Source organism: Candidatus Hydrogenedentota bacterium (genome assembly GCA_019695095.1).
Taxonomy (GTDB): Bacteria; Hydrogenedentota; Hydrogenedentia; order Hydrogenedentales; family SLHB01; genus JAIBAQ01.
In genome coordinates, this window is the sequence record JAIBAQ010000002.1 from 1 (window position 1) to 57671 (window position 57671).

The window sequence follows — 57671 nt, forward strand, 5'->3', positions numbered from 1 at the left end:
CTCACAGGAACAACTTCAACCCCTAGTCCAGGAACTCAACAATCGACCTAGGAAAAAACTCAAATACCGAACCCCTTACGAAGTCTTCTCTTCAAACTCTGTTGCACTTACAATTTGAATCCAGCCTCACTAAACCGGTTTCCTGATTCTTGCGTCTTACAAAGTGTGCTACCCTAAATTAGGGGAACTGCGCTTTGGGGTGTATTGAGGAGGGAAGCCGGGTGAATTCAAGAGGGCATGATTCCGCGCCGCGATTCTATCCGCGCGGCACGCAACGGCCGGCCAGCCGATTGCTGTTCTACTACTTTCTGACCTCCTTGTTGTCGGGGCCTCTGTTCCCGATCGTGTTTCTGCCCCTTCTGTTCCGGTATGAAACGCTGAGATACACCTTTGACGAGGACGGTATCTCGGCGAGATGGGGTTTCCTATTCCGGCGTGAGATCAATCTGACATACCGGCGATTGCAGGACATCCACTTGTCGAAGAACATCGTGCAGCGCTGGTTGGGATTGGCCACGGTCCATTTGCAGACCGCCTCCGGAAGCGCGACGCCTGAACTGAGCATTGAGGGCATTATCGAAGCCGATGAACTGCGCGACTATCTCTACTCCCGGATGCGCGGCGGGAGAGATGAGACCGCGAACGATGAAGGCGACTCCAAGCCTTCGCCCGTGACCGATGATGAAGCCCTGTCGCTCCTTCATGAGATTCGCGATTTGCTGCGTAGCATGGCAGCCAACAGGGGGCGGATATGAACAGGCCGTCGCTGGTTCGACGCGGTTTGGACTCCGGAATCTGGAGTATTTTGACGGGATTGCTGCGTGTGCCTTCGGAGCCGCCAGCGCTTCCAACACGGCCAGGAGAAACACTGGAGACCTTCCATCCCGCACCCGGCTATTTGCGCTATAGCCTGCTTGGATTGCGCATTGTCTGTGCCGCCTTGCTCCTGGTAGCGAGCATTGGAAGTCTGGCGCTCGCCGCCGATGAACCCGAGGCCGGTGTGGTTGTCGGGCTGCTGGCGCTGTTCCTGATTGTGTTCATCTATTCCGTCGGCTACGTGTTCACCTACGTCGAATATTGCACGACCTGGTACGTGATGACAGGACGCAGTGTCCGGCTGCGTACCGGGGTATGGATTGTTCGCGAGACCACGATAACGTTCGAGAACGTTCAGAACGTCTCGGTCAACCAGGGGCCGTTGCAGCGCCTTTTCGGGATTGCGGATGTGCGTTTGGATACGGCGGGCGGAGGCGGCGCAACGGCAACGGCGGGCTCGCAGGGCGAGAATCCTTTCGCGGCAAACATGCACCAAGGAGTCATTCGCGGTGTAGAGAATGCGCAAGAGATTCGTGACCTCATCGTCAAGCGGATGAAGAAATCGCGTTCGGCGGGTCTGGGTGATGATCGTCACGATAAGGTGCATCGCGCTTGGTCACCGCAACACGTCGATGCCTTGCGCGAGATTCGCGAGGCGATTCGCGAACTCGCGCCATAGCCGAACTGACGGTCAATCCGCTATCGAATTCGCTCTCCCTTCCTGGGCGCATTCCAGGGTGTCGGCCAGGGGAAAGTAAACGGCGTGTCTATTCGTGCCCGAAGAATCGTAATCGCCCCTCCCTCTGCGGCGATGCGTGGTTGCGGCCCGGTGCGCATGACTGTGCCGGGCTCAACACCAGGATCTGCTTCATCCAGGTCGGCCCGCTGAACGAAGATGCTGCGGTCGCCGAGTCGAAACCGCGCGCAAGCATAGGGCTGCGCGGCGCGAATCAGGCGGTCGATCTCGCACGCCTTCCAGTGCCACTCGAAAGTCAATTGGTCATCGGACAGCCAACCCGCATACGAAACGTCAGCGTCGGACCGGGGTACTGGCTGTGCCTGGTCCAACGATTTCACTATCCCCGCAATCTTCTCTTCCGTCAGTTGGCATGCTTTGCGAATCAGGTCGAGTCCCGTATCACGATGGTCTACCGCATGGCGAAACTGCGCGAGCAGGGGTCCGGTATCGATGCCTTCATCCATACGATGGATGCTGATACCGGTCTCGGCATCGCCGGAAAGCAGCACATGTGCTGTGGGATTCGGTCCGCGATGGCGTGGAAGCAACGAAGGGTGAATGTTGATACAGCCGTTGCGAGGAGCGCGTAAGATAGCGGGCTTCAGAATGCGATCCAGACCGCACGAGACGAGCAGGTCAATATCGAGTCGCGCAAGATCGGCGGCATTGCCTTCGTCCATGCTATCGAGCCAGACGATAGGGATGCGCATCGATGAAGATGAGTGAAAAGCCTCGCAGGCACGCATACGAAGACGCCGCGCGTATCCCACCCGCCGGCCGTTCCACACCAACGCCGCAACCGTGTGAGAACGTGTCGCCAGACCCCGCATCGCCGCATCTGCTAACGGGCCTTGCCCTGCAATCGCGATTCGCATCGGGCCGGCGTGCTCTCCCTAATGAATGAAGCCATCGCGCGGCCCCGTGCGAACACGGCCGTCGATGGCTTCACGTAGTGGATTAGCTCTGCTCTGGGTTCTGATAGCCAAAGAACAGCCAGAGAATCCAATTGAGAATAGACCAAAGAAAGATCATCGTGTCTCCGGTGTTCCGGCGGATGACGGCGGCCTGGCGCGGAAAGCGGGAAACGGGAATAGCGTTGCGAGTCTTCACGTGATATACCTCCTGAAGGTTTGTGCCATGCACGGACCAATTCCACAGTGTCTGTCTTGAGTAGCCAAAGAGTTACCGAGACAATCCAATAAGACAAGCATCAACAAATACGGTCGTCTGTTCCAGGGCTTGAGAGGCGGCGGCGCTCAAGCACGTCAGGACACTATCCGGAGCAAAGCGATTCGCGGTTTAACAAGTCAACTCCTTTATACCGAGAATGACTTGAGTGATGCCCATACCCAATGACCGCAATGACTTCCGCTGGATAGTCTCGTTTCGGCTCCGGCGAATTCTTGACCAGGATCGCCACCGACTCTTGCAGCGCGCACAATGTGTCAAAAACGCGACTGAGTTGTCAACCCGCTGGACGGGAAGGCATACCATTTCCTTATATTGCACGAGGCGGTTTGACGCGTTTCCGCGTGAGGTTTCAACAACCGCGCGTGGGCAGATTGAGTGCAACGTCCGGCCACATATATGTGAGGGCCAACGTTCGAGGGGCGAATCATGCCTGCGCTACGAATCCTGAACCTGATTGCTGTGGGGCAGCCGCCCTCGGCTGTCGCTCAAGACCCTTGAATCGTCAACCTGCGGGTGTCTTCGCTACGAATCCCGAACCCGATTACTGTGGAGCAGCCGCCGCCGGCTGCCGCTCAAGACCCTTGAATCGACAACCTGCGAGGAGCTTCGCTATGAATTCCGAGCGAATAACCGCAGGAGCGCGGGTTTCAGTGGTAGAAACAAAAGCTAAGGGGACAGCTTCCTCTCTTAAGTGCCGTAGGCACGGCAGACTCCAGCCTGGGGTGAGATTCGCGTCACCGACGCGAATCGAAACCCCAGGTACCGATCCCCCTCCCAACGTGAGCCCTGTAAGAGCGAAAGCAATTTGCAGGGTCCGCTTCTCAGGAGCCCGATTGCTGTGGGGCAGCCGCCTGAGGTTGCCACTCAAGACCCTTGAATCGTCAAGTTAACATGGGTTTATACCCTTGCCCCGTCAAATTGCAGGGGGGAGGCCCCCCCGCCCAGAAGCGGGACACGGCCTGGCAAACGGCGTTACGCGGCACGTGATCGTCATGGCCCATTTCAGCATCATCCGAGTCATGGATAGTACGCATTTGCCATGTAGCACTTCGCGAAACGCTCGCGAAACGCTTGGGATGACTCTCGCGACGAGAAACGTGTATCATTACCCGATTCTGTGAACCAGGGGAAGCACTTGACACAATGAGCACTGTTCGAGTTCGTATTGCGCCTTCGCCGTCGGGGTTCTTGCACATCGGCACGGCGAAGGTCGCTTTGTTTAATTGGCTATACGCGCGCCAGACGGGCGGCACGTTCATTTTGCGTCTTGAAGACACGGACGCAGAGCGAAGCAGCGAAGAGTACGCCGAGGCCATGTGTGAGGGATTCCGTTGGCTGGGTATCGATTGGGACGAGGGTCCCGAGTTCGCCGGGCAACCGGAGAAGGGTACGTTCGGACCCTATCGTCAGTCGCTGCGCAAAGAGTTGCATCGAAAAGAGGGGATGCGCTTGCTGGAAGAAGGCAAGGCGTATAAGTGCTTCTGTTCCAAGGAAGAACTGGAAGCTGCGCGCGAAGAAGCCATGCGGGAGAAGCGTCCGCCCCGATACTCGGGTAAATGCCGCAATCTGACGGCCGAGCAGATCGCGGCCATGGGTGATAGACCATTCTCGATTCGCTTCAAAGTGGAACCCGGTGAGACGGTGATAGATGACCTCGTTCAGGGTGCCGTCCGCGTCGACAATCGGGAATTCGATGACTTCATTATCCTTCGGCCGAATGGAGAGCCCATCTTCCATCTTGCGGTCGTCGTGGACGACGGCACGATGAAGGTTACGCACGTTCTGCGCGGAGACGACCATCTCACGAACGCGGCACGGCACGTCATGTTGTTCGACGCCCTTGGATATGCGCGTCCAAAGTTTGCGCATCTGCCGATGGTCCTGGATGAGCACGGCAAGAAGTACAGCAAACGACTTCACGGGGCTAACGTGCTTGATTGGCGCGACGATGGCTATCTGCCGGAGACCCTGATCAACTATGTAGCGCTTCTTGGATGGACGCCCGCCGAAGAAGGGCGCGAACTGTTCACGCGTGAGGAGCTTGTCGAGGCGTTCGACATCGAGCGCTTGGGCAAGTCCGCCGCCAAGTTCGATCTGAAGAAACTTCAGTGGATCAACGGACAGCACATACGCCGGCTAACGCCGGACGAATTGCGCGACCGCGTGATTCCGATTATGCAGGCAGCCGGTCTTGATACTTCGGCGAAATCACCGGAGTGGCTCACGCGCATGGCCGCAATCTGCCAGGAGAAGATACCAACGCTAAACGATATCGTGGCGTACACCGATTTCTTCTTCTCCGATCCGTCGCAGTATGAAGAGAAGGCGGTCAAGAAGCAGTGGGACAAGCCGGATGCAGTGGAGCGCATGGAGTTGATTGTGCAGACAATCACCTCCGTGGAACCATGGACCGCCGAGGCAATCAAGCATACGTTTGAGGAGCTTGCGGAGAAGTCAGGGCTGGCATTGGGTCAGTATGTGCACCCGACGCGCCTTGCCCTCACGGGCAAGAGTGTGGGGCCGGGCCTGTTCGAGTTGACCGAATTACTGGGAAAGGATGCGGTGTTGGAGCGAATCGCACGCGCCGTTTCGTATATCAGGGGAAGTGTGGAGAAAAAGTCGTGAAGTCAGTAGTAGCGGGAATCGATCTCGGGGGAACGAATGTAAAGACCGCGATTGTTGCGCGGAATGGGTCCATGATTGCGAAGGACAGCCGTCCGACCAATGCGGAGCTGGGCCTTGACCATGTGATAGACACGATGGTTGCCAGCGTCGAACGTGCCCTGGAAATGGCAGAAGCCGATCCCTGCGACATGTTTGCGGTGGGGGTGGGCGCGCCGGGTCCCATGAACTGGGAAACGGGTGTGGTGTTCAGTCCCCCGAATCTTCCGGGTTGGGAGAATGTCCCGCTGGCGGATCTTATGCAAGACCGCCTGAAAGTCCCTACTTTTGTCGACAACGACGCCAATGTCGCGACGTGGGGTGAGTTTTGGTCTGGCGCGGGCCGGGAAGTAGATTCCATGTGTTGCCTGACACTCGGTACGGGCGTCGGGGGGGGCATTGTGGTGTTTGGCCGGTTGCTGCGGGGCCCTGATGGCACGGCAGCGGAAATCGGACACATGAACGTATGCCGCGAGGGACGTCAGTGCAACTGCGGAGCCAAGGGGTGCCTTGAAGCCTATGCATCCGTGACCGGGATGGGCCGAACTGCCGTCGAAGGGATCGAAGCAGGCGAGAAGACGTTATTGACGGACATGTGCAAGGGTGACCTTTCTCTCATTGACGGGAAAATGATCTATGATGCGCTTGCCAAAGGCGACAAGTTTGCCGCGTGGGTTATGCGCGAAACAGCGGTTTGGCTTGGCACCGGCATCGGTAGCCTCATCAATCTGTTGAATCCGGAAATGGTTGTGTTGTGCGGCGGTATGATTGCCGCCGGCGACATCCTGTTCGATCCCATTCGCGAGACCGCACGCGCGCAATCGTTTGACGTGCCCGGAAGCCGGGTGAAGATTGTTCCGGCTGGGTTGGGCGCGGATTCGGGCGTTATTGGCGCCGCAGGATGCGCATTACAGCGGTATGAAGAGGGATAGCTTCCGCCCCCCGTGCGCGGGCGGTCCGATACGGATAGAAAGAGAAGGCTGGCTGCATGCCGGCGCTACTTCACAGGGTTGCTCATGATTGCGATTGTCGACTACAAAGCAGGGAACTTGACGAGCGTCAAACTGGCGCTCGAGTATCTGGGCGTGCCGGGTATGATTACGCGTAAGCCCGAGGAAGTGCTTGCGGCCGATCGCGTTATTTTCCCCGGCGACGGCGCCGCGGGATCCGCGATGGAACACTTGAACGAGCTGGACCTCGCGCAGACTTTAAAGACGGTCGTTGACCGTGGTACACCGACGCTGGGTATTTGTCTTGGAACGCAAGTCATCTTTGATTTCTCGGAAGAAGACGGGGGCGTCAATTGCATGGGGATCATTCCGGGGAACGTAAAGCGGTTCCGTCCCTCCGACCCCATGTGCAAGATCCCGCAAATGGGTTGGAATACAATGCGGTTCAAGACGCCTCACCCCTTGTTTGCAGGCGTCGAAGACGAAAGCGAATTCTACTTCATTCACAGTTACTACCCAGCGCCAACGGACACGAATCACGTGGTGGGCGAGACCGAATATGCGGACGTGACGTTCGCGTCGGCGGTTGCGCGCGGAAGTCTGTTCGCGACGCAGTTTCACCCGGAACGTTCCGGCCGAATAGGAATACGCATGTTGAAGAACTTCACGGAGTGGGACGGAAAATGCTGAGTAAACGAATCGTCCCCTGTCTGGACGTCCGCAATCGGGTGGTGACCAAGGGCGTCAAGTTTCAAAACAACAAGGACATTGGCGATCCCATCGAGATGGCCGTAGCTTACAGCGACGGCGGCGCCGACGAACTGGTCTTCTATGACATCACCGCATCCGCCGAGCGGCGTCCCATCGACATCGAGATGGTACGAGAGATCGGGAAGGTCGTTCATATTCCGTTTGCCGTAGGCGGTGGAATCGAAAGTCTCGACGATATGTATCGCGTACTGCTTGCGGGGGCCGAGAAAGTCTCGGTTAACTCGCTGGCCGTGCGCAATCCCGGCATCATTGGCGAAGGTGCGCGTATCTTCGGTTCGCAGTGCATCGTGCTGGGAATGGACCCCGTCAAGGCAGACGATCCCGCCAAGTTTCCAAGTGGGTATGAAATCACGGTGCGCGGTTTTCGCGAGCGTACCGGGATTGACGCGCTGGAGTGGGCAAAGCGCGCTCAGGACCTTGGCGTTGGCGAGATCGTGGTAAATAGCGTAGATGCGGATGGCATGCGCACCGGTTTCGAATTGACTCTGACCGGATTGATTGCCAGAAGCGTGGGAATACCGGTAGTCGCATCCGGGGGAGCGGGCACGCCGCAGCACTTGATCGATGTATTCCGGCAAGCGCAAGCTGACGCCGCGATTGTGGCAAGCATGGTTCACATGGGCGACTATACCATTGCGCAGATTAAAGAGGAGTTGGATCGCGCGGGAATTCCTGTGCGTAAGAAGTGGTGAATCACTACATCGAAGGGGGCCGTATTGATTCTCACCGTCACACCGAATCCGTGCGTAGACAAGACGGTCTACGTAGACGAGATTAAGATTGGGACCTTTATGCGTTCCTCGCGCTGCACCTGCATCGCGGGAGGTAAGGGGACCAACGTATCGCGCGGTATCGCCGCCTTGGGACGGACAACGCGCGCCATGGTCATTGTCGGCGGACACAGCGGCGCGCATGTCGTCGAGATGATCGAAAAGCAAGACTGCATTGAGTGCATTCCTGCGTGGGTTGCTTCGCAGACACGCACCATCACGACGGTCCTGGAGCAGACCGTACATCGTCAGACGGCGTTCTTCGAGCCCGGATCGCGGGTTACCAACGAAGAGGCGCAGGGTATTGTCGAGACCTTTCGAAATGCCTTGCCGGGGGCAAAGGTCGTCACGTTCAGCGGAACGGTGCCGGACCCCAGTATCAAATGGCTGTATCGAGAGCTGATCCCCATCGCAAAAAAGGCTCAGGTAGTTGCCCTGCTTGATTCGCACGGTCCTGAATTTGCACTTGGGCTGGAGGCCGTGCCGTATATGGTAAAGCCGAATATCTCCGAAGCGGAGGAACTGCTCGGCTATAGCCTCGAGACCATGGATGCGAGATGGCGCGCTGTCGAAGAGTTTCACCAGCGCGGAGTCGAACTTGTCGTACTGTCACTGGGGCGAGAAGGCGCGCTGGTTTCGCGAGGCAGCGAACGCTTTCAAGTGATTCCACCACACGTGCGCGAGGTGAATCCCGTGGGCAGCGGTGACGCACTGCTATCTGCGTTTGCCATTGGCCTTATCGAGGGGATGCCGCTGAAGATGATGGCCATGCTCGGGTGCGCGGCAGGCACGGCGAACGCCATGTCGTGGGACATTGGCCACTTCTCGCGAGAAGAAGTAGAAGCGCTGTTGCCGCGAATGGAAATACGCTCCATTTCCGAATAGCGTCACATCGGTCAGCAGTCTCTGAGTTCGACTTCCAGCGCCCACACGTTACTGGGGGCGGTCCGAATGCGCGTTGCATCCTTTTCCGTGACGATAACCTTTGGATGCTCGGAGAACTTCTCCAGAGGCAGCGAGGCATGGTCCAGATTAGTGATGATCAGGTAAGGCTTCGCGCCGATGTCTTGAAGCGTTCGTAGAAACGACTCCGGGTTGCCGATTGCGCAGGCAACGGCGATGAGGTCGTCCTTCAACGTCTTCAGGCTCATGGTTTCTCCGTCGCAAACTCGACGAAGCCGAACGGGAGCATGATAGGTCTTTCGAATCGGGATGCCTGGACAAATCGATTCGATCCGGCGCAGCAAGGCATCCAGATCGCGCGCTTGATCACAGCGCGTCAGGATGAGCTGTGTGGCGCGGGCCAGGGCGGAGACTGGTTCGCGAAGTATCCCGCGCGGAACAAGGCGCTCGTTGCCAAATGGATTTGAGGCGTCGATCAGCGCGATGTTCTCGTCTCGCTCCAACTGCACGTATTGAAATCCGTCGTCGAGAATAAGCGTGTCGCAGCCGTGTTCATCGATGAGCTTACGTGCTGCGGCAACACGGTCAGCCGAGCGTGCCACAAATGCATCCGGGACCTTGCTCGCAATCAACGCGGGCTCGTCGCCGATGACATCGCTCATGTGCGCAGCCTCTTCGCCGCGCGCAATTACTATCGACGCGACCTTGCGCGTGTGCCCATGTCCGCGGGTGAGTATTCCGACGACACGTCCTTCGGCCACTTCCTTGCTTGCGCGCTCGATCACGGCGGGTGTCTTTCCCGTTCCCCCTGCCGTGATGTTTCCGAAACTGATGACACGAGCGTTGACGCGTTCACGCGGTTTGCGGTGGCGCAACCACATCCCGACACGTTGGATTGGAGTGGCCGCTGTGAGAATCGCAGCGAGGGGTGCGGGTATGGGCTCGCCAGTTCGAATCTTGCGGATGAGCGGATCGACGGGGTTCATTGGGGTGCAAAACGCTTGCCGCTGAACTGGCGCACGAGGCCTTTCAACTCCAGGAGCGTGAGTGTGCTCAGGGCATCGGAAATGGAGATGCGGCATGCCGCAGAAATCTCATCGACATGCGTGCCAGTGGGAGACAGGGCTTTCAAGACCATCCGTTCGAGTCCCGCGGGCTGCGACGGTTTTTCCGGAGTGGGCGCCGGCGGGCGTTGCGGGGGGGGAGGGGCCGGCTCGAAGGCTGCTTGCGGCGCAGGCGTCTCGGTTCTGGGCGTTGTGGACGTGGTCGCGCGACTCGCTGCTGGCCGAGGAAGTTCTGTCCGAACGTCTGCGGGAAGGTTCAGCTCAACAAGGATATCCTCAACCGTCTCCACGAGTTTTGCGCCTTCGCGAATCAGAAGGTGCGGGCCCTGGCTATTGAGTACACCCACTTGGCCGGGAACGGCGAACACTTCGCGGCCTTGTTCCGCCGCTTGCCGCGCCGTAATAAGCGCCCCGCTCGAAAGTGGAGCTTCGATAACGAGCGTCCCCATCGTCATGCCGCTGATGATGCGATTGCGATAGGGGAAATGTCCGGCTGAAGGTTTCATTCCCATGGGAAACTGAGAGATAACGCAACCGTGCTTCGTGATGTCCTGCATGAGGTCGGCGTTTTGCGGCGGATATGCGATGTCGACGCCGCAACCAAGAACGGCAACCGTGCGCCCACCCGCGTCGATGGCGCCTTGATGTGCCGCTGCATCCACCCCCAATGCCAGACCGCTAACCACAGTGACATTCCGCGCGGCCATTTCACGCCCGAACTTCTCCGCCATACGTAGACCGTAGGGCGTGGCGCGCCGCGTTCCAACGAGCGCTACGCAATTCTGGTCTTCATCGCGCAACTCGCCGCGCACGAAGAGCACGAGTGGCGGGTCGTAGATTTCAGCCAAACGAAGGGGATAGCGCGGGTCTTCCATCGTCAGCAGGGTGACACCGTACTTTGCCATGGCGCGTTCTTGGGCATCGACATCTACAACGTCGCTGTATTGCGTGATGCGTTGGGCAAGCTTTTCACCGACGACGTCTTGAAGGGCATGTTTGGGCGCGCGCAACACGGCTGCGGGAGTCCGAAACCGCGCCAGCAAGCGAATGAACAACGTGGTGCCCACTCCGGGCACCAGCGTCAGCGTCAACCATTCGCGTTGTTCCTGCGTCAGCGCCATACCTGGACTATATCACTCCCACCATATCGGGATCGATTTGTTCAGAACCTCAAGCGCCAGTCTACGGGTCCATCGGAGTCGCAATGCAGGTCGATGCGAAGCACATTCTGCTCCATCTGAGTTGTCGCATTGCCCGTTGAAACAGAAATAGTCTCCGCCTTGTATGGATCCGGAATGAGGATGCGAATCGTATAGTCTGTGTTGGCCACGCCCTCAAACACGCCATGGAGCGTCCTGGCGGCCGAATTCCACTCAAGTGACTTGAAATCGGTAGCTCCCTGCGAGAAGTGGCGATTCGTCGAAAGGAACATGGGGCGGTTCTCGTACGGACGCAACGCCAGCAGGCGCACGCCGCCGGGCGGGATGTTCACTTCGAGTTGCTTCTGGCCAATGCCGTAGTACTTGTCCTCCCAGAAACCGTAAACGGTGAAGTATCCCTCCGGGTCGAGTCCGAGTTTCGCAAATGAAACGGGAACCGTCTTGGCAGCGGATTCGTCCCAATTAAACAGCGCGAGAATCGACCAGTTGCCCACCGCGCTACGGACAGGCAAGTGCCATATTTGAGGATTGTCGGCCTCGAACAAATCGATGGGGCGTGCACGGCCCACCGTCGGCAGCAGTTTCTGGAGGACTGCAACTTCGTCTGGCGCAAGTCCAGAGAAGCGATCTCCAATAAGCACCGTTCCCCCGGTCATGACTTGGCCCGTCAGCCACGCGAGCGTCTGATCGCGAGTGAGTTTTGGTTTGTCGGCAACGTCCCACCGCGCGCGTGTGGCGTCATGGCCGAAGTAGGCGCAATCGACGTCAGGCGACCAGAGCGACGGCGTGAAGTAGTAGCGGCGCGCCGCTGTTGTCATCGTCTCGACACAGCCCCACGGCCACTTCTCGGGATCCTTTCGCCAAATGGGGGCGCAGTCATTGCCGAGCCGCATGCCGTCGGCGATGGTGCCTGTTACGGCGAGAGGAGCGAAGCTCATGATGAACTTGTCTTCTCCCATGCCCTCGCGCAAGGCCTGCATGCCTTTACGAAATACCTCGACACGTGTCAGCGACGTGTCGTGGTACTTTTCGGCAAGCAGCAAGTGGTAAACATAGTCGGCTTCCATAAGCGCGTCGAAGCCCCACTCATTGCTTATTCGTGCGGCAACTTGGCGGACGTAGTCCAAAGCGCCCGGGGCAGTGACGTCGAGGATGCGGTCATCCTCATTGACGACCTCGCGGCCTTGCGCATTGGGTGCTGCGAGCCAGTCGGGGTGCTCTTTCGCCAGATTGGAGTTCACATTGACCGTGAAGGGAGCAATCCAAATGCCTGCGGTCATGCCGCGCGCGTGAATGGCATCGGTAATGGATCTCAGGCCGTTCGGAAAGCGTTCCGGATTGACTTCCCAGTCGCCCTTGGCGTTCTGCCATCCGTCATCGATTGCAAAGTGTGTCCAGCCATAGCGCTTGAGGTTCTTGTCGATGAAATCGAGATTCTCGTACACCCGGGCTTCGTTGATGTCAGAGCGGTATTCCGTGTTCCAGGAGTCCCAGCCGTGAGGGGAAAACGGGCGCTTTCCGGACACGTTGTTAACGGCGGCCATATGGCGGGAAAAGCGTTCCAACCCTTCAAAGGGGTCGCGTTCCGCGATGCTAAGGTACAGTACTTCGGATACCAATCGTTCGCCAGGTTGCAGTTCCACAGGGGGATCGTAGACACATTCAGCCGAGAACTCTTTGAAGAATTCGCCGAATGTCTCGTCTGTCGTGGGATTATCGAAGCGGATACGCGTATAGGCGCGATCGTTGGTCAAGAACCCGGCCACGAGCGAACGCCGATTCTGCGTATTCAGTGCTAAGAGATTCCACATACTTGAGGCGGCGCCACGCGTCATTGCTGGGGGGGATTCGTCGCCGGGGAAATTGCGTCCATTTTCGAGAACCTGGCATTCGGAGGTGCCAGCCCCCAGAGAGAATCCGCCATTGCGCTTGTCACCGGTACACCAAGGCATCAATGCTTTTACGCGTACAGGTTTCTTGCCCGTGTTGGTGAAGGCAACTTGTACGGTAAGGTAGGGTTCGGTGGGGTACGTATTATGGAGCCACTCGCACGACTTGAACGTCATGCCGATTCCCTGGCCCTTGCCCAGCTTGTCGCTGACTTCCCGGCGGCTCGTTGCCTTGCCGAGAACGGGCAGCGGCTTGGGCTTCTCCTCGCCATCGAGCCACACCATGGGATACACATTGGTGAAGACGGGCTCGCCGCTGGTCAAATCGATATTGACTTGGCCACTCTTCTGAACGATAGAGACGTAGGAGCTTGCAGAGGTACTCCGGTATTCCTTGTGGGCGCGCGCGGGGAATAGCGTCTGCGCTTGGAGAGATACCGCAACCAAGGCGAAGCTTAAAAGAGAGACCGCGATTCTCACGACAAATCCCCCTGGATGTTTGGGTAACGGCTCGAGCCGTTACTTTATTGTGATCTTCTTTCCGGACCTGCTGGATTCATAGGCGGCCAACGCGACCTGCATGGCTGCACGTCCCGCAGCGCCGTCCATGGTGAGTTTTTCCTTGCCTGTGACCACGTCCATCCAGCGGGAGATTTCGACATCCCAGCCGCCGGTGGTGGGCTTTGGGTCTAGGGTCTTCCATTCGGTGACGCTATCGCGGCCGGCCGACGCCTTGCCTCCGCAGAGCTGCAGCCCCCGGTTGTAGTCGCAAATCAAGGTCCCTTCCGTGCCATAAATCTCGAATCCCGAGAATCCGGGTTTGCTGGTCCATCCGACTTCGATGTAGCCGAGCGCGCCACTTTTGAATTCAAGCATCAGGAGGGCGTTGTCGTCGACTTCGATTTTCTTGATCAGCGTCGCGGCCTTCGCATAAACCGAAGTGGCAGGGCCGAACATCCACAGGCACAGGTCGATGGCGTGAATACCCATGTCGAGCATCACTCCGCCTGCCGCCATGGCAGCTTTGTAGAACCAAGTGCCCTTGGCCCAACCGGGGTAGGGACCGCTGTGCGCAAACCGCACGCGCATCATGAAGGGTTTGCCGAGCGCTTTCTTGGTAAGCATCTGCTTGCACAGCATCGGCCCCGTGTACATTCGGTTGGTAAACCCAATCATGAGTTTCCGACGTTGTGCCTTCGCGACGGCAATCATCTTGTCGCATTCTTTTAAAGTCATTGCCATGGGCTTTTCGCACAGGACATGGCAACCGGCTTTCAGGGCGTCCATACTTGCCGACGCGTGGAATCGATTGGGCGAGCAGACACTCACAACATCGAGGTCTTCTTTGGCGAGCATTTCCGCGTGCGTTGCGTATCCCTTTGCCTTCGGGAACAGCTTCAGAACCTCGGCGTGACGGTCGACCGCGGGGTCGGCGAACGCAACAAAATCGACGCGTTTGTCTTTGGCATATCCCGGCATGTGGCAAGCTTGCGCAATCGCTCCCGCGCCAATCACACCGGCCCGAAGCGTCTTGGTCTTGGATTTCATGGTACTACCTCCGAAAAGTAAGTGAAACAAAAGTGTATCGATGAGAGAGGACTGCGATCAACCGCACAACGCTTCCCTGCCGCGATGATTCACTGGGTAAGACTTTCGATGCAGAATGGCATTCGGAGTGCCAGAGACGGTGTAGAGGGGTTTGATGAATCAAGCGGCTTCGAGTAATTGCATTCATGATGGCGTGCATCCGATTCAGGGCCAGCGTGGCATAGGGCAAGTGCATTCCGTGGGTTCCCAGAGAAATGTGCTATGTTTGGCAGAAGTACTTCGGTTACGATAGCACCTTAGCGTGTAGTGCAGGAGATAAATTGCGGGCAATGAAGATAAGTTGTGGCAAGCGTTACCATCTCATGACTCTCCTGTTTGGGGTAGTGCTCTTGATCGTCTATGCGCTGACGTGCTACGGCGGGTTGCGGTCGCCGGACAGCGAAATCGTCTTCAGAACTGCGGAGTCGTTGGTCACCAGGCATCAGTGGGACGTTCCCAATCCCGTGGAAAGTTGGCCCGAGTTTGGCCTAGCCACGGGGATTGACGGAAAGAAGTACAGTGTGTTTGGTCCGCTGCAATCAATCCTGGCTGCTCCGCTCGTTGCGTTTGGGAAAGCCATTAATCCCACGCCTTGGTACGCAGAGCTGACCTTTACTGTCCCGCCCAGCCATCTTCTGGACTATGGTTTCGATCGCGCTCTAAAAGGTATGCCCATCTCTCATCTTGATGGCCATGCATTGCGTTTCGTTACCGGGTTCTTCAATTCATTTGTGAGCGCGGCGAGCGCAATCATGATCTGGTGGATTGCAGTTGCGTTGTGGAATTGTGTGCGAACCGCTGCGACCCTTACGTTCATGTATGCGCTGGGGACTTTGGCCTGGCCCTATTCGGGGACTTTCTTTAGTGAACCCTTGGCAACGTTCTTCGCCTTGTCTTCGCTCTATTTCTTAATCCGGTGGCATCATACGCAGGACAGGTGGGCACTGGCATTGTGTGCGGGATTTAGTCTTGGCCTGTCGACTGCAACGCATATTACATCAATCCTTTTTGTGCCATTCTTCGCCGCTGCCTTTCTGCAGTGGCCGCTTAAGATCCGTGTTAGAGATTTCGTGCCTATTTCGGCGTTCCTTGCGGGTTTATGCGTAGTGTTGGCTCTGCTGGGTTGGTACAACTATGCACGATTTGGAAACCCGTTGGAGACAGGGCGGTCCGTCGATCCGGTGCTTGCGGAGAAACTGCACTATGGGCATTGGATTGCGCCAACGAATCTGCCTCAACTGCTTGTAGGACCCGCGAAGGGACTGCTTTTATTCTGTCCATTGATCGCCGTGGCCATTGTGTTTTGGCCGGCGTTTTTTCGCACGCACCGTCGGATTGCGATTGCTATCTTGGCCGCGTCTCTTATCCGGATTGTGTTTATTGCGTCCAGAAGCGATTGGCATGGCGGATTTTGTCTTGGACCAAGGTATCTTGTTGCGATTATACCTATGCTATTGCTTCCGCTTGGCTCCGGCTTGCATCGAGCGTTTTCCACGGAGCGATTGGCGTGGATTCGATGTGCGCTCGCGGCGGGATTCCTGGCAGCAGTCCAGCAGGCGTATTTTGTTTCCACGGAGATATTCGGATACCTCTATCTGACTCGGTTGCAGACGGCCATAGAGAATTTTCGATTTGGCACGGTGCACGATTCTTGGCGTCACTCACCGCTATTCAGGCAGTTGAATGGGCCGACCGGACCGTGGCTTGCCAATGCTCTGGAACTCCGGCCACTCGCAACTTGGATGTGCCTGCTCATTGTGCTGGTATGCCTTGTTTCACTTTTGTATGGATTTGTCCGCCTGCCACGTCCATTACCAAGAGACAATGCCGAGGGGACGTAACAAGCTGGTGAAGACCGGTCGACGATTCATTTAGGTCTTATGCGAATTGCCAAGTGCGCCACGACTCTCCTATGCTTGCTTTTCAGTGTCACTTATAAGGGAAAGAGATCTACGCATGTTTGTTCATTCCGTTTACTTTTGGCTCAAGAACTCACTGTCGGACGAAGAGGTTCGTACGTTTCGCGAGGGCCTTCATTCGCTTGAAGGCATAGAAGTGAGTCGTGCGACTTACGTTGGGGTTCCCGCGAACACAGACCGGCCTGTTATCGATCGTTCCTATTCGTTCGCGCTCACCGTTCTATTCGACGACTTAGCCGGACATGACGCCTACCAGGTTCATCCAGTGCACAAGGCGTTCGTGCAGACGTACGCAGGCTATTGGGACCGAGTGGTGATATACGACGCCGAGTAGTCCCGCTATCCCGGATTTTTCACGAACACGGGACTTCTCTCGTCGCCAGTGCGTTTGCGGGACTTACAGCGAAAGGCTAGGCACTTCGCCACAGACATAGTGTGTTCGCGAGAAATCCTCATGGCATACACTCAACGTCCTGCACGTGAGCAATTTGCGTTGGCGCTCAATCGCGCCGGCGCAAATTGCGGACTATAGGTGCGAGAGCAGTCCAATTTGGCCGCGGTGGTACGAATCGTGACTCGCCATAATGGCCAGAGTGCGTCCGTTCGAGGAGAAGAACGACCGAAGGCCTTCCGGCATTTCGCCCTTTAGCGGTAGTTCAAGATCGCTGTCATTTAGTTCGGCGAGGTTTTCGAGGGCGCAGTCCATAATCTGTTTGTATAGCCCGAGCACCTCTTCCCACGCTGGATAGTCGCTGGCTTGGTTCGTGATTGGTGAGCCTCCGGCAAAATCGGGGGCGAACTTGCGGCTGAATCCTCTTGGGACCAGGCTATTTTTGCCCAACATCCATTGAATGACCACCGTGTTGATCGTGTTGGTAAGGTGTCCGATGAGCCACATTGGATGGGCTTTCCCTTCCCGTAACTGAACCAGCCGCAGTTCGGGCTTGACGTCTTCCGCGACGCGTACCGTTTCGGTGCGGCAGAAGGCGAGTTGACTTCGGTAGATCTCGATCTTTGGGTTGTCCATTGCCGTATCTCCTTGCGTTTCTTTCAGCCGGGACTGTTGTTTGCGGGCTTCCGATCGGTCATAATCCGCCGCCCGCTTCAAGAAAGGTATTGCCGAAATTGCGTGTACGTGTAAGCACTCTCTCCAGCGATCTACAGACCCTCGTTGAAAAGACCAATGGCCGTGAACTTCTGCTTGGGGATATCTTGGACATGTTTCCGCAGAGAGGGCATGCCTTGCTGATCGTGCTTTTGAGTTTTCCGCTGACGTTGCCCATCAGCATTCCGTTCATTGCGGGTCCTTTTGGATTAGTGCTTGCCTTTGTCGGGCTGTACCTGTTTTTGGGCCGGACACCCTGGCTTCCTCGCGCCTTGCGCGAGAAGCCCGTTTCTCACCGCTTGATTGAACACAGCGCCACGCGCCTGTTGGGGCTGTTCCGCCTTATCGAGCATCTGCTGCGACCTAGATTTCCTGCGCTTAGCACGGGTGGTGTCGCCGTGCGGTGCCATGCCGTCTACGTTTCCATGCTGGCGTTGCTGCTCGCGTTACCAGTGCCCTTGCCAGTGCCGTTCAGCAACACGGTCGTAGCCATCCCTATCTTCCTATGCGGCCTGGGGCTGCTGGAAGAAGACGGCGTGATCGTCGTTCTTGGCTATTTAGCCGTGATTCCTTGCGTCGTCTATTACGGAGCCGTTGTCTGGCTTGGGCAGGAGGGCGTTACGCGCCTCCTGGCATATCTGCATTTGGTTGCTTCGAACTAAGCGTCGTCTTCATCGATGGCCGCGTGCGTCACGAGACACACCTCGTCCATGGTCATGCCGCGTGCCCGATTGATGCGATCGAGACGTTTTTGGAACTGGCGCATGGCGTATTCGTTGAATACCTCGCGTCCGATGCCGAATGGCGGTTCCTTGTAGTGGACGTACGTTTCTTCAATCATAGCAAGCGTGAGGCCCAGAAGCTCGTTCATGGTCTCCTCGACGACGTCCCACAAGTCTGGATCCTCAGCCATCAAGCGGGAAATCAAGTAGATGCCATACGCGATATGGCGTGATTCGTCTTGTTTGAGCAGGGTAACCGCCCGGCGCGTGCCCGGCATTACTTGAAGGCGATCCAGTGACAAGAAGTAAGCGTGATACCCCGTTTCAGCAATGATTCCTTCGACGACGAGGTTGTAAGTTGTCGACGCGCGGGTTAATGCGGCCGGGGAAGGGTCCTCCCGCAAGCGGTTGAGGGCCGACGGCAATGCCTCGTAGAACAGCGCCCGATAGTTGGGGCCATGGAAACGGCTGAGATCCCCTGCCTCGGGGGCGACCTCCGATACCCAGCGGTTGAAGAAGTCGGTGTGTTTTGCCTCTTCAAACAGGAAGGTTGTGAGGAACAGTTCTTCCTCGAGACGGCCCTCCTTCGCGATCACATCGATGAGCGGGAGCAAGTCGAGCGTCACGGCCTCTTCTCCAGCCTGAAAGAGCGAGGTGAGCAACAGCATGGCGTGTTGTTGAATCCCGGTGAGGCGGTGCCAGTCCTTTGCGTCTTGAGTGAGGTCGATATCCGACGGATTCCAGATTCCGAGGCGCTTGGCCTTTTCGAATAACACCATAGGCGGAGATTCGCGTCTCAAGGTACGGCTTGTTGAAACAAAAGACGTGTGTGACATCCGGTTCTACTCCTTCACGTATGTACCAAGACAGCCATTCTGCGGCGCAGACCATACGCCGGATTGGGCATTATGCACATGACAGTCCCCAAACTCTACGTGCGCTGGTGAGGGACGCAGGTGCTACCAATAGACCTTGCGGGAAGCGAATTGGTTTTTGGCAGAGGAATCCAGGTTGTTGGGGGGCCTGTAAACAAGCGCCGGGCGCCGCCTTTTGAGAAGCGGCGCCCGGCTTAAAGTGCGTATAGTGGAAATTTAGAACTTCAACACGGCCTCAAGACTAAAATAGTCCGCGTCTGCGTCATCTGTGCCCATAATGGAAGAGAGGCCGTTATTGGTGATGAACGCGCCATCTTGCGTGCCGTCGCCGCTGAAAAGGTGCTGCCACGTCGCACGAAACATCAAGTCTTCAGTATAGTCGTAGGTGACTTGGAGAGTGCTCATAAAGCCTATCTCGTCGCCTCCTTCCTGGGTCCAGAAACTGAGTGCGGGGGCCAATGGCACCCGAAAATCGCCAAACGTCACATACGCGGGCATGTCAAAAGGTTCTAGTGCCTCGTAGTAGGCGAGTTCCAGCTTAGCGGAGATGGTTTCGGTTGCCTGGAGTTCCACACCTGCGCGAGCTTGCCAGACATTCGACATGTTGCGTGGACGGTCCAAGATTTCAGTGTAGGTATACGAGGGGAATACGCGATTGAAGGAGACGCTGGCGTCCGGCGAACCGGTCCCCAGGAGCCATTCGAAGAAATCGACGTCGCGATTGTCTTCGCCGCCGAAATAGGCGCCGCCGATATAGGCGCGCCGCAACCACCACAACTCCATGGAGTACCCGACTTCAACATCGCCGCCCCACGCACTGAATTCCGCGCCATCGTCTCCGTAGTTAAACCCTATGGGACGGAATAGCGCACCAACGGCATCGGCCTCACCGAACTGATAGGCCAACTCGAGGTCGTAATCAAAATTGCCCGCTTTGCCGAAGAGGCGTGTTCCGACGGTGTGGAGTGTCGTGGGATCGTAATCGTCGCGGCCAAGCCAGTTTTCAAGCCATTCGATTGGCGCGACGAAATTTGTATCGCTTATGGAGCGCGCATCGCGCACGAACAGCCAGTAAGCTGAAACGCTGAGTGGTTCAATGGGTTTCAGTGTTGCGTAGACGCCATAGAAATCGACATCGCCGTCTTGTTCGCCGACGCCACCTTCAGCGAGTACCGATGCCCACGCATCGACGTCGAGGATATCGGAGGAATAGGTGAGGCGCAGTGCGTCGAACGGCTGCGAGCGGCCTGAAGACGCCGTGGCGCCAACAATCCATCCCTTGCCAAATTCCATCTTCTGACGGCCAACTCGCAGGCGAAGTGGAGTGCCGTACAACTCATCGGCTTCGATATATGCTTGAACGACCTCTACATCATCATTGGTGTTTGCCCTGGAATCGGCCCCAGTGATGTAGTCGGAGCGAAAATCTTCTCCGAAGATGTCGTAGGACTCCAGTTCGATTTGTGCCGCTACGTGGTCGGTGAAATCAGCCTTCACACTCAGGAGCGTCAGAATCTCCGTGAAGTCAAGGTCATTGCCCTTGTCGTCCCAATTGAAGACGCTAACTACACCGCGCTCATCGCCGATCGGGCGACGCGGCAGGAAGTTGCCGGGGATGCGTATTTCCCCTCGCGAATCGTCCGCATACGCGTAATCCCAATGGCGCCAGCGAACGCGGATCTTTCCGCCGACTTCGACGTTCTGCAATTCCGCCCAAACTGATGTCTGCACGAGAAGTGCACCAACAATCAATACCCCCAGACGTTTCATGGCGAGACTCCTTCCGCGTTCATAGATATAGCGTGTTTGGGCTCTTTACCCGTAAGCCCCAGAGAATCGTCACACACGTTTGTATGTGCATTACGATTGCAACACGTCTCCCCAGTACCCCATTGTCATCGCACAAACGTAGGGAAATAGTCAATCGGTTTGTCTTTGTCAGGCGAGAGTGTTTTGGGTCCAAGTCTTGACGGGCCACGGGGATTGCAGCGGCTTGGCCTCGTGGGCAAAATAGTGAGAGGGATCCAAGCCAGAGGCGGCCAGAGCCAAGGGAGCTTGGTGCGCGGGGGGGTACAGCTATCGTAAACGTGGCGTTTATCGGGGCAGGGCGCATAGCCGATTTGCATGCGTTGGGATACGCAGGCAATCCGGATGCCCGTATCTATGCGGTGTGCGACGTGTTGCCGGAACGGGCCGAGGCGCGCCGGAAGGAGTGGGGGGCGGAAAAGGCCTTCACGGATGTCCGGGAAGCGCTTGCCGACGCCAATGTTCACGCGGTCGAGGTACTCACGCCGTATGACACGCACGAACCGATTGTCACGGCCGCAATCCGAGCCGGGAAGCACGTCGCGTGTCAGAAACCCCTTACAACGAGCCTTGCAAGCGCGGATCGATTACTGGCCGAGGCGAAATCCTCGAATGTCGTGTTCAAGATAACGGAGGTCTACGTGACCTATCCGCCTCTTGTTCTGGCGAAGCAGTTGATCGATGAGGGGGCCATTGGCGAACTCGCGGGGATGCGGATTAAGTACGTGGCCAGTCCCAAAGGCGGCTGGCAGGTTTCCGAGTCGACTTATCAGCAGCAGTTTCGCATTGCGGCGCAGGGTTTCGGATACGAGACGTTCGATCACGGCCATCACGAGTGGGCTGTGGGGTGGTGGTTCCTTGGCGAGCCGGAGCGCGTGTGTGCGTGGGTCGATTCGCTCAACGGTATACTCGATACGCCCTCTGTGGTGATGTGGAAGAGCCGCAACTCGAAGCGTTACGGCGTGGTGGATTTTCTGCATGCCGCCGATTTGCACATCCCCTCGAACTACTATTCCAACGACGAATGGTTCGAGTTCACCGGAAGCCGGGGTATAATCCTCGTCAATCGGGGTACGGGGGAAATCCAGAAAGAGCGCGCGCCAGTGAGTGTGTTTGACGGAGAACGCTGGACGCACCACGAGGTACCCGCGGATTGGGGGGAAGGATTCAAAGGGTCCACGAGGAACTTCATCGAAGCGATCCATGGTCAGTCGCGCCCGTCGTTATCGGGCGAGGAGGGCCGTGAGGTGTTGCGGTTCGGTTTGGCCGTGATGGAGTCTGCGCGTAAGCGCCGTGAAGTGTACATTGACGAACTCGAACGCCCGTTTCCATGGTTGTATAACGTGCGCCGGAGGATGCGTGAGCGGGAGGACGTGATTGTTGGACCCAGGCGGAAACCCTGGTTTCAGTTTGGCGCGTCGACGGCCAAGTATGCGCCGCAGGCGCGCACGTTGACAGAGAGCCTGCCGCAACGGTTCGATCCTTCCGCAGTAGCCGGCTGGAGTTGCACCGTTTCGTTGATTCTGACCGGCGAGGGTGGCGTGCCCGATCAGAGCTTCGGCGTCTACGTGGGTGACGGGAGAATGGACGTGCGGACCGGCGACAGGCCGGCAAGTCCCGATCTGACGCTGCGCATGCCCGCGGGTACGTGGGCCGCGATTGTACTGGGGAAGAAGCGGTTGGAGACGGCCTTCTTTCAGGGCAAGATCAAGTTTGAGGGGAAAGGCGAAGAAGGGCTCAAGCTCAAGAGCGCCATCGGACTGTAGGCAAGGGGGGTGTCATGGGTTCAGTTTCAATCCGGGCAATTCGGGTGACGCATGGGTGAATTGTCGTTCCGTCAACGGCTAGCCTTCGGGATGGCCGGCATCACCATGAATCTACCCGACATGGTTTTCATGCAATGGCTGCTGGTGCGCTATGTCCGGCCCGGCGAAATGCAGCCGCTGGTTCCGCCCCTGCTTTTTGGCGTCATCGTTCTATTCGCCCGCATCATGGAAGCGATAGCGAATCCCGTGGTGGGCCATTGGAGCGACCAAACGCGTACCAAGTGGGGCCGCCGCATGCCGTATTTGCGGCTGGGAATTATCCCATTCGTCGTGGTCTTTTCCCTGTTGTTTGCGCCTCCCGTCGACCATCTTCACTGGATGAACGTCGCGTGGGTCTTCGTTTTGCTCCAATGTTATCTGTATCTCTATGCCGTGATTATCACGCCATACTTGGCGCTGCTTCCCGAGATTTCGTCCAATCTTAAGGAACGTGTCGACCTGACCACGTACCAGTCCGTCTTCATCATGCTGGGCACATTTTTGTTCGCGGCCATGGGCGCCATTCTCAACACCTATGGTTGGACCAAAGCGTCCCTCTTGGTGAGTGCGTTGGCGCTGCTATGTTTTCTCCCGGTTTGCACCCTTATTCGCGAACGCGAGCATCCATCTATCTCGAAAGAGGAACACATGGGCCTTTTCGCATCCGCGAGGCTTGCCCTCAAGAATCAGCCATTCCGGTGCGTGTTCGGCGCGACCGCGTTGTTCTGGTATGGACTGAATGGCCTGATTGTTCTTGTGCCGGTGTGGGTGCTGAGTTACCTCGGACGCGACGAGGGCGCGGTAACCATGGTTATGCTGCCGTTTCTGCTTGTGAACCTCGCGTTCTTCTTTGTGTTCAACGCACTTGCAGGGAAATTCGGAAAGTATGTGCTCATGCAAGTGACGTTTCTCGCGGGCGCGGTAGTCATGGCATCCATCGCCCTCGTGGGCATACTCCCCATAGGAAGCGAGTTCATTCAGACGGCGGTCATTATGTCCCTCTTCGGCATTCCCGCCGCGGGATTCATGGTCTTGCCCTTTGCGGTCCTTGCCGATGTCGTAGACTACGACGAGAAGCTTACGGGCCGCAGGCGTGAGGCGCTGTATGTCGGCGGGCAAGGTGTTGCGCAGAAGATCATGATTGGACTCTCGATGCTGAGCTTTACCATCGTGCCGTACCTGGGAAGCGATGGCACCCAGACGTTGCGCGAGGGTGGCGCACTGGTGATCAGCGGATCGTATTCACCGCAAGAAGGAACGGCAATTCCGTCCGACTCAGTCGCGCCGGCCACGGAATACGCGCCTGGGGTGGTCCGAATCAGCCCCAAACCTGCGTCTATCAATGCCCCCTGGAGACTGAGCGGTCCTGACGGGATCGTGCGAGAAGGCAAGGGACCGGCGGAATTGACCGATCTGCCGCGGGGAAAGTATGCGATCGAATGGAAGGAAGTGGCGGGATGGACTGTACCGCAGCCCGCTAAGCAACCCACTCCATTTGGTCTCAAACTGATGGCTCTGCTTTGCGGTGCAGCGTGTGTGTGCGGATTCCTGGTGTTTTTGCGTTATCCGATCCGGGAGAAGGACGGCAAGACGTATTTCGTGGGTCAGACGTGTTAGGCTGAAGCGGGTTAATCGGAACGGGCTTCCCGGACACATTGGACGAAGAGGACGATGGAACGCACCTATCAATACTACCGCGAAGTGTTTGCCGGGCGCGTGATGCCGTTTGCGTTCGTGGACCTCGATTTATTCGACCAGAACATTCGGGACATTGCGGTGCGCGCGGGAAAGCGTACGATTCGTATCGCATCGAAGTCGGTTCGCTCCATTCCGCTCCTTGAGCGAATCCTCGATGCGAATCCCATCTATCGCGGCATCATGGCATACAGCGTGCGCGAGGCCGTGTTTCTGAGCCAGCAAGGTTTTGACGATATTCTTGTTGCGTATCCGGCCCTGCGAGAGGCCGACGACATGGCGTTTGCGGAGGAGCTTCGCCGGGGCAAACGCATCGTCTTGATGGTCGACTGCGCAGAGCACGTGCAGTTCTTGGAGAAGGTGGGCGGCGTATTCCGCGTCTTCATTCCGGTATGCATTGACATCGACATGTCCACCCAGTTTCCGGGACTGTACTTCGGGGTGCGGCGTTCGCCGATAACGACCCCCGAGCAGGCCCTCGCTGTGTGCCGGGAAATCAAAGAGAGCAAGTATGTGCGGCTTCATGGGCTGATGGGATACGAGGCGCAGATCGCCGGGCTGCCGGACAACGTGCCGGGCGGCGGACTCAAGAACGCCGTGGTCCGGTATTTGAAGCAACGCTCACTGATGAAAGTGCGTGCACGGCGCGCGCGGATCGTCGAGGCGGTGAAGAACGCGGGTTTCGACCTCGGGTTTGTTAACGGCGGCGGCACGGGCAGTGTTGAATCGACCGCGTCGGAGTCCTGCATTACCGAGGTGACGGTTGGCTCGGGATTCTTCTCGCCGCTGTTGTTCGACTGGTACCAGGGATTTCATCATTCGCCCGCGGTGGGCTATGCCATCGAAATCACGCGTAAACCCTGTCCGAATATCTACACCTGCCACGGCGGCGGGTACGTGGCGTCTGGCACAGGCAAAGAAAAGCAGCCCCGGCCGTACCTGCCGAAAGGTGCGCGCTTGTTGTCGACCGAAGGAGCGGGGGAGGTGCAGACCCCTGTTGTATGTGACGGTCCCGAGTCGCTTAATCTCGGCGATCCGATCTTCATGCGCTACAGCAAGGCCGGTGAAATGTGCGAACGGTTCAACGTGCTGCTTGCCGTCTCGGAAGGCAAGGTTGTCGATGAAATTCCCACTTATCGCGGTGAGGGCCAGGTGTTTCTGTAGGCAGGAACGTGTGGTTTCGCGATCACGAGATCCAGATCTGTGCGTCGGCAGTCACCCGCCAAACTTCGCCATCCCAATCCAAGAGCGTAATGCCGCCTCCGCCACCTGTCGGACCTCTTGAACCCACGCCGTATAAGAGGGCTTGTGTGCCATCTTTGCTAAACCCGACCTGGGATACGCGAGTGAATCCGATACTCCCTGGGTAGAGGCCTTTCAAGACGTCATACGCCTTCTTGTCGTGAGTTTGAAAGAGATCTTTGATTTGGCTATTGGGAATGAGAACTATGTTCAGCTTCAACGGAAATGTATCCGTCAGTGTCACTGACTCCTTGTTCTTCAGCAAGAAGTCTTCTAGCGTATCTTGCCTTAACCCAGCGAGCTGCTTACGAATTTCTTCGCTCAGCGAGCTTTTCCACGTCTCCGTTTCCTGAACGAGAAGGAGTGGATTCGAAATTTGTAAGCCTTGACTGAGAGAAGCGGCATAGACTTGGTACGGATCCGAACGGCCATCCTTATGCCCACATCCGCAGATTATTGCCGCGAGAAAGACAGCTACAGGCATTAGACGGGTTTTCACTAATCTTGTTCCTGTTATTTGTTTTAGTCTTGGGTGTACGGGAAAGTATAAGCGTAACACGAAAACTCACTGGAGAGAGATGATGTGACGTGTAGAACGGTCGATGCCCGTGTGTCACGATGTGTCCGGCTGCGTCAATGCGAGTGGACTCTTTGGATGAATGAACAAGAACAGACGGCCTATAATTGCCGTTATAGTGACTTCACAATTTGTCATGTGCTGCAGAAAGCAGGGGGGGCAACATGAAGAGACATCAGGTTGTTACGGTTGCCATGCTGGCGGTCGTATTCACGGTTTCCGCGCTTGCCGACAATTCACGGGTAAAGACGATGGGGGAACCCGCTATGTTTGGAGGGCTTGGCGCGCTCCCGTTCCTCACCGATGCGAGGACGCGTTCGATCAGTGCCGAGAATCCGACGGGTGAGAAGGGCAAGGGCGGGATGGCCGTGCCGAATCCTTCGGAGGAGAAGCCCGCGGCGGCGGCACGCGCGGCGGATGACCTCGGACAGGGGTGGAAGGTGCGTCCGTTCATCCGCGTGAACGCGGGCGAGACGGCGACGCTGATGGACGTGGACGGCTCGGGCGTCGTCCAACACATTTGGATTGCGGGCGCGGACGCCAACTGGAAACGCAGCTACGTGCTGCGATTCTACTGGGACGGCGAAGAGACGCCTTCCATTGAAGTACCCGTGCCAGACTTCTTCGCCGTGGGACACGAGAAGTTTGCGCCCGTGAATTCGCTGGCGGTGGTCAACAATCCCGCGAACGGTTTGAACTGCTATTGGCCAATGCCATTTCGCAACCATGCGAAGGTTACAATTTCAAACGACGACTCGGCGGATCTGATGCTGGTCGCGTATCAGATTACGTATGCGGAAACGAGCGTGCCTGACAACGCGGCGTACCTGCACGCGCAGTGGCGGCGCGCCAAGACGGATACAGTCAATCCGTGCGTGATTCTCGACGGTGTGAAAGGGAAAGGGCGTTACGTCGGTACGTTCCTCGCGTGGACGCAGTTCGAGAAGGGATGGTTCGGCGAAGGAGAGATTAAGTTCTACATGGATGGCGACACCGAGTTTCCGACCATCTGCGGCACGGGCACGGAGGACTATTTTTGCGGCAGCTACGGGTTCCCGGAGCCTTACACGACGGCCTACGTGGGCACGACGTTGCCTACAAAAGACGGCGATGAACCGCCGAACCATTGGAGCCTCTACCGTTGGCACATTCAGGATCCCATCTGTTATGACCAAGACTTGCGGGTCACGATCCAGGCCCTAGGATGGGGTAAGGACGGCAAGTACAAGAAGCTGTCGGATGACATTGCATCCGTTGCATACTGGTATCAGGCCGAGCCGCATGCGCCGTTCCCGGCAATGCCTGGCGTGGCTGAGCGCGCGCCAGTAAAGAAGTAAGACAAGAAGATGAAGGTAGCCGAGGGCGGCTGCCCCACATGAGCCGGGTTCGAGAAGCGTTACGCAGCAGCCCTCGACTGAGATTGTCTGACCAATGTGCATTGGAAGAGAGCTCAACTTGCGACTGATGAGTCTTCGGAGATTTATCCAGTGAGAACACTAGCCTCTGCGTTGCTTTTGGTGTTTTGTGCAATGGCAATTGCTCAAACGTCGCTTCCTCCATCCTCCCCCTATGCCGTGCGCGCGTTTGGGGCGGTGGGTGACGGCGTGGCGAAGGACACGGCGGCGGTACAGAAGGCCATCGATGCATGCTCGGCGGGTGGCGGCGGTACGGTGTATTTTGCGCCGGGTTCTTATCTCTGCGGCAGCCTTCACCTGAAGAGTAACGTAACGCTGTATCTCGACACGGCGGCGGTTATCAAAGGCAGCAAGGACATTGCCGATTATGATCCGTACGAGGAATTGGGATTCGAGAATGACGCTGACCGAGAGACTTCATTCTTCCATCAGTCGTTGATCTGGGGCGAAGGCGTCGAGCACATCGGCATTGTGGGCTCGGGAACGATCGACAGCAACTACGAGCACCGTGGCGGGCCGAAGGCAGTCGGATTGAAGCGCTGCAAGTACGTGGAGATTCGCGGCATTCATGTCATAAATATACCGAACTACGCCATCAGCATGTTGGGAACGGACTACGTGACCATCGACGGCGTGACGATACAGAACGGGTTTGCTGACGGTATTGACCCCGATGCGTGCCAGAACGTACGTATTTCGAATTGCCACATCGAGACCTTCGATGATGCGATCGTACCGAAGGCGAGTTTCTCTCTGGGCGAACGCCGTGCTTGCGAAAACATCACGGTTACGAACTGTTTTCTTGGGACAGCTTGCAGTGCATTCAAGCTGGGCACCGAGTCTGGCGGCGATTTCAAGAGGATTGCCGTAAGCAACTGCGTGATGTCGGGTTTGGAAGGCAGGCGGCCCGCGATAAGCGGCATATCGCTGGAGTCCGTGGATGGGTCCAATATCGACGGCGTCGTAATCTCGAATTGCACGATGGTCGATTGTCGCGCGCCGGTCTTCATCCGCCTGGGCAACCGTGGTCGCGATATGGATACGCCAACTCCGGGCACGGTCCGCAATATCTCCATCAACAACATTGTATCTACGGGCGCGTCGCTATCGTGTTCCGTTGCGGGATTGCCAGGGCACAACATTGAAGGTGTTACACTTTCCGACATTCGTGTGCGATTTGTTGGCGGAGGGCCACACCGCAGCGACGAGGAAGTCATACCTGAATACGCGGACGAATACCCCGAGGCAACCATGTTTGGAGGACTGCCGTCCTACGGCTTGTATGCGCGGCATGTGGCGGGGCTTACCTTGCGCAACGTGCAAGTGTTCTGCGAGAAGGACTACTGGGTATTGAGTGAAGTGCGTTCGGGTAAGATCCGCTGGCGTGTGGATGGGGGGATGCCCGAGCCCGCAGCCCTCAGCGATCCGGGCCATGCGGTGGTATGCGACGATGTAACGGGATTGGTCATCGACGACTTGAAGGCCCAAGCTTCGCCTGACGGCGCTTCCGTGATGCGACTTATCAACGTGCGCGATGCGATGGTGCGCAACTCGGCCGCACCTGCCAATGCTGCTGTTTTTGTCGAAGTCGCCGGCGAGCAGTCGGCAGGAATTGCGTTACTGGGCAATGATTTTTCGCGCGCTCAGGCAGGGCTTAAGCTCGATGCCAAGACTTCTGCTGAAGTTGTTCGTGCTGCGGGAAACCTTGAGAAATAGAGTCGATGTCCAGACTTCTGGGTCGAGCGTAGGGGCTGTCGTGACGATTGCTGCTATTGCAGCATTTTGGACCATCTGATATAGTGCCCTTGGCTTGACCAAAGGTCAGGTAACCGCTTCCGCAAGGTCCGGTGGCTGTCCATACAATAATGCGCTTCATTTGCTCGTGGGTTCTGTTCTGTTGAATCACGACAGAGCGCTTGTTCCTTGTCTTTGAATTCGAACCTCATAACCCGAATCTGTGCAGTAGGAGGTCCACTCAATGATAACGGAAAGCACCCTAACCGCCCCTCAAACTTCCTCTGCATCGCAAGCGGCCCCCAACGAAATCGCGGTACGGAATCCACGCACGGGCAAAACGATATACACGTTCCGCGAGCCGACCGATCAGGAAATCCAGCAATCATTTGAGCGGGCTCGCGCGGCGTTCGGCACGATCCGCGCGATGACGGTTCGGGAGCGGCTGGAAGAAATCGGGAAGATTAAGCGCTATTTTCTGGCGAACAAAGAGAAGATTGTTGACCGCATCGTTGAGGAAACCGGCAAGGCGCGAACGGATGCGTTGGTTTCCGAGGTGTTTGCGATACTCGATATCATTCACTACTACCAGAAGAATGCCGAGAAGGTGCTGGGGGACCAGGTGGTTTCAACACCGCTGCTTCAGTTTCCCAAGAAGTCGAAGATCTACTACGAACCCATTGGTACGGTTCTCATTATTTCGCCGTGGAATTTTCCGCTGAATCTCGCGCTTGTGCCCATTGTGACCGCATTCACGGCGGGCAACTCCGTTGTGTTCAAACCTTCGGAATGGACGCCGCTCTGCGGGCTTATCGAAGAAATTGTCGAAGAGAGCGGATTCATGAAGGAAGCCATTACGGTGGTGTATGGCGGGAAAGACGTTGGCCGAAAGCTCATTGACCAACGACCCGCGAAGATACTGTTTACGGGGAGCACGCGCGCAGGCCGGCAGATCATGGAACAGGCGGCTAAATACCTGATACCCGTGGAACTGGAGCTTGGCGGCAAAGATCCCATGGTCGTATTCGATGACGTGGACGTGGAGCGTGCGGCCAAGGCGGCGGCCTGGGGCGGCATGATGAACTGCGGCCAGACGTGTACGTCCGTGGAGCGAATCATCGTGCAGGAAGGGGTTTATCCCGAGTTCGTGGCTGCGCTGAAGCGGCGAATCGAAAAACTGAGCCATGCGGGCGCCTGCGAGGGCAAAGCCGACGAAGGCAATCTCGATGTTGGCTGCATTACCGCGGATTTCCAGGTGAAGATTGTTGAAGAGCAAATTAAAGACGCCAAGGCCAAAGGGGCAGAAGTCTTTTCAGCGGGGACGCATACCGAGGGTTCGCACGCCATTCCGCCGACCATGATTACGAACGTGGACAAGTCGATGAAGGTGCTTCAAGACGAGACCTTTGGTCCCGTGGTAACGGTGGAGAAGTTCAAGACCGAAGACGAAGCCGTGGCGATGGCCAACGATTCACCGTATGGGCTGAGTGGAAGCGTTTGGTCGCAGGACTTGGTGCGCGCGGAACGGGTCGCACGGCGCATCGAAACGGGCAGCCTTTCGATCAACAACGTCCTTGCCACGCAGGGTAACCCGGGTCTACCCTTTGGCGGGACCAAAGACAGCGGGTTTGGACGCTACAAGGGCCCGCTCGGCCTGCAGGGATTCTCGAACCCGAAATCGGTCCTGATCGACCACACAAAGAAGCCGGAGGTCTACTGGTATCCGTACAGCAAAGAGAAGTATCATCTCTTCAGTAGGTTGTTGGACGCGATCTATGGCGGAAGCCCATTCTGGGTTCTCAAGGCCGCACTGATTGGTCTTAAGATGGAGTCTCTCGCGAAAAAGAAACGCAAGTAGCGAGGGCGCCTTGGGGGAGGCAAGAGATTACCATCATGGCAAGCGGATGTACCTACGATTTCATTGTGGTTGGCTCTGGCTCTTCCGGAGGTGTCGTTGCGGGCCTTCTGCAACGCGCGGGGGCAAAGTGCCTGCTCATAGAAGCGGGAAAGCATTTCACCGCGAGCACCTTTCCTGCCAATGAAGCCGACTATTCCGCGCAGATGTTCTGGGGCGGGGGGCTTGAGTACGACACCCGTTGTCTGATGGGATTCCTGCGCGGCAAATGCGTCGGCGGCGGTTCCATCGTCAATCAAGCGTTGCAGGATCGGTTCGACGATATTGCACTCGGAGACTGGAAGGCGCAGTCCGGCATCGACTACTTCACCCCTGAGGCCATGGATCCCTTCTATACGGCCGCAGAAGACGGAATTGTCCTGCAGACCTTGCCTGCCGAACAACGAAACCGAAGTGCCCAACTTTTCATACGGGGGCTTGACCATGCGGAGGTAGGCTGGGCCGCGTTGCGGCGCGGGCAGTGCGACTGCGGTGTCGAACAGGGTAACGATTGCATCGCGTGTCTTGGCGGTTGCCACCGCGATTCGAAACAGAGCACGCTGATTGCCTACATCGATCCTGCGATGCCAAAAGGTCTGGACCTTGCCGCCGAGTTTCTGGTGGACCGTGTCGAGCACAGTGCTTCCGGCGTCAAGGTTCACGGGCACAACGGCAGCGGGCCAAAGACCTACGAAGCGAAGAAGTGCATTCTGGCAGGCGGGTCATTTGGCACGACACAGATACTTCTGAAGTCGGGGTTTCGCGATAAGCTGCCCGCGCTCGGCAAATGCTTTTCCATGCACCCTCAGTATATGTCGTTTGCGGAGTTTGACGAACCGGTCGATGCGCACAAGGGTGCGTTTCAAACCGTCAAATCCTCGGACAAAGGGCTTCGCAAGAAGGGCTACAAACTGGAGAATGTGTACGCACCCCCGGTGAGTATTGCCATGTTGTACCGGCGCGGCGGCGTGGACTTGCAGCGCTTCATGAAACGATACCGCTACTATGCGTGCGTGGAAGTCGCGGTACGCGATGAAGCCACCGGCGAGCTATCAATTGATCGCAAGGGCAAGTTGCTGATCAAGAAAGAGATCACGGCGCAAGACGCGGCCCGCCGCGACGATGGATTGGAACTTGTGCGGAGCGTGTTCGCGGCGGTGGGCGCCAAGAGCATGTTTCAGTCGCCGATGTACTTTGGATTGCACCTGATGGGCGGTTGCGCCATCGGTGTAGACCCGCGAACCTCAGTCGTGAACGAGGCATTCCAAGTACATGGGTGCGAGAATTTGTATACGGCGGATACCAGCATTTTCCCGAACGCGCCGGGCATCAATCCCGCGCTGTCGGTGATGGCCCTCGCGCACAAGCTGAGCCGGCAACTGGTGAAAGGATAGCGTCATGCCGAATCACTATTCGCGTATCCTTGGTCCGAAGGCATGTCGCGCGCTTGAACGCGTAGCAGACTTTATCGTTCCCGTGGTTGACGACTATCCATCGTTCGCGGAGATCGGTTGCGTGGAGCATGTTGATGCCATCCTCGAAAATGCGCCTCCGAAAGATGCGGCGGACTTGAACCTCTTCTTGACGGTGCTCTATTTCATGCCAGATGGTGTGCTGCGGTTTGTCGTTCGCAACATGGAGAAGGCGGACACTTGGTTCGAGCCCGTTGCGACGACGTTCCGACTGCTGGATTTGGGGCTTCGAGGACTTGTCCTCTCGCTCTACTACTCCGGAAAGCATGGTGCAGACTACAAGGGCAAGACTCCCGCGGACGTCATCGAGTTCTCGCTGAACCGTGTGCCGCGACAAGTCGTATCCACCATCGAGGCCAAGTAACGACCTGCAGTCGCCGGCGAAGACTCCGCCTTTCCATACTTGGAGTCAGGTGTAGCAGAAGCTCCTAATTGAATGAACGTCACTCGGGCTTTCTGCACAGGAAATGGAAATAGGGCAGAAACAGGAATCCCTGGTCCGCATTTGCGCCATCGGAATTATCTACGCGCGACAACGGATCGCATGGATGCACACCGGCGTTCACCTCAAACCCTGCTGTTCGTAATGCCTGTCCCAACTTTCTGGCGACTTGTACGTCAGCACCTTCGGTTCTCAGCGATTCGCCGTAAGCCTTGAGACCCGAACTTGAGGACGGATACTCGATAAGCCCGCCGTAGTCGGGCTCCGCGGCGGCAATCAGATGACCGCCGGGTAGTAGTACTCGATCAATCTCGGCAATCACCTGTCTAAGATCCCTGACCCACAAGAAGAACATCTGAGTGAATACGAGGTCGAATGAACCAGCATGGAACGGCAGCGTTTCGCCGGTTCCTGCCACGCGAAGACCTTCTGCTAACCGAAGGGATTTCACGTCGCTGTCCAGTCCAACCGCAATACCGCCGCAGCGCCACTTTAAATCCGCCAGCGTTGTGCCGGTGCCTGCTCCAAGGTCAAGCACGCGGCCTTTGCTCGCGATATCGACTCTTCGCAATAAGCGGTTTCGTTCGCCCACGAACCAACGCGCCTGGCGGCGATATTGGTTGTCGAGGTCGCGGGAGTCCATGATTGGCCTCAGCCCTTATCGGATTCCTTCTTCCATTCTTCGATCGCTTTGGCAAGTAGGTCCGGTTTGTCGGACAGAATGCTGTCTACACCCATATCGAGGTAGGCTCTCATCTTGACGGGGTCGTTGATGGTGTGGATCTGAAACTTGATGCCTTTTGCTCGAATCGCCTTAATGTCTTCCGGCTTGAGCTGAAACTGGGGCAACATGTCTTCGTCCATGGAAAGTACATCGCTTATAGGCTTGTACGAGTCCCACGTACCGCCTCGGAGAGCGGACAGCAAGGCTGCCCCCGACGCGAAGTCATAGCAGGTCGCCAATTCAGGCGCCGTTTCACGGGTGCGCGCCACAGCTTCGGGAACGAAGGAAGCGATCAATACCCGGTCTTGTGCTTTTGCGTCTCTGATAATCTTGATGCATGCGTCGGCCAATGCGGCTGATCCTTTGAAGTCAACAAGGAAATTCGAATCTGGAGCGCAAGCCAGCGCTTCTTCCAGTGTCGCCACAGTTACACCTTTGCCGCGATAGGGGTATGTAGCGCCTCCGTCTTTTGTGAAGGAGTAGCCTGCGTCAAGGGCTTTGATTTGCGCGAGCGTTAAATCCGCAATCTTGCCCTTACCGTTGGTCGTTCGGTCCACGGAGTCATCGTGCATGAGTACGATGGCTCCGTCCGCAGTCATGCGGGCATCGGTCTCCAGGAGGATTCCCGGAAATGTTTTGGCGGCGAGTTCGAATCCAGCGGCCGTGTTTTCCGGCCACAACAATTCACCCCCTCGGTGTGCCCCGAGCAGAAACGGCCTCTTGAAGAACGGCTTTATGCTGTCGCCGGAATGCGAGGACTGTCCTTCCGCGGAATCGGGGATACCCACGGCGGCAATTGCCAGCGACAGGATCAATACGGCAATGTTCGATTTCATGACTATGCAGCTCCCTAATCACAAATCCCGAGAGATTAACAAGGGATGAGTGTACACAAGACATAAGCTTGAAGAAAGGCGGTTCTACATCGCTACGATGCGCATGCGGCTTCGCGTCAGTTGGTGGACTTTCGCGTGCGTTCCATCGTAGCCTAGTCGGTATGGCACAAATTCAGTTACTGATAGCGGACCCCGTGTTGCGTGTGACCGTTAGCACAATGCTTCAGGCGGAAGGGCATACTGTTTCGGGAGATACTCCGGATGTTATTCTTACCGACGCCATAGAAGCGGCGCACTCGTTCGTTGAGCGGGCGCCGACACTGGTGTTTGCGGCCGCAACGCAGATTCGCGACGCGGTCGCTGCGATGAAGCAGGGGGTATTCGGGTATATTTTCTTGCCGCTCCAACCCGGAGAGGCGGAAGTCATGGTGCGGCGCGCGATCGGCGCACACGCAACCAAGCCTGTGGAGACCGTTCGACTTCTCGAAGAGGTCGAATCGGAACACATCCTTGCAGTGCTTCGACACTGCAAGAACAGCCGGGCAAAAGCGGCCAAACTATTGGGGGTGGGCCGCAACACGCTCTGGCGAAAACTGAAGCGCATCGAGGCGGCGCGCAAAGCGTCGCAGCAGTAGAAGCGCGGGAGAACGTTCATGTCCACCAAGACCAAGCGCGGGGAGTTGCTTGCCCGCGCCTATGCCGTTTCACCCGACCTCGCCATCGAGATTTGTCATATCGGTTCGGACGCGGCAAAGCAGTTGGCAGACTTTGCCAAGGCGAAGTGCGGAGTCAAGGCCTTTGTCGTTTCGGACGAGAATACCCGGAAGGCCGTCGGAGATGCGCCGTATTCGGAGCTTCGCGCCGCTGGCAAGAGTCTGTCCGAGAAGGTGTTTGGAGGTGAGAGACTGGACGCCTCGGATCACCTCGGGGACGAAGTCGCTGAAGAAGGCCGTGACGCCGATTTCTTCGTGGGGATCGGGTCAGGTTCGGTGTGCGATCTGGCAAAGCATGCGGGAACGAAACTGAATCGCCCCGTTCTGCTTTATGGAACGGCTGCATCCATGAATGGGTATACATCGGGCATCACCGCGATGAAGGTCCGTGGCCTGAAGCGAACCATCCCCTGTCAGCCCGCCTTGGGTGTATTCGCGGACCCTGCGGTGGTCGCGGCCGCGCCCGCGCGCATGACGGCAGCCGGCGTTGCGGATTTCCTGTCGAAGTGTTCGGCGGGAGCCGATTGGCGGACCGCCCACTTCTTGCGGAACGAGTACTATGATGAAAGTGCGCTGCGCTTCTATGAGGGAATCGTGGAAGAGATGCTCGAAAGCGCCGAGGCCGTAGGCCGTGGCGATGCCAACGCTGCCGCGCTCGTAATGGAAGCGCTTCTGCTTTCCGGTTTGGCCATGCTTGTCGCGGGGTCTTCCTCGCCAGCGTCGGGTGGAGAACATCTCATTTCCCATTTCGTGGATATGAAGCAGGCACTCTATGGCACGCCGAACGACTTGCACGGTGTTCAGGTGGGCGTGGCGACGGTGCACTGCCTTCGCCTTTGGGAGAAGGTGCTTGCCGTGGACGCGTCGGCAATGGATATCGATGCGCTTGTGGATTCCCAGCCAACTGAAGCGCAGATTCGGACGTGGGCAATTGAAGATTGGGGTGAATCGGTTGCAGCAGAAGTCCTGAAACAATGGGGGCAGAAGGCACTTGACCCGGCAGGCATTCGCGCCGAGCTGGAGAAGTTCCGGGACGGTCTCCCTGAACTGCGCAAAGCAGTTGGACAAGATCTGCTGCCAGCGGAGACTGTTGCGAGCGCTATTCGCCTCTCCGGCGGTCCAACCGAGCCCGAAGGTATGACGGCGCCCTTGGATGAATACCGAAAGGCACTCAAGCGCGCTCGCTACATTCGAAACCGATTCACGGTGCTCGATCTTTCAGCCGAATTGGGATTAGACTGAAGGAGACGGTCGATTGCTCCCGGGGGAACCGATCGCTCGCCGGTTCGGAGGCGAATACCTTGACCGCATGGTAAGAAACATGGGGTTCTTTAAGAATCAGATAGGGCCTACGTTTCGATCGACTCAGCCGTCACGCGCGTGGGTACGTCCGTGCCAAAGTGCGCGCTTTAAGGGGAAGGAAGCCTAGTGTTCCTCGAACTCATTCAGAACATGGCCCTCCTAATTTCGTTGGCCGTGATACTTCAAGTCCTTGCGCGCCGCACCGAGAGAAAACCGGCACTGTACGAGTCCGTGACGGGGCTCCTGTTCGGCTGCGTCGGCATAGTCGGCATGATGACGCCCATGCATTTTGCGGAAGGCGTTATCTACGATGGCCGGTCCATCATCCTGAGTCTTGCCGGGATCTTCGGAGGACCAATCGCCGCGCTGCTGTCTGCTGTGATGTGTGGTGTGTATCGGGGTTATTTGGGTGGTCCAGGCGCATTGGCAGGAATCCTGACCATAACCGAGTCGGCCGCGCTTGGTGCAGTCTATGGGTATCTGCGCCGACGCGACGAAGCGTGGGTCACGCCATTCAAGCTGTGGTGCTTTGCTCTCCTTGTCCATGTGTTAATGCTGGCAGCCCAGTTACTGATTCCGGAAAAGGGTCTCGCCGCTGTGCTCTACGTGGGACCTAGCGTACTTATATTTTACCCACTGGTCTTTATGTTGATAGCGCAAGTCTTTCTCGATGATGAACGAAGGCGGAGGTCAGAGAACGCCTTGCGAGAAAGCCAAGAACGTCTCGACCTCGTTCTGCGTGGAGCAGAATTGGGCGCGTGGGACTGGCATATAGTGTCAAATCGTGTGACATTCAACGAACGTTGGGCCACGATGCTGGGGTACGAAGTTGGCGAGTTGAGTCCCCACTATGATACCTGGGAGAGGTTGGTCCATCCCGATGACTCCAAGCGTGTGATAGAAGCGCTGCAGGATCACGTCAAGGGACATAGTGATTCATACGAAGTCGAGTATCGTCTGAAGAGGAAGGACGGCGATTGGGCTTGGGTTCTGGACAAAGGTCGCGTCATTGAGCGAACGGCCGATGGAAAGCCAATCCGCGCGTGTGGCACTCATCTTGACATTACCGAGCGCAAGCTTGCCGAGGAAACCCGCGAGAAGCTGGAAGAACAGTTGAAGCAAGCGCACAAGATGGAAGCGGTGGGGCAATTAGCGGGCGGCATCGCGCACGACTTCAATAATTTGCTTCAGGTGATCCTGGGGAATGCGGATCTTCTGAGTAGCGGACTCAAGCCGGATGACCCGAATTTCGAGATATTGGACGAGGTCCGACGGGCGGGGGAACGCGCCTCGGAATTGACACAGCAATTACTGGCTTTCAGCAGGCGGCAGATCATCCAGCCCGTGAACCTGGATCTGAACGATCTCATTCAGTCCGTACTCCGGATGATTCGCCGAATTATCGGGGAGCATATCGAGTTGCGGTTCATTCCCGGCGATCGGCTTGGGTTGGTGTACGCCGATAAGGGGCAAATCGAGCAAATCGTGCTCAATCTGTGCGTAAATGCGCGCGACGCTATGCCTACGGGTGGCACGTTGACCATCGAGACCGAGAACGTCATCATCGGAGAGGCGTATTGCCGCGAGCACCTGTGGGCGACCGAAGGCCGGTACGTATTGTTGAGCGTGACGGACAGCGGCGTGGGCATGGATGAACTGACGCAGGCTCACATTTTTGAGCCGTTTTTTACGACCAAAGGCGTGGGACAGGGTACCGGGCTTGGGCTTGCCACGGTGTACGGCATTGTGAAACGGCACAGCGGGTTGGTTCATGTCTACAGTGAGCTAGACAAAGGTACGACCTTCAAGATTTATTTGCCCATCACCGAACGTTTCGCGGAAGAAGTCGGGGCCAAGATCGAGCCGCGTGTTGTGGGCGGTTCTGAGACGATTCTCGTTGCTGAAGACGAAGAAATGGTCCGTAACCTTGTTGTTCGTATTCTGGAGTCTGCCGGGTACAGCGTGCTGTCTGCCGTCGACGGAGAGGACGCATTGCGCGTTTTTGAAGCCCACGCCGATAGAATTAATCTTGCGCTTCTCGACGTGATGATGCCCAAGCTCGGGGGCAAAGAGGTGATGAACAAGATGCTGGAACGCCGTCCGGATATGCGTGTCCTTTTCAGCAGCGGCTACAGCGAGAATGCAGTGCACGCGAATTTTGTCATCAAGACGGGATTGCGTCTAATCAGCAAACCTTACCGGAGCGATGAGTTGCTGCGCGCGGTTCGAGAGACACTTGATGCGCCGTTGAGCACGTAGGTGGCTCTGTTAAGTTTAGCCTTTTCCGGCATTGTACAACTCAGGGGGGAGCGTGTACGGAAGGCTATAAATCCTTGAGTCTGTCCTAATTACGTCTCAAGTAGTGCTCTTAGCTCGACCAAGGAATTCACCTCGATGTGGGGAGCAATTGAGTCATCACGGACGGTCCTTTCTCTATTGAGCCAGATACCTTTCATGCCCATTCGCATGGCAGGTAATACATCCGATTTCAGACTGTTTCCAATCATCACTGACGTGGCTGTTCTGCCGCCAAGTTGATCCAGGATGAGTTCGAACACACGTACGTTAGGTTTGCCTATTCCAATATCACCTGAAATCAAGGTTGCATCAAACATGGGGGCAAGCCCCGAGTTCTCCAATTTGGCTTTCTGAAGGTCAGGCGCTCCATTGGTTAGCAGACCTAGCCGGTACCTCTGCTTCAAAGACTGCAGCGTAGGCAGGACGTCTGGATAGACAACGTGCCTGCGCCGTCTCTCGCGCACAAACGTTTCTGCCAACTCTGTGGCCAGCGCATCGTTCCGAGGGACTCCACAACGTTGAAGAGCACCGAGCCATGACTGCTGGCGGTACGTCTGTTTCCATTCAGACAGAGTTCGCAAGGATTCGCTGTCTCCGTGAAACTCTGCCCACAAGCCTTCCCATGAGCTGATCCCCACATCTATGCAATAACTGCGAGCCGGCGATTGATGCCACAACTCTCGGCAGCATTGACGGATGCTCTTGTGCAACGTCTCAGGATTGACCTCTGCGCGTTTGTGTGCGAGAGCGCACGTCGCACGGAATGCGGCTTCGGCAGATTGCTCCTCCACAACCAATGTGTCATCCAGGTCGAAGACGAGAGTGCGCATTTCGTCCAGGCAGGCTGAACTCATTACCGGCTGCCTGGGGCGAGGTCCAGCGTGGCGTTGTTGTCGGTGAAGAGTTTTCCGTTGCGGGGTTTCGCGAGCACGGAAGATACCTGCGACAGGCGGTGTTCGAGGTCCGCAGGGACCTTTCTCCCTGCTTTGCGCAAGTTGTCTACCAGTTGCGCAAACCCCGTGTTGTCGAGCGGGTGTGCAAACCACGGACCTTCTGGCCAAGCCTTACCGTCGCGCACACCGTTTGCGTCCAGTTCCGTTGCCACAATCTTCTGAGCCACAAAGACGGTGTTCGAACTGGATTCCGCTTCGAAGGCGTACACCATCTGGAAGACACTTTCAAGAGTAACCAGCATCCCATGGACCACGTCATCGTTGAGACCGCCCGGCACCCCCATCACGTTATAGAAGAGCACGCCGCCGTTGGATAGGCGGTCGTATGCCGCTTTGAAGAACTCCTGGGTCGCGAGGTGCGGCGGGATATAGGCTCCATTACGGCCAGAACCGTACGCATCCATCAGGATGGCGCCGTAAACCTTCTTTGATCGTTGCAGGTACGTACGGCCATCGGACGTTACGATATGAAGCCGCGGGTCGTCCGGTACTTGGAAGTATTTCTTTGCGACTTTCACGACCTCCGGGTCGATTTCCGCCACATCGATCTTCACGTTTGGATACGTGGCAAGATACGACTTGGGGCCGGTGCCACCGCCCAGTCCTACAAACAACACGTTTTCAATACTCGGATCGAGCAGCATCACGGTGTGGAAGAACTGTGTGTATTCGAATCCTCCCGCGGTTGGATCTTTGAGCGACATCGCCGATTGCGCATCGCTGTCGAAGTATAAGATGCGCCGGTCGGGGTTGTCTTTCACGAGAATGTGATGATACGCCGTGTAGTTCTCATAGATGACGTCGGCGTGTGCCAAGCCCGTGACGAGAGTCAAGATTCCGAGCGATGCAACACGGCGCGCACGAGCTTTGGCTACGCCGCCTATCCCGATAATCATGACTCCCATGATCACCAGCAGACCCGAAATTGCATACAGCGACTCAATCACTCCCCACATGAGAAACACCCTTACGGTTAGCAGGACACCCACAATGCTTCCGACAGTGGAAAGCGCGGCGACGCGTCCCGCGCCCGACCCCACGTGTTCCAGGTCGCGAACATAGAGGCGAATGCATTGTGGCATAACGGTTCCAAGGGCGAGAATGGGCAAAAAGGTCGAGAAGCCAGCCCCCACCAAGGGTTCCCACCATTGGACCATCTCCTGCTGCGGAACAATGTCCACGGCAACCTTGACCAATGCCTCCATGAAGACGGCAGAGAGGCCGGCCATGGCAAGCATGGCACCCAGTGGCGTCCACGAGCGATAGCGGTCTGCGAAGAAGCCGCCGAGTGAATAGCCAATGGCGAGACCTGCCAGACAGACGGATATTTCGGCTGCCCAAACATCCAGAGAACTTCCATAGAAACGCTGCAGGATGCGTACCGCGATGAATTCGTAGACCATTACGGCGCCGCCGGATACGAAGACGATACAGGAAAGCGCGACCGCGCCGGCACGGCTGCGCACGTTGGATTGAGGAGTGCTTGCGTTATTCATGCCGCGATTATAGCGTTTCGCCGCACGAATGTTCTCCGTGCCCGCGCGCGGTGACTACTGTGCGCGCAAATCGAGTCAGGATTTTGAGTTCGCCTCCTTTTGAAGAGAGGCAAAAAGGTGCGTTGCTTCAGCAGACGAAAACTTGACGGTAACATGTCCTGTCGCTCGCGGCAGGAAGTCCTCCGCATCAAATTCCATGCGGACCCTTTTCCCATCCACTTCAATTCGGAGACCTTTGTCGAGCGGGTTGTTCAGAGGGATCTCTACAATCGTCAAGAGCGAGAACGCGCTAAGTATGATTAACCGCTTGCGAGTGAAGACCACAGAGCCCGCACAGAGCTTCTTTTTCCAGTGGATCCAAATCCCCGGCGCTCTGAATCGCTGAAACTTGATCGAGTACCAGATCCCCTCGTCGAGGTACACGACACCCTCAGACTCATAGTCCTTTCGCCTTTGCCGCGAGAGTCCTCCCAAGCCAAACAGTCTGTAAAACACCGTCTGTGCCATGACTTCCTCCCTGTCGAAGCAGTCGTCTTCTAACCAGGATTTCTCACGAACACACATGAACCTCTCCCGTAACCAGGATGCTTGCCGGACTTGCGGCGCAAACCTAAGCGGCTCTCCGAAAACAGAGTGTGTTCGCGAGAAATCCTCATGGCATGACCTCCAAGTCCTGCACGCGAGCAATTTGCACCGGCGCTCAATCGCGCCGGTGCAAATTGCGGATTAAGGGTAGACGGGATTACTACTCCGGTTTTGGATTGCTGGTGTTCTCCAGGAGGTTCTTGATTCCACCCAACGAACCGAGAATGGCCGTGGCTTCGTAGGGCAGATACACGACTTTGTTGTCTTTGCCGGAAACCATCTCGCGCAAGGTCTCGATATATCGCATCGCAACGAGGTAGCCAGCCGGATCGCCTCCGCTGTCCTTGATGGCTGCCGTCACTTTTTGTAGCGCTTCGGCCTCGGCCTGAGCCACTTTGATGCGCGCTTCGGCTGCACCCTGCGCCTCCAGTACCAGCGCCTGCTGAGCGCCTTCTGCTTTCGTAATTTCCGCTTGCCTGATACCCTCGGCTTCCAGGATCTTAGACTGCTTCGCTCCTTCGGCATCAAGGATGGCTGCGCGCCGATCGCGCTCCGCGCGCATCTGCTTTTCCATGGCCCCTTTCACGTCCGCCGGAGGGATGATGTCTTGAAGTTCAACGCGATTGATCTTTACGCCCCACTTGTCAGTGGCATCGTCGAGGATAGCCCGGAGCTTGCTGTTGATGGTGTCCCGTGAGCTTAACGTCTCATCCAGATCCATCTCGCCGATGACGTTACGCAGCGTAGTCTGCGTCAGTTTTTCGATGGCGTTGGGAAGATTGGCCAGTTCATACACCGCTTTCACCGGGTCTGTAATCTGGAAATACAGCATCGCGTTGATTTCGATGACCACGTTATCCTTGGTGATGACGTTCTGCTTCGGGAAGTCGTAGAGGGTTTCCCTGAGATCGAGCCGCGCAATGGTCTCGCACCGGACTATGGGCTTCCCGTCGATGTCGATTCGCACGTATTTCCATTCGATGGAACGGGGCTTGTCGAAGAACGGCCAGATGATGTTCACGCCGGATTTCAAGGTCCGGTTGTACCGCCCCAGGCGTTCGATGACCATGGTTTCGGCTTGCTGAATGATCTTGAGGCCCTTTGCGGCGAACAGAATCACTGCGAATGCAACGACGATGAGAATTACGATCAACCCTTCCATCTGCCTGATCCCTTTCTAGTCCGCAATTTGCACCGGCGCGATTGAGCGCCGGTGCAAATTGCGACCTTGCAAGACATTGAGGTTATGCCATGAGGATTTCTCGCGAGCACACTCTGTTCTCGGAGATTTGCTATGTTTTTCGCCGCAAGTCTCGCAAACACACTGTTTACGAGAGGGGTTCAAGTGTGTTCGTGAGAAATCCGGACTAACGGACTCGATCCACTTCCACGGTGCAACCGGTAATCGCGCGCACGCAGACCCGCGCGCCCAGAGGTACCTCATCGGTGAACGGACTGACGGCCTTCCAATCTTCGCCGCCAATCTTTACCCGACCCGTGTGCGCTGAGGACGAAATGGCTTCGACAACCACGCCCTCACGCCCCACCAACCCATCCACATTTGTCTGAGACGCATCGCCTTCTCTGTGCAGTAGCCGCACGCATATAGGGCGGACCGCGAAGAGCAGCACCGCCGAGGCCACGACAAAGCCCAGGAGTTGTCCCGCGAGCCCGACTCCTGAAACAGAAAGGACCGCCGGAACGGCACACGCCACGCCGAACAGAGACACAAGGAATCCGGTGGTAAATATCTCGGTGATGAGCAACACCAGTCCCAAGATAATCCAAAGATGCCACATGGCCAAGTGCATGCTATGCCTCCCGGGAGTCTTCCCCCGCTAACGCTCTTCGTGAGCGACACCCCACTCCACGCAATATTAGCACAGGGAATCCCGTTAGCCTCTACTATAAAAGATGCTCATGGTCTTCACTTCGTTTATACGGCCGGTTTGCCTTTGCCCGTGTCTCAAGCCGTATAATCTCCCGATTCGCACGCAGCGGTGGCGCACTGCTCCTGCTTTCGAGCAGGTAAAGCGTGTGCATATCCCGTATAGTTCACAAGGCGTATTTCGCCTCGGGCAGGCAGTCAACCAAGGGAGCTTCGTAGAGGATTATGCTGTTCAACACACTGGAAATGGCCCCCCCCGATCCCATTCTTGGACTTGCGGAAGCGTTCAAGAAGGACACCAATCCCGGAAAGATCAACTTGGGTATCGGCGTGTACAAAGACGCGAAGGGGAACACGCCCGTATTCCAGTCCGTGAAACGCGCTGAAATGCGGATTCTCACGGAAGAATCCACGAAGAATTACGTGAACCCGAACAGCGGCACCGCTGAGTACTGTGCGGCAGTGCAGAGTCTTCTTTTTGGGGCGGATAATCCGATTATTAAGCAGAAGCGTGCTGCCAGCGCCCACACGCCGGGTGGGACAGGCGGTTTGCGGCTGGCGGCAGACGTCATCGCGGTAATGGCTCCGAAAGCTACGGTCTGGCTCAGTGATCCCACGTGGCCCAACCACCCCAGTATCTTCCAGGCAGCGGGGCTGGCCGTGAAGAACTATCCCTACTACGACGCCAAGAACAAGTCCCTCGATTTTGATGCCATGCTTGCGGCGTTGAAGACCGTGCCCGAGGGCGACTTCGTCCTGCTTCACGGTTGTTGCCACAATCCCACGGGTCTCGATCCCGATGCTGCCCAGTGGAAGGCAATCACGGACGTGGCGAAGGCCCAGAAGTGGATTCCGCTCATTGATTTCGCCTATCAGGGTCTGGCCGACGGCATTGATGAGGACTGCTTAGGGGTGCGTGCAATGTGCGCAGCGCTTCCGGAAGCCCTCATCTGCTCGTCCTTTTCCAAGAACTTTGGACTTTACAACGAGCGAGTAGGTGCAATGACGCTGGTGGCAGACACTGCCGAAGCCGCCGAGAAGGCGCTTAGCCACGTGAAGCGCTGCATCCGCACCAACTACTCAAATCCGCCCGCCCACGGCTCAAGTATCGTCACAACGATTCTCAACGATCCCGATCTGCGCGCCGAATGGGAGGGAGAGGTAAAGGCCATGCGCGAACGTATTCATGGCATGCGCGTGCTTTTTGTCGATACCCTGAAGGCCAAAGGCGTCAAAGAGGACTTCTCATTCCTGATTCGGCAGAAGGGCATGTTCTCATTCTCCGGGCTTACCAAGGCGCACGTCGACAAGCTCAAGGAGAAATATGGCATTTACATCGTCGGGTCGGGCCGCATCAATGTCGCGGGAATGACTCCTGACAACATGGATCAACTCTGCACGGCCATCGCGGATGTGTTGGCAAACGCGTAAGTAACTGAAGGTACTTTTCGAAGGGCGGTCTCATTGACGAGGCTGCCCTTTTCTTTTTGTTGGATCCTATCAGGCAATCCTTCTACCTCAATTGCCCCGCAATCCTCGCGATGCTCATAACTTGCAGTGCCACAAATGGTTATCTGCACATTCACATGTTGGGTGTCGTGAGTCTACACGCGCGAATTGCCAAAAGATGGATGGACTCGAGCAAGAGTTGAAAGTTACGAAGAAGACTGATCAAGGGAAGAATGGGAAGGAATCGAATGGAACGAGATGCTATTTCGGTTGCACGTCGGGGCAGGCTCCACTTGCGAAGGTCATCTGTCTCCAAAAGGAGGAAACGCGTAGGAGGCACTTCAGGATGGCAGATACGCTTCCCAGCACCGTCCTTCCTCAATTGTCCGAAGCAAGCGCGCTATGCGCGGAAAGACATTGCACCTGGCCCAACGGCGGGAATGGCGGCGCCGCGAACCAATGCCTTTCAACTTGCTCCGAGCGAGGAGTGGGCTTGTCAACGGGCCTGCCCCGACGGCAATAAACCCGAACGCAGCCTCTCTACACTCGGAGGTCATCCTAGCATATCGAGGAGCGTTTGTCTCCCCTTTTTTTCCTCCAGGAATATGACCGCCTGACTGTCGGGAATATGAGATTAGGTGGAGTGTTTGATTATTCGTAACTCATTGACAATATTCAGTTTAATTTGTATTATGCCCCTGGTCTGGTGATAGATTACCAAAGCGTAAAGCTGCGGAATTGAGTCAATTCTCCACCGCTCGTAGCATCAAAGAAGTGCAAGGCAACCATGTCGAATTCGGACCGGTTGTACCGTTCTGAAAAGACATTCTGGCGTTCAAGGAGCTGGTGACATGTCGCATACTTCATTCACAACTACGACCCTCGGACTTCGCAGAGACATTCCTCCAATGACCCTCTATGAGAAGGCTAAGAGACTCGGTATTTGGAATCCCAGCGACATTGATTTCAGCCAGGACAAAGCCGACTGGCTCAAATTGTCGCGTGACGAGCAGTCATTGATTCTGCATCTGACCTCGATGTTTCAGGCAGGAGAAGAGGCGGTAACACTCGACTTATTGCCACTCATCTCGGTTATTGCCAAGGAAGGCCGGCTCGAAGAGGAAATATTCTTGACGACATTTCTATTTGAAGAGGCCAAGCACACGGACTTTTTCCGGCGGTTCATTACGGAAGTCGTGGGACATGACACGGATTTGGGACGATTTCACGGTCCCTGCTATCACCATCTCTTCTATGATGTGTTGCCTGCCACCATGCATGCGTTGTCGTGCGATCCTTCGCCGCGCGCACTGGCCAAGGCATCGGCAACCTACAACATGGTGATTGAAGGTATGCTGGCCGAAACTGGGTATCATGCCTACTTCACCGTCCTCGACAAGCACAACATCCTTCCGGGACAACGCAAGGGCATTTCCTTGCTCAAGCAGGATGAAGCGCGGCACATCGCTTACGGTATCTTTCTTTTATCGAGACTCATGGCCGAGGACGAGACGCTATGGGAGGTCGTGGAAGCGACCATGAACGAACTGGTTGAACCCGCCTTGGGGATGATCTACGAGTCGCTCGGCTCGTACGACCCTATTCCATTCGGTCTAGAGATAAATCACTTTACCGACTACGCCATGAGCCAGTTCCAGAAGCGTCTTGAACGCGTCCAGCGTGCAAGGTCGATGTCCATAGAGGAAATCTACAGCGTTACGCATCACGCCATTGAGGAGAACGACGCGTAGCGGCCAGAAGCCAAATCATGACCCGGCTGGACTAAGTGCTCGCAGGGCCGCGTCACGCATGGCGGAGTAGGGGGCGTCCACGCCTGTCCAGCGCTCGAACTGCAATACAGCCTGGTTGATGAGCATTTCTATCCCGACGATGATCTTGCACCCCACAGCTTCGGCATCTCGCAGCAGCAAGGTCTTGTGCGGGCGATATACCATGTCGAAGACCACTTGGCAGTCCCGAAGCCATTCCCGGGGGATGGGGGAGGCGTCTTCGTGGGGGTGCATGCCGATGGGCGTGCCTTGAATGACAACGTCATGCGTACGCATCGCTTCGGCGAGGTCGGTATCCAGGCCGCCAGCGGCAATGCTCTTTCCCGATGCGTCCCGAAGGTCAGAAACCAGGCGCGATACACGCTCGGGCGTCCGGCCGAGTATAGTGACGTGGTCTGCGTGCGTAAGCTCGGCAATCGCGAACGCCACGGCACGCACGGCCCCTCCCGACCCAACAAACAGCACTTTCTTTCCATTTAGGTCTACGCTGGCGTCGAGAAACGCCCGCAGCGTCCCCGGACCATCTGTTGTGGACCCAACCAAACGTCCGTTGTCGTTGGTGATCGTGTTCACGCTGCCCACATGTTGCGCCATGGGTTCCACTTCGTCGAGGTGGTGCATGACCGCAATTTTGTGTGGAATCGTCACGCTCATTCCGCGAAAGCTTGGAAGCGCACGCATACCTTCAACGCACCCGCCGACGTCTTCAACGCGAAATGCCAAGTAGACGTAATTGAGCCCCGCCGCCTCAAAGGCCGCATTGTGCATGTGTGGGGACAAGGAATGCGCCACCGGATTGCCAATAACCGCGCACAGCCGTGTCTCCGCATCAATCAATCGCATACCGCTAATAACCCCGTTAGCTGTGGTTCAGAATTCGTAGTCTCGGACATCCTCACCCCGGGGGCCATGCCAGGTCGCGTCCACCAAGAATGTGCAGGTGCACGTGCCAAATGGTCTGACCGCCGCGCCTACCGCAATTGATGACATACCGGAATCCGTCTTTCGTCAGCCCTTCTTTCTCGGCAATCTCATTTGCTTTGAGTACCAGTTTTCCTAGAAGGACGGCGTCTTCGGGCTGCACATCCGTCACTTTCTCAATGTGCTTTCTCGGAACGATCAGGATGTGCGTTGGTGCACCTGGATTGATGTCCCGGAATGCGTAAAACTCATTGTCCGAGTAGACTTCCGTCGAAGGGATAGCCTTAGCCGCGATCTTGCAGAATAGGCAATCGATTTCCATGAGCAGATACCTTTCTTCAATGCGTCCTGGCTGTGAGCGTACCTTACGGCTGCGGCGGCGTGCAATTGGACGCAGATTTGGATGCGGCGCTACGCGGCCCAAGACCGCCGAGCTCATAGAGCACCAGAGCGGCCGCAAGGAAAGCGGCCACTTCCGAACGATAGGTGGCCTCCCCCAGCGACATAGGCAACGCGCCTTTGGACAGGATGGCATGGATTTCGTTGTCGGCGAAATCGCCTTCCGGTCCGACAAGTAACGTGACCTCTTTGACTCCCTGCGGGAGGATTAGGGGAGTCGCATCGCCTTGTTGTGTCGCGACATAGAGCAAACCGCGAGTAACAGAGAGTGCGGCCTCCAAGTCGTTGGACTCTTGAAATGCAGGCAGCCAAAGGCGGCCGCATTGTTTGCAGGCCTCAATCGCGATGCGTTCCCACTTGTCTGCCCGCATGGGACGCCGTTCCGAATGTCGCGCGGGGAAGAAGACGAATCGTGTGACACCCACTTCCGTGCAGCGCCGGATGAGTTCTTCCATGGCTTTCTGGTTGTTAAGCGTGGCCTGCAGCAGCGTTACTCGCGTTGCAGGCGGCTGCACCTCGCGATAATCCCGGATGTCGATGTGCACTTCATGACGCCCCAACGAGGCGACGATACCAAGCCATTCGTGCCCCTTGCCGTCGAACAAGGCTACTTCGTCACTCACACGCGCTCGTACAACATGCAATGCATGATGAGCCTCGTCTCCCTCGAGCAGAGCAGACCCTTGGTCATGTGGAAGGCTGTCTCCAATATAGAATCGGTGCGTATGTGCCATACGTGAAAGGATAGCAGTGAAAGATGGCGGAGAGAAAGCGACGAGTTCTCTCTGATTAGCACCGAGTCTGCTGAATCGAGCTTTTGTGGCTTTCGTCACTTGCGCCTATACTACGTTTCGCACAACGTGGAGGAGGGAGAATCTGTGAGCGACTACACCATTTCGACCGCGTCGCGCGAAGAAGTCGATATCGCGGTGGCCTTTGCAGCAGGCGAAGGGTGGAACCCGGGTAAGCACGATGCGGACTGTTTCCACGCGGCGGATCTCGAAGGGTTTCTCGTGGGACGCCTCGGAGGAGAGGTCATTGCTTCCGTCTCTGCCGTGAGGTACGGAAAGGATTTCGGGTTCCTGGGCTTCTATGTCGTGAAAGCGGAGTTCAGGGGGAGAGGATATGGACTGCCCCTTTTTGAGGCGGCTGTTCGACAATTGGAGAGTGTGAAGTCGGCCGGGCTGGACGGTGTTGTGGCGCAACAGCAGAACTACATGAAGTCAGGTTTTGTCTTGGCATATCGAAATATTCGTTTTCAAGGCGTCGGTGGGGGAGAAATGCCATCGGGGGTGACTCCTATTGCCGATATCGCCTTCGGGGTTGTGGAGCGATATGACTCGGTATGCTTTGGAACCTATCGCACAGCTTTTCTGAGGGCATGGCTGTCTCAACCGGAAGGTATGGGTTACGGAATCCTCGGTTCGGACGGCGAGCTCATCGGATATGGCGTGCTCAGGCCGTGTCAGACGGGATACAAGATTGGACCGCTATTTGCGGACAGTGCCGACGCCGCAGACTGCCTGTATCGCGCACTGGCTTCCAAGGTGCCTGGAGCCGCTGTGTATCTGGACGTGCCGGAAGCGAATGCCGAAGCTGCCGCGCTTGCGAAGCGCCACGGGCTAGCCCAATGCTTCGAGACTGCAAGGATGTATAAAGGAGAAACGCCCAACGTTCCCGTTGGGCGTGTGTTCGGCGTCACTACATTTGAGTTGGGGTGAAACTGCACACCACAACGTGGCATGCCGCCACCGATTCGGACTAGCTGGGTGACTGCTTAGGCGCTTCCGACGCTGAAGGAGCGTCAATACCCTTCAGAAGTTCTTCCTCGGGTACTGAGTTGGGGATGTGTTCGCCGCCCTGCAACAATTGGCCGCCCTGCTTTGCGCCTTCTTGACGATCTTGTTTCCTGATGTTTTTCGGAGTCAGGTTCTTGTCTTTTGTGTTGAACGTAGCATTGGTCAGCTTGTAGTAGAACTTTTCCGGAAAGACGTCCGCCGACCCTTCATTGAGAACCAGCTCTCCGGTGATGAGAACGGGCTCCTCCACTAGATTGACCTTATGGCCTTCCGCCATTCGGACGAGCATGACGTCGCGCATCGGAGGCGCTTCGCAGAAATAGCACTGAATCGGCAGCGGAAGCAGCATGAAGTATTCGGCGTCGCGGAACTGGTCAATCGGAGTCATAAAGCCGATCAGGTTGACTGTTGTGCCGTTCTTGGGCTTCAAATCCTCAGGAAACTTGGTGTCCTTGCCCAATTTTCCCTTTGTGAGCCGAAGCAACTCCCAGTCGAGGAGATTTCTCCCTTGCTGAATCTGCTTGGCTTCTTCCGCGCGGCGAATCCGGTCGAACTTCTCTTGCAGAGTTCCCAGGCGCATGTAAATGTTGATGCCCACCACACCGGCGAGGACGACTACGATCCCAAGAAGGGTCCCCAAATCTCGAATAACTCGGCGTCTCAAGGATAGATACCTCCAAGATAAAAAGAATGCACCGTTATCAGTTTATCATAATTCCGCGAGTCCTCGCGTAATATCGGTTCGATAAGCTTGCCAAGCCGGAAGAATTCCGGCCAACATGCCCATAAGTAAAACAACCGAATAGGCCGTAATCATGTCAGGGCTGGGACGGAAGGCCGACACGGCGAATCCGATACGTTCGGTAAGGTACATGCCCAAGCCATAGGTGAGGCCCGTGCCGACTACCCAACCTGCGCCAATCCCCATAAGAGTAACCCAAAATGCCTCAATGAGTACAGCCCCGAAGACTTCTCCGGACGATGCGCCCAAGGCGCGCATGATGGCCAGATCTCGCCGCCGCTGGACAATGGCGAGGTACAGGCCGATCAGGATGGAGATCGACGAGATCACCGCCACCAGATATCCAATAGCCAGAAGGACTTGGCGGGCCGTGCCCAGGAGTTGTTCATAGAGGCGTTGCACTTCGCGAATCGGGTCGGCGGCAACCACACCGGGGTTCTCCCGCATAATACGCGGGATGAACTGAAGGCGCTGGCCGGGACTGTCCAGGACAATCAACACGGCCGTCGTTTCGTGATCGTGATGTTCTTCCCCCACATGCTGGCCTTCCGCGTACTCATCAGCAGGGGGGGCAGCTTCCTCTTCGTGGCCAGCTTCCGCGCCGTTCAGTCCGGTCGGCGTGGAACCCGTTAACGAGGATGTCCCGTACTCATGCTCGTGGGCATGCCAAATTGAATCCAACTGAGTAAACAGTATGCGGTCGTTCGGAGTACCCGAAGGGACCAGTATTCCAACGACTGTGTATGGCGTATCCTTGTGGTGCTCAACGCCTTGAACTTCCATGAGCCCGTGCGTGCTCGCGAATGTGTCGCCCACTTTGAGTCCAAGTTCTTTGGCCACTGTGCTGCCAATAACGGCTTCGAACGGCTTTTCAAAATAGCGTCCTTCGGCGAGTTTATACGTGTTGCGCTCCTCTCCCGTGATCCGGTTCGTCCAGTCGAACTCCATCAACTCCCTGTTTGTGCCGACGATACGAAATCCTCTATAGGAGTCCCCCATTCCGATGGGAAATGCCGCGACGACTTCCTCGTCTTTCTTCACTTTCTCGTAGATGCTGTACGGGATATTGCCGGCGGGCTGGCCGATGAAATACACCGAGCTCAGCACCAGTTGCTGTGTGCTGCCTACCGCGCCAATGGCCACGTCGAAAGCCTGGCCTTCCTCAACGAACCGGCGCTCTGTCTCGTCGCGCATGAGGAGTACGGACGTAATCAATCCTACGCCCAGAGCAACGGAGAGAATGGTCAGAAATGTGGTGAGTTTGCGGCTCCAAAGGTAATTCCAGGCGATGTGCCACACGGTCATGATTCGACCTCCTTCACCAAGCCGGTGCAGTCGAACCGTTCAGGTAGACGGCTGGCAATTCCCTCGTCGTGAGTGACGAGAAGCAGGGTCAGCTTCTCTTCTGTGCACAGCTCCAACAGAAGGTCCATGATCGATTTTGCAGTCTTGGGATCGAGACTGCCTGTTGGTTCGTCAGCGACAACGAGCCGTTGCTTGTTGGCCAATGCCCGCGCGATGGCCACCCGTTGGCGCTCCCCGACGCTCATCGTCGCCGGACGGCTGTTCAAGCGGTTGCCCAAGCCGACGCGTTGGAGCAGTTCCTTGGCGTGCTTTCGCCATTCCGCCGAAGGGCGCGTGTCGCTGAAGCGCATCCCCAACATGACGTTCTGAAGTGCTGTGAAGGGTCCGAGGAGGTTGAAGGTCTGAAAGACGAACCCAAGTCGTTCGCCGCGGAACCGATCAAGCTTGCCTTCACTCAATGCGCTTATCTCGACGCCGTCTACTGTGACTTGTCCGGAATCGGGACGCAACAGCCCGCTGATTAGGTTGAGCATGGTGCTCTTACCACACCCGCTCGGCCCCCAAAGCGCCACCCGAGAACCTTCCGGCGCGTGAAATGACTCGCAAAAGAACTCTACGCCCGGACCCAATTTCCTCCGGACGTTCATCATTTTTACCATGGCCTATACTCCACCGTGCGGAACCAGCCTCAAAGCGTATGACCTTTGCGGGCGCGGTGTCAATGCGGTCCTCACTTGGAGGAAGAAGTGCGAGGGGGGAACCGGCAATCCGGACGATCCGAATCGCAATTACTCAAGCTTTGTCTGATCAGTGGACTCCGTCGCTGACTGCTGCCAACAAGGATTGCCAGGTCTCAAAATTCATGCCTCCGGTATTGAGGCCAAGACGCACGACGACCGTGTTGGTATCGGGGTTCACGTAGACGTATTGACCTAAATGGCCGGCCATCATGAAGTGAGTTCGGTCGCGAAACGGTCTCCACCACTGGAATTGGTATTCCCATGACGCTCCGTCAGACTCATCGATGCTCCGGGCGTGCTGAACCCAGTCGGCGCTCACAATACGTTGACCTTCCCATTCCCCGTCCATCAGGTAGAGCATGCCGAGTTTGGCGAAGTCGCGAGCGGTGGCAGCCAAACCGCACCACGTCTTTTCCACATCCCCATCGGTAATCCAGAGCGCGTCATGTTCCATGTGCACCGGTTTCCACACCCGGCGTTCAAGGTATGCCGAAATGTTCTCCGTCTTTAATGCGCGGCGGAGGACGGCCGCGAGGAGAATGTTGTCGCCACTTTTGTAGATGAAACGCGTTCCTGGAGTCTCCGCAAGACGGAAATGCGAAACGCTATCCTGAATGCACGATTCGCAATAGTACAACCTGGAATGCAGTCCGAACGGGTTGTCGGCCTCCACGTAGTCAAGACCGCTGGTCATTTGTAGCAGATGTTTCAGAGTAACTTGCTCGAATCCGCGGCCGGCAAGTTCTGGGACGTATTTGGTAACAGGGTCGTCGATAGAACCAATCAGTCCATCGTCGATAGCGCAACCGACTAAGATCGACACTACCGACTTCGACATGGAGAAGGCTAACGAGATGGAGTCGCGAGAGTGCCCGGCAAAGTAGCGCTCAAGCACGATTTGCCCGTTGTGTACAACCAGGAACGCCAGGGAATTCGATCGTTCGAGCACATCATCAAGGTCAGCGTCTTTCTTGTCTCCAAAAGACACGCGAGCGGGAACAGTGGCAACTTGGCTAGAAGTCGCGAATTGGAATGGCGCAGGGCCGCACTTGATGGTCTTGCTATTGAAGATGCGGTAGTCACGTACACCCGAAGGTCCGTGTCGGAACATTTGCGAGTATGTGGTGCAACTTACTGCAGAAAATGCCACGAGTGCACCTGCAAGCAGACAGAACAAATCGCCGCGAATAGCGCGTACGTGAGGTTCCTCGGCCGTCTGGTTGGAGGGTGCTGCTCTCTCGGTCGAATCATCTTCGGCAGAAGTCATTTGAAGACAGCCCCTTATGGAGTCGTGATATAAGCAGCCCGCCGTCGCTGAAGCCACGCATACGTATTCAATGGTAGCGTAACGGAGACTAGCGCTCAACACGCTCGCCAGGGTGAAATCAGCCAGTAAAGGTGCCCTCATACACCCTGGGCGACAAGCGGTTTGAAGTTGGAGGGGGTTGTCTGCTAATCTATTTCCTCTTGAATCCCAGATTTCTATGCCATATGGAGATATTCTGACATGCCGAATACGAAGACGGCCAAAGCCCGCGACATCACAAATGAGCGCAACCGCGAGAAGAACGTTGCGGTGAAGTCGCGCATGAAGACGTTCGTCAAAGATGCGATGACTGCTATCGACGCTAAGGACAAGGATCGCGTTAGCAAGACGTTACCGGTCGCGTTGACGGAAATCGACAAAGCGGTTACGAAGGGCGTAATTCACGCGAACTCGGGTGCGCGCAAGAAGTCGACGCTTCAGCGCCGGGCCGCCGCGCTCAACAAGTAGTCCACAATCCGATCCAATAATCAGGCCCTCGCACCGGACTGGCGCGAGGGCCTTTCGTGTGACTTCCGATTGGGGGCACCTACGCTTTGGGGGCGCCTTCCTTGGGCGCGGCGCCTTCGCCTTCTGTTGGGGCTTCAACGAGATTCTTGCCTGACAGAAGCGTATCCAGTTCTTTGCGCAGAGTCTGCTCAAGGTTGGGTATCAGTCCAACGTGCACCGACTGCACGCTGCCGTCTTTGCCGATGATAACCGTCTGCGGGATGCCGCTGACTCCAAACAAATCGCCGACCGAGCCATCCTTGTCGAGAGCCACGGGACAGGCAAGCTCGGACTCGGTGAGGAAAGTCTTAATCGTGTCGGCATCTTCTCGCTGGTTCATCGCATAGAAGACTACTCCCTTGTCCTTGTATTCGTCGGTCACCTTGATAATCGTGGGCAGAGCTTTTTTGCACGGCCCGCACCACGTGGCCCAGAAGTCGAGGACGACCACCTTCTTGTCTTTGTGCGGCGCCAACTCGGCCTTTCCTCCGTCGATGAGATCCAAGGAGAACGCGGGGGCGGGTTTCCCGAGCAGCGGGCTTTCTTCTTGTTCTTCACGGCCCAGCATTGCCATGAGCGAATCGGCTTTTGCCGCGCCTTCGGGAGGTGTGAACGAGAACTTTTCGGCGGGGATGGGTTCGTTGACAGTCCAATTGGCGTATCGCACGTTGACACTCATCTTCATGTCTTTAACGGGCATGCGATCGCCGGCGGTTGCGAGGGCTTTCGCCATATCGGGCACGATCTTGATTAGAAGGGGTTTATCGCCCGTTTGCACATACATATCGATATCAATCTCTTCCTGGATCAACTTGATGTGGCTGCATTTGACCCCCTCGACGTCCTCTACCCCAACCAGAGTTGCCTCGTTGACCCCTTCCAGTATTGCGGCCGAGGGATCGTCCGACACGAGAGAGGCGGAGAGGATGGAGAACTGCCCCGAAAACATCGCGGCCTCCCCTGCGACTGCGTCGAATGCCGTTTCTGGCGCGTCTTCTTGGGTGTATTTCTTGAACATTGGCAGATACGTGTAGAGCGTCTTGCCGTCCGACACGATCGTGGCACCCATCATACCTTCTTTCAGGATGCGCGAGACCTTATTCGGGCGCTCGATGGCGACGGCGTAGTCGGAGTTCATGGTTTGCTTCATGCCTTGAGCTTCCATCACCATTTCTGTCGTCTCATCCACGGTGAATGACTTCAGGCCTTTGTAGTATTCGCCCAAGGCATCGATTACTTTCTTGGCTTCCGGGGCAATCTTCGAGCCTTGTTCCGCATTCTGAGCCAATGAGGCCGGACTGACAAACGCAAGGAGCGCGGCGATCACGAGCGGAACTGCGAAGCGAGCCTTCTGAATGGACATAAAGGGCGTTCTCCTACATCTTGTTGAGGTTGGCGCGGTCCCAAGAGCGTCATCATAGTCCGCAATTCACACTGGCGCAACTGAGCACCGGCGTAATTTGCTCTCGGGATAAGGCCCTGCAAATCCGGCATTTGCGATTGGTGAAGCCAGGCCGGAAAAAGAATAAGGCCTCAACCTTTGCCCGATAGGGCACAGAATTGAGGCCTGGAATTCAGTCGTTGTGCTACACAACGAAAACGACAGCCGTGAGGACTGTTGTCCAAAGGCCATCCTTGTTCCCTTCAGCGGATTGGCAAATATTGCGCGTTTTGAAGATGTGACCGCTCGCTTTATAGATCTGTTTGCGTTCGTCCCAGGCAAGGTCCGGGTCAAACTCGATACCGAGGGTAGTAGCCAGCATGGTCGCGGCGAGGTCTTCGGCGTAGTCGCCCGCGATGCTGCTCTTCTGGCCGTACGCGTGGTGCTCGCTGATGTATCCGTATTGGTCTTCCTTTTGCGGTACGGCAAGTCCAACCGCGCTGGCAACCAACCGATTAGGTTCGCAAGTGTCGCAGCGGGACATCACGCAGAACACGATCTGGCCGGGGGAAAGGTACTTGAGACCTTCTTTTTTCGTGACGATCTTGCAGTTTGGCGGAAAGATACTGGAGACGTATACAAGGTTGAATTTTTCGATACCCGCATCGCGCAGGGCACTTTCAAACGAAGCCAGCTTCTCTTTGTGGATGCCCACGCCGCGGACGAAGAACGCACGTTTTGGGATCAAATCCTTGGCCATGCATTGACCGGAATCGGCCGAAAGTTGACGTGCCAGGGATTTGTCCATCTCAATTCCTCCCGCATAGTGCATAGAGCTGTGATCAGAAATGACGAAAAACGTGAAATACGCCCAGAGCGCAATTGCGTAGTATAATCGGCGCTGGCGCTTGATGCAAATAGGGGCTCATCGCGGAGGCTTTTCATGCACCTTGCTCTGAACTCTACCCCATTCAAAGGCACCCCCGAAGCTGTCACCGAGACTGGCACGTACTGTCCTGTCAGTTTTTGGCAGGAAACCATCAGCGTGACTCCACGGCCTTCCCTGCAAACCGACATCAATTGCGACGTCGCTATCGTCGGAGGGGGATTCACGGGCTTGGCGGTCGCGTGCGAACTCAAGAAGTCGGCTCCAATGCTGCGTGTGGCACTTCTGGAACGCTCGGTTGCGGGTCACGGTGCGAGCGGACGCAACGGCGGTTTTGCGATGCCGCTTATTGGTTGGGACCTCACCGACGCGGTTAGGCAGCTTGGAGAGCAGAAGGCGGCCGAAGCATACCGGCTGATGTACGAGGCGGTAAACCACTTCAAGAAG

At 56.6% G+C, this 57671-nt stretch carries 52 protein-coding genes (1 of these 52 running past the window's edge); 26 read left to right on the forward strand and 26 right to left on the reverse strand.

Annotation, left to right across the window (positions count from 1 at the left end):
• Positions 1 to 290: 290 nt before the first annotated feature.
• Positions 291 to 755, forward strand: a complete 465-nt coding sequence (locus K1Y02_00425; protein ID MBX7254792.1) for a PH domain-containing protein — start codon at positions 291 to 293, stop codon at positions 753 to 755.
• On the forward strand, positions 752 to 1495 hold the full coding sequence (locus K1Y02_00430; GenBank protein MBX7254793.1) for a PH domain-containing protein: 744 nt from the start codon (positions 752 to 754) through the stop codon (positions 1493 to 1495). The genes K1Y02_00425 and K1Y02_00430 overlap by 4 nt, the downstream gene beginning before the upstream one ends.
• Before the next feature lie 20 nt (positions 1496 to 1515).
• On the opposite strand, the gene K1Y02_00435 is transcribed toward K1Y02_00430, so the two are convergent.
• Positions 1516 to 2430: a hypothetical protein gene (locus tag K1Y02_00435; GenBank protein ID MBX7254794.1), complete on the reverse strand. Its 915-nt coding sequence runs from the start codon at positions 2428 to 2430 to the stop codon at positions 1516 to 1518.
• An 82-nt stretch (positions 2431 to 2512) separates the two neighbouring features.
• Positions 2513 to 2665 (reverse strand): hypothetical protein, encoded by a 153-nt coding sequence (locus tag K1Y02_00440; protein ID MBX7254795.1) that lies wholly within the window; start codon positions 2663 to 2665, stop codon positions 2513 to 2515.
• A 1224-nt stretch (positions 2666 to 3889) separates the two neighbouring features.
• Here K1Y02_00440 and gltX point away from each other — a divergent pair.
• The 5 genes from gltX (at position 3890) to K1Y02_00465 (ending at position 8783) form a co-directional block, all read left to right on the forward strand.
• On the forward strand, positions 3890 to 5371 hold the full coding sequence (gene gltX / locus K1Y02_00445) for a glutamate--tRNA ligase (GenBank protein ID MBX7254796.1): 1482 nt from the start codon (positions 3890 to 3892) through the stop codon (positions 5369 to 5371).
• On the forward strand, positions 5368 to 6339 hold the full coding sequence (locus K1Y02_00450) for an ROK family protein (protein MBX7254797.1): 972 nt from the start codon (positions 5368 to 5370) through the stop codon (positions 6337 to 6339). The genes gltX and K1Y02_00450 overlap by 4 nt, the downstream gene beginning before the upstream one ends.
• A gap of 84 nt (positions 6340 to 6423) precedes the next feature.
• A complete protein-coding gene (gene hisH / locus K1Y02_00455) occupies positions 6424 to 7047 on the forward strand; it encodes an imidazole glycerol phosphate synthase subunit HisH (GenBank protein MBX7254798.1) in 624 nt (207 codons plus the stop codon).
• Positions 7041 to 7820, forward strand: coding sequence for an imidazole glycerol phosphate synthase subunit HisF (hisF, locus tag K1Y02_00460; GenBank protein MBX7254799.1), 780 nt, complete (start codon positions 7041 to 7043; stop codon positions 7818 to 7820). The genes hisH and hisF overlap by 7 nt, the downstream gene beginning before the upstream one ends.
• A 24-nt stretch (positions 7821 to 7844) precedes the next feature.
• Positions 7845 to 8783 carry a 1-phosphofructokinase family hexose kinase gene (locus tag K1Y02_00465; protein ID MBX7254800.1) on the forward strand — a complete coding sequence of 313 codons (939 nt, stop codon included), beginning with the start codon at positions 7845 to 7847 and terminating at the stop codon, positions 8781 to 8783.
• Between the two features lie 11 nt (positions 8784 to 8794).
• On the opposite strand, the gene lpxK is transcribed toward K1Y02_00465, so the two are convergent.
• Genes lpxK through K1Y02_00485 form a run of 4 tightly spaced genes read right to left on the reverse strand, consistent with a single transcriptional unit; the run spans position 8795 to position 14462 of the window.
• The gene (gene lpxK, locus K1Y02_00470) at positions 8795 to 9787 is read right to left on the reverse strand and encodes a tetraacyldisaccharide 4'-kinase (protein MBX7254801.1); all 993 of its coding nucleotides are present in this window, start codon (positions 9785 to 9787) and stop codon (positions 8795 to 8797) included.
• Positions 9784 to 10986 carry a DNA-processing protein DprA gene (gene dprA, locus K1Y02_00475; protein ID MBX7254802.1) on the reverse strand — a complete coding sequence of 401 codons (1203 nt, stop codon included), beginning with the start codon at positions 10984 to 10986 and terminating at the stop codon, positions 9784 to 9786. Before dprA ends, lpxK begins: the two co-directional genes overlap by 4 nt.
• A 41-nt stretch (positions 10987 to 11027) precedes the next feature.
• Entirely contained in the window at positions 11028 to 13394 is a 2367-nt protein-coding gene (locus tag K1Y02_00480) for an alpha-galactosidase (GenBank protein MBX7254803.1), read from the reverse strand.
• Between the two features lie 39 nt (positions 13395 to 13433).
• Positions 13434 to 14462, reverse strand: a complete 1029-nt coding sequence (locus K1Y02_00485) for a Gfo/Idh/MocA family oxidoreductase (protein ID MBX7254804.1) — start codon at positions 14460 to 14462, stop codon at positions 13434 to 13436.
• 329 nt (positions 14463 to 14791) lie between these two features.
• Between K1Y02_00485 and K1Y02_00490 the strand changes: the two genes are divergently transcribed.
• Positions 14792 to 16342 (forward strand): hypothetical protein, encoded by a 1551-nt coding sequence (locus K1Y02_00490; protein ID MBX7254805.1) that lies wholly within the window; start codon positions 14792 to 14794, stop codon positions 16340 to 16342.
• Positions 16343 to 16457: 115 nt separating this feature from the next.
• Positions 16458 to 16754 carry a Dabb family protein gene (locus K1Y02_00495; protein MBX7254806.1) on the forward strand — a complete coding sequence of 99 codons (297 nt, stop codon included), beginning with the start codon at positions 16458 to 16460 and terminating at the stop codon, positions 16752 to 16754.
• 192 nt (positions 16755 to 16946) lie between these two features.
• On the opposite strand, the gene K1Y02_00500 is transcribed toward K1Y02_00495, so the two are convergent.
• A complete protein-coding gene (locus K1Y02_00500) occupies positions 16947 to 17447 on the reverse strand; it encodes a DinB family protein (protein MBX7254807.1) in 501 nt (166 codons plus the stop codon).
• 98 nt (positions 17448 to 17545) lie between these two features.
• Between K1Y02_00500 and K1Y02_00505 the strand changes: the two genes are divergently transcribed.
• A complete protein-coding gene (locus tag K1Y02_00505) occupies positions 17546 to 18187 on the forward strand; it encodes an exopolysaccharide biosynthesis protein (GenBank protein ID MBX7254808.1) in 642 nt (213 codons plus the stop codon).
• Here K1Y02_00505 and K1Y02_00510 read toward each other — a convergent pair.
• Complete coding sequence (locus K1Y02_00510) at positions 18184 to 19083, reverse strand: R2-like ligand-binding oxidase (GenBank protein MBX7254809.1); 900 nt, start codon at positions 19081 to 19083, stop codon at positions 18184 to 18186. The two genes, K1Y02_00505 and K1Y02_00510, sit on opposite strands and share 4 nt — an antisense overlap.
• A gap of 255 nt (positions 19084 to 19338) precedes the next feature.
• Positions 19339 to 20892 (reverse strand): alginate export family protein, encoded by a 1554-nt coding sequence (locus K1Y02_00515; GenBank protein MBX7254810.1) that lies wholly within the window; start codon positions 20890 to 20892, stop codon positions 19339 to 19341.
• A gap of 317 nt (positions 20893 to 21209) precedes the next feature.
• Here K1Y02_00515 and K1Y02_00520 point away from each other — a divergent pair, with 317 nt between their 5' ends.
• Genes K1Y02_00520 through K1Y02_00530 form a run of 3 tightly spaced genes read left to right on the forward strand, consistent with a single transcriptional unit; the run spans position 21210 to position 25592 of the window.
• Positions 21210 to 22694, forward strand: a complete 1485-nt coding sequence (locus K1Y02_00520) for a Gfo/Idh/MocA family oxidoreductase (protein MBX7254811.1) — start codon at positions 21210 to 21212, stop codon at positions 22692 to 22694.
• A 51-nt stretch (positions 22695 to 22745) separates the two neighbouring features.
• Entirely contained in the window at positions 22746 to 24350 is a 1605-nt protein-coding gene (locus K1Y02_00525; GenBank protein MBX7254812.1) for an MFS transporter, read from the forward strand.
• Positions 24351 to 24404: 54 nt separating this feature from the next.
• Positions 24405 to 25592, forward strand: a complete 1188-nt coding sequence (locus K1Y02_00530; GenBank protein MBX7254813.1) for an amino acid deaminase/aldolase — start codon at positions 24405 to 24407, stop codon at positions 25590 to 25592.
• 22 nt (positions 25593 to 25614) lie between these two features.
• Here the strand turns inward: K1Y02_00530 and K1Y02_00535 are convergent, their stop codons facing one another.
• Positions 25615 to 26169: a hypothetical protein gene (locus K1Y02_00535; GenBank protein ID MBX7254814.1), complete on the reverse strand. Its 555-nt coding sequence runs from the start codon at positions 26167 to 26169 to the stop codon at positions 25615 to 25617.
• 242 nt (positions 26170 to 26411) lie between these two features.
• Between K1Y02_00535 and K1Y02_00540 the strand changes: the two genes are divergently transcribed.
• The 5 genes from K1Y02_00540 (at position 26412) to K1Y02_00560 (ending at position 33126) form a co-directional block, all read left to right on the forward strand.
• Complete coding sequence (locus K1Y02_00540; GenBank protein ID MBX7254815.1) at positions 26412 to 27584, forward strand: DUF2961 domain-containing protein; 1173 nt, start codon at positions 26412 to 26414, stop codon at positions 27582 to 27584.
• Positions 27585 to 27734: 150 nt separating this feature from the next.
• Positions 27735 to 29378 (forward strand): glycoside hydrolase family 28 protein, encoded by a 1644-nt coding sequence (locus tag K1Y02_00545; GenBank protein MBX7254816.1) that lies wholly within the window; start codon positions 27735 to 27737, stop codon positions 29376 to 29378.
• A gap of 262 nt (positions 29379 to 29640) precedes the next feature.
• Positions 29641 to 31254, forward strand: coding sequence for an aldehyde dehydrogenase family protein (locus K1Y02_00550; protein ID MBX7254817.1), 1614 nt, complete (start codon positions 29641 to 29643; stop codon positions 31252 to 31254).
• Between the two features lie 35 nt (positions 31255 to 31289).
• Positions 31290 to 32684 carry a GMC family oxidoreductase gene (locus tag K1Y02_00555; protein MBX7254818.1) on the forward strand — a complete coding sequence of 465 codons (1395 nt, stop codon included), beginning with the start codon at positions 31290 to 31292 and terminating at the stop codon, positions 32682 to 32684.
• A 4-nt stretch (positions 32685 to 32688) separates the two neighbouring features.
• Positions 32689 to 33126: a hypothetical protein gene (locus K1Y02_00560; protein MBX7254819.1), complete on the forward strand. Its 438-nt coding sequence runs from the start codon at positions 32689 to 32691 to the stop codon at positions 33124 to 33126.
• A 79-nt stretch (positions 33127 to 33205) separates the two neighbouring features.
• On the opposite strand, the gene K1Y02_00565 is transcribed toward K1Y02_00560, so the two are convergent.
• Positions 33206 to 33847 carry a methyltransferase domain-containing protein gene (locus K1Y02_00565; protein MBX7254820.1) on the reverse strand — a complete coding sequence of 214 codons (642 nt, stop codon included), beginning with the start codon at positions 33845 to 33847 and terminating at the stop codon, positions 33206 to 33208.
• Between the two features lie 8 nt (positions 33848 to 33855).
• Entirely contained in the window at positions 33856 to 34764 is a 909-nt protein-coding gene (locus tag K1Y02_00570) for a glycerophosphodiester phosphodiesterase (GenBank protein ID MBX7254821.1), read from the reverse strand.
• A 161-nt stretch (positions 34765 to 34925) separates the two neighbouring features.
• On the opposite strand from K1Y02_00570, the gene K1Y02_00575 reads away from it, so the two are divergent.
• The 3 genes from K1Y02_00575 (at position 34926) to K1Y02_00585 (ending at position 39038) form a co-directional block, all read left to right on the forward strand.
• A complete protein-coding gene (locus K1Y02_00575) occupies positions 34926 to 35399 on the forward strand; it encodes a hypothetical protein (GenBank protein ID MBX7254822.1) in 474 nt (157 codons plus the stop codon).
• Positions 35400 to 35417: 18 nt separating this feature from the next.
• Complete coding sequence (locus tag K1Y02_00580; GenBank protein MBX7254823.1) at positions 35418 to 36719, forward strand: iron-containing alcohol dehydrogenase; 1302 nt, start codon at positions 35418 to 35420, stop codon at positions 36717 to 36719.
• A gap of 186 nt (positions 36720 to 36905) precedes the next feature.
• On the forward strand, positions 36906 to 39038 hold the full coding sequence (locus tag K1Y02_00585) for a PAS domain-containing protein (protein ID MBX7254824.1): 2133 nt from the start codon (positions 36906 to 36908) through the stop codon (positions 39036 to 39038).
• An 89-nt stretch (positions 39039 to 39127) separates the two neighbouring features.
• On the opposite strand, the gene K1Y02_00590 is transcribed toward K1Y02_00585, so the two are convergent.
• From K1Y02_00590 to K1Y02_00610, 5 genes are all read right to left on the reverse strand, one after another.
• Positions 39128 to 39931: an HAD family hydrolase gene (locus K1Y02_00590; protein ID MBX7254825.1), complete on the reverse strand. Its 804-nt coding sequence runs from the start codon at positions 39929 to 39931 to the stop codon at positions 39128 to 39130.
• On the reverse strand, positions 39931 to 41526 hold the full coding sequence (locus K1Y02_00595; protein MBX7254826.1) for a fused MFS/spermidine synthase: 1596 nt from the start codon (positions 41524 to 41526) through the stop codon (positions 39931 to 39933). Before K1Y02_00595 ends, K1Y02_00590 begins: the two co-directional genes overlap by 1 nt.
• A 75-nt stretch (positions 41527 to 41601) precedes the next feature.
• Positions 41602 to 42090 carry a hypothetical protein gene (locus K1Y02_00600; protein ID MBX7254827.1) on the reverse strand — a complete coding sequence of 163 codons (489 nt, stop codon included), beginning with the start codon at positions 42088 to 42090 and terminating at the stop codon, positions 41602 to 41604.
• A gap of 181 nt (positions 42091 to 42271) precedes the next feature.
• Positions 42272 to 43273 (reverse strand): SPFH/Band 7/PHB domain protein, encoded by a 1002-nt coding sequence (locus K1Y02_00605; protein MBX7254828.1) that lies wholly within the window; start codon positions 43271 to 43273, stop codon positions 42272 to 42274.
• 205 nt (positions 43274 to 43478) lie between these two features.
• Positions 43479 to 43922 (reverse strand): NfeD family protein, encoded by a 444-nt coding sequence (locus K1Y02_00610; GenBank protein MBX7254829.1) that lies wholly within the window; start codon positions 43920 to 43922, stop codon positions 43479 to 43481.
• A gap of 302 nt (positions 43923 to 44224) precedes the next feature.
• On the opposite strand from K1Y02_00610, the gene K1Y02_00615 reads away from it, so the two are divergent.
• Together K1Y02_00615 and K1Y02_00620 are read left to right on the forward strand one after the other, a co-directional pair.
• Positions 44225 to 45430: an aspartate/tyrosine/aromatic aminotransferase gene (locus K1Y02_00615; GenBank protein MBX7254830.1), complete on the forward strand. Its 1206-nt coding sequence runs from the start codon at positions 44225 to 44227 to the stop codon at positions 45428 to 45430.
• Between the two features lie 869 nt (positions 45431 to 46299).
• Positions 46300 to 47199 (forward strand): R2-like ligand-binding oxidase, encoded by a 900-nt coding sequence (locus K1Y02_00620; GenBank protein MBX7254831.1) that lies wholly within the window; start codon positions 46300 to 46302, stop codon positions 47197 to 47199.
• A 15-nt stretch (positions 47200 to 47214) separates the two neighbouring features.
• Here K1Y02_00620 and K1Y02_00625 read toward each other — a convergent pair whose 3' ends face one another.
• The 3 genes from K1Y02_00625 to K1Y02_00635 are packed head-to-tail and all read right to left on the reverse strand — an operon-like array spanning position 47215 to position 49202.
• Positions 47215 to 48081 (reverse strand): shikimate dehydrogenase, encoded by an 867-nt coding sequence (locus K1Y02_00625; protein MBX7254832.1) that lies wholly within the window; start codon positions 48079 to 48081, stop codon positions 47215 to 47217.
• A 52-nt stretch (positions 48082 to 48133) separates the two neighbouring features.
• The gene (locus K1Y02_00630; GenBank protein MBX7254833.1) at positions 48134 to 48481 is read right to left on the reverse strand and encodes a histidine triad nucleotide-binding protein; all 348 of its coding nucleotides are present in this window, start codon (positions 48479 to 48481) and stop codon (positions 48134 to 48136) included.
• Positions 48482 to 48524: 43 nt separating this feature from the next.
• Positions 48525 to 49202 carry a 16S rRNA (uracil(1498)-N(3))-methyltransferase gene (locus tag K1Y02_00635; GenBank protein MBX7254834.1) on the reverse strand — a complete coding sequence of 226 codons (678 nt, stop codon included), beginning with the start codon at positions 49200 to 49202 and terminating at the stop codon, positions 48525 to 48527.
• 234 nt (positions 49203 to 49436) lie between these two features.
• Here K1Y02_00635 and K1Y02_00640 point away from each other — a divergent pair, with 234 nt between their 5' ends.
• Positions 49437 to 50279 carry a GNAT family N-acetyltransferase gene (locus K1Y02_00640; protein MBX7254835.1) on the forward strand — a complete coding sequence of 281 codons (843 nt, stop codon included), beginning with the start codon at positions 49437 to 49439 and terminating at the stop codon, positions 50277 to 50279.
• Positions 50280 to 50319: 40 nt separating this feature from the next.
• Here the strand turns inward: K1Y02_00640 and K1Y02_00645 are convergent, their stop codons facing one another.
• From K1Y02_00645 to K1Y02_00660, 4 genes are all read right to left on the reverse strand, one after another.
• Positions 50320 to 51021, reverse strand: a complete 702-nt coding sequence (locus K1Y02_00645) for a DUF3299 domain-containing protein (GenBank protein ID MBX7254836.1) — start codon at positions 51019 to 51021, stop codon at positions 50320 to 50322.
• Between the two features lie 45 nt (positions 51022 to 51066).
• The gene (locus K1Y02_00650) at positions 51067 to 52404 is read right to left on the reverse strand and encodes an ABC transporter permease (protein ID MBX7254837.1); all 1338 of its coding nucleotides are present in this window, start codon (positions 52402 to 52404) and stop codon (positions 51067 to 51069) included.
• A complete protein-coding gene (locus K1Y02_00655) occupies positions 52401 to 53063 on the reverse strand; it encodes an ABC transporter ATP-binding protein (protein ID MBX7254838.1) in 663 nt (220 codons plus the stop codon). Before K1Y02_00655 ends, K1Y02_00650 begins: the two co-directional genes overlap by 4 nt.
• Positions 53064 to 53211: 148 nt before the next feature.
• Positions 53212 to 54411: a beta-lactamase family protein gene (locus K1Y02_00660; GenBank protein ID MBX7254839.1), complete on the reverse strand. Its 1200-nt coding sequence runs from the start codon at positions 54409 to 54411 to the stop codon at positions 53212 to 53214.
• Between the two features lie 240 nt (positions 54412 to 54651).
• Here K1Y02_00660 and rpsT point away from each other — a divergent pair, with 240 nt between their 5' ends.
• Entirely contained in the window at positions 54652 to 54918 is a 267-nt protein-coding gene (gene rpsT / locus K1Y02_00665; protein MBX7254840.1) for a 30S ribosomal protein S20, read from the forward strand.
• Between the two features lie 79 nt (positions 54919 to 54997).
• Here rpsT and K1Y02_00670 read toward each other — a convergent pair whose 3' ends face one another.
• On the reverse strand, positions 54998 to 56320 hold the full coding sequence (locus K1Y02_00670) for a DUF2092 domain-containing protein (protein ID MBX7254841.1): 1323 nt from the start codon (positions 56318 to 56320) through the stop codon (positions 54998 to 55000).
• Positions 56321 to 56543: 223 nt separating this feature from the next.
• Positions 56544 to 57086 carry an arginine decarboxylase, pyruvoyl-dependent gene (locus K1Y02_00675; GenBank protein MBX7254842.1) on the reverse strand — a complete coding sequence of 181 codons (543 nt, stop codon included), beginning with the start codon at positions 57084 to 57086 and terminating at the stop codon, positions 56544 to 56546.
• A 195-nt stretch (positions 57087 to 57281) separates the two neighbouring features.
• On the opposite strand from K1Y02_00675, the gene K1Y02_00680 reads away from it, so the two are divergent.
• A protein-coding gene (locus K1Y02_00680; GenBank protein MBX7254843.1) for an FAD-binding oxidoreductase crosses the window boundary here: on the forward strand, positions 57282 to 57671 show its beginning. 1002 nt of this gene lie beyond the right edge of the window; only the first 390 of its 1392 coding nucleotides appear in the window; it begins with the start codon at positions 57282 to 57284; its stop codon lies off the right edge, out of view.

Bases quoted from the DNA above. Each gene is read 5' to 3' on its own strand.
- K1Y02_00430 (MBX7254793.1), top strand. From the start codon at position 752: ATGAACAGGCCGTCGCTGGTTCGACGCGGTTTGGACTCCGGAATCTGG.
- K1Y02_00435 (MBX7254794.1), bottom strand. From the start codon at position 2,430: ATGCGAATCGCGATTGCAGGGCAAGGCCCGTTAGCAGATGCGGCGATG.
- gltX (MBX7254796.1), top strand. From the start codon at position 3,890: ATGAGCACTGTTCGAGTTCGTATTGCGCCTTCGCCGTCGGGGTTCTTG.
- hisH (MBX7254798.1), top strand. From the start codon at position 6,424: ATGATTGCGATTGTCGACTACAAAGCAGGGAACTTGACGAGCGTCAAA.
- hisF (MBX7254799.1), top strand. From the start codon at position 7,041: ATGCTGAGTAAACGAATCGTCCCCTGTCTGGACGTCCGCAATCGGGTG.
- lpxK (MBX7254801.1), bottom strand. From the start codon at position 9,787: ATGAACCCCGTCGATCCGCTCATCCGCAAGATTCGAACTGGCGAGCCC.
- dprA (MBX7254802.1), bottom strand. From the start codon at position 10,986: ATGGCGCTGACGCAGGAACAACGCGAATGGTTGACGCTGACGCTGGTG.
- K1Y02_00485 (MBX7254804.1), bottom strand. From the start codon at position 14,462: ATGAAATCCAAGACCAAGACGCTTCGGGCCGGTGTGATTGGCGCGGGA.
- K1Y02_00490 (MBX7254805.1), top strand. From the start codon at position 14,792: ATGAAGATAAGTTGTGGCAAGCGTTACCATCTCATGACTCTCCTGTTT.
- K1Y02_00495 (MBX7254806.1), top strand. From the start codon at position 16,458: ATGTTTGTTCATTCCGTTTACTTTTGGCTCAAGAACTCACTGTCGGAC.
- K1Y02_00500 (MBX7254807.1), bottom strand. From the start codon at position 17,447: ATGGACAACCCAAAGATCGAGATCTACCGAAGTCAACTCGCCTTCTGC.
- K1Y02_00510 (MBX7254809.1), bottom strand. From the start codon at position 19,083: ATGTCACACACGTCTTTTGTTTCAACAAGCCGTACCTTGAGACGCGAA.
- K1Y02_00515 (MBX7254810.1), bottom strand. From the start codon at position 20,892: ATGAAACGTCTGGGGGTATTGATTGTTGGTGCACTTCTCGTGCAGACA.
- K1Y02_00525 (MBX7254812.1), top strand. From the start codon at position 22,746: ATGGGTGAATTGTCGTTCCGTCAACGGCTAGCCTTCGGGATGGCCGGC.
- K1Y02_00530 (MBX7254813.1), top strand. From the start codon at position 24,405: ATGGAACGCACCTATCAATACTACCGCGAAGTGTTTGCCGGGCGCGTG.
- K1Y02_00540 (MBX7254815.1), top strand. From the start codon at position 26,412: ATGAAGAGACATCAGGTTGTTACGGTTGCCATGCTGGCGGTCGTATTC.
- K1Y02_00550 (MBX7254817.1), top strand. From the start codon at position 29,641: ATGATAACGGAAAGCACCCTAACCGCCCCTCAAACTTCCTCTGCATCG.
- K1Y02_00555 (MBX7254818.1), top strand. From the start codon at position 31,290: ATGGCAAGCGGATGTACCTACGATTTCATTGTGGTTGGCTCTGGCTCT.
- K1Y02_00560 (MBX7254819.1), top strand. From the start codon at position 32,689: ATGCCGAATCACTATTCGCGTATCCTTGGTCCGAAGGCATGTCGCGCG.
- K1Y02_00565 (MBX7254820.1), bottom strand. From the start codon at position 33,847: ATGGACTCCCGCGACCTCGACAACCAATATCGCCGCCAGGCGCGTTGG.
- K1Y02_00570 (MBX7254821.1), bottom strand. From the start codon at position 34,764: ATGAAATCGAACATTGCCGTATTGATCCTGTCGCTGGCAATTGCCGCC.
- K1Y02_00575 (MBX7254822.1), top strand. From the start codon at position 34,926: ATGGCACAAATTCAGTTACTGATAGCGGACCCCGTGTTGCGTGTGACC.
- K1Y02_00580 (MBX7254823.1), top strand. From the start codon at position 35,418: ATGTCCACCAAGACCAAGCGCGGGGAGTTGCTTGCCCGCGCCTATGCC.
- K1Y02_00590 (MBX7254825.1), bottom strand. From the start codon at position 39,931: ATGAGTTCAGCCTGCCTGGACGAAATGCGCACTCTCGTCTTCGACCTG.
- K1Y02_00595 (MBX7254826.1), bottom strand. From the start codon at position 41,526: ATGAATAACGCAAGCACTCCTCAATCCAACGTGCGCAGCCGTGCCGGC.
- K1Y02_00600 (MBX7254827.1), bottom strand. From the start codon at position 42,090: ATGTGTGTTCGTGAGAAATCCTGGTTAGAAGACGACTGCTTCGACAGG.
- K1Y02_00605 (MBX7254828.1), bottom strand. From the start codon at position 43,273: ATGGAAGGGTTGATCGTAATTCTCATCGTCGTTGCATTCGCAGTGATT.
- K1Y02_00610 (MBX7254829.1), bottom strand. From the start codon at position 43,922: ATGCACTTGGCCATGTGGCATCTTTGGATTATCTTGGGACTGGTGTTG.
- K1Y02_00615 (MBX7254830.1), top strand. From the start codon at position 44,225: ATGCTGTTCAACACACTGGAAATGGCCCCCCCCGATCCCATTCTTGGA.
- K1Y02_00620 (MBX7254831.1), top strand. From the start codon at position 46,300: ATGTCGCATACTTCATTCACAACTACGACCCTCGGACTTCGCAGAGAC.
- K1Y02_00625 (MBX7254832.1), bottom strand. From the start codon at position 48,081: ATGCGATTGATTGATGCGGAGACACGGCTGTGCGCGGTTATTGGCAAT.
- K1Y02_00630 (MBX7254833.1), bottom strand. From the start codon at position 48,481: ATGGAAATCGATTGCCTATTCTGCAAGATCGCGGCTAAGGCTATCCCT.
- K1Y02_00650 (MBX7254837.1), bottom strand. From the start codon at position 52,404: ATGACCGTGTGGCACATCGCCTGGAATTACCTTTGGAGCCGCAAACTC.
- K1Y02_00655 (MBX7254838.1), bottom strand. From the start codon at position 53,063: ATGGTAAAAATGATGAACGTCCGGAGGAAATTGGGTCCGGGCGTAGAG.
- K1Y02_00660 (MBX7254839.1), bottom strand. From the start codon at position 54,411: ATGACTTCTGCCGAAGATGATTCGACCGAGAGAGCAGCACCCTCCAAC.
- rpsT (MBX7254840.1), top strand. From the start codon at position 54,652: ATGCCGAATACGAAGACGGCCAAAGCCCGCGACATCACAAATGAGCGC.
- K1Y02_00670 (MBX7254841.1), bottom strand. From the start codon at position 56,320: ATGTCCATTCAGAAGGCTCGCTTCGCAGTTCCGCTCGTGATCGCCGCG.